General features: G+C 66.1%; 59 protein-coding genes (2 of these 59 running past the window's edge). 33 read left to right on the forward strand and 26 right to left on the reverse strand.

The window, feature by feature from the left end; genetic code table 11:
• The 3 genes from dapC to map all read right to left on the reverse strand — a co-directional run.
• Positions 1–153, reverse strand: partial view of a succinyldiaminopimelate transaminase gene (gene dapC / locus QSJ95_RS14375; RefSeq protein ID WP_009616626.1) — the beginning only. Its footprint begins 1,068 nt before the window's first position; 153 of the gene's 1,221 nt are visible here — the first part of the coding sequence; its start codon is at positions 151–153; the stop codon falls past the left edge of the window.
• Positions 154–165: 12 nt separating this feature from the next.
• Positions 166–2,868 (reverse strand): [protein-PII] uridylyltransferase, encoded by a 2,703-nt coding sequence (locus QSJ95_RS14380; protein WP_009616628.1) that lies wholly within the window; start codon positions 2,866–2,868, stop codon positions 166–168.
• 141 nt (positions 2,869–3,009) lie between these two features.
• The gene (gene map, locus QSJ95_RS14385) at positions 3,010–3,792 is read right to left on the reverse strand and encodes a type I methionyl aminopeptidase (RefSeq protein ID WP_009616630.1); all 783 of its coding nucleotides are present in this window, start codon (positions 3,790–3,792) and stop codon (positions 3,010–3,012) included.
• Positions 3,793–4,106: 314 nt separating this feature from the next.
• On the opposite strand from map, the gene rpsB reads away from it, so the two are divergent.
• The 24 genes from rpsB to QSJ95_RS14505 all read left to right on the forward strand — a co-directional run bounded on the left by rpsB (position 4,107) and on the right by QSJ95_RS14505 (position 30,313).
• Positions 4,107–4,847, forward strand: a complete 741-nt coding sequence (gene rpsB, locus QSJ95_RS14390) for a 30S ribosomal protein S2 (RefSeq protein WP_009616632.1) — start codon at positions 4,107–4,109, stop codon at positions 4,845–4,847.
• Positions 4,848–4,972: 125 nt separating this feature from the next.
• The gene (gene tsf, locus QSJ95_RS14395; protein WP_009616633.1) at positions 4,973–5,842 is read left to right on the forward strand and encodes a translation elongation factor Ts; all 870 of its coding nucleotides are present in this window, start codon (positions 4,973–4,975) and stop codon (positions 5,840–5,842) included.
• 204 nt (positions 5,843–6,046) lie between these two features.
• The gene (gene pyrH / locus QSJ95_RS14400) at positions 6,047–6,784 is read left to right on the forward strand and encodes a UMP kinase (protein WP_009616635.1); all 738 of its coding nucleotides are present in this window, start codon (positions 6,047–6,049) and stop codon (positions 6,782–6,784) included.
• 1 nt (position 6,785) lies between these two features.
• A complete protein-coding gene (gene frr / locus QSJ95_RS14405) occupies positions 6,786–7,343 on the forward strand; it encodes a ribosome recycling factor (protein WP_009616637.1) in 558 nt (185 codons plus the stop codon).
• Between the two features lie 16 nt (positions 7,344–7,359).
• Positions 7,360–8,115, forward strand: a complete 756-nt coding sequence (gene uppS / locus QSJ95_RS14410; protein ID WP_009616639.1) for an undecaprenyl pyrophosphate synthase — start codon at positions 7,360–7,362, stop codon at positions 8,113–8,115.
• On the forward strand, positions 8,109–8,924 hold the full coding sequence (locus QSJ95_RS14415; protein ID WP_009616641.1) for a phosphatidate cytidylyltransferase: 816 nt from the start codon (positions 8,109–8,111) through the stop codon (positions 8,922–8,924). The genes uppS and QSJ95_RS14415 overlap by 7 nt, the downstream gene beginning before the upstream one ends.
• Complete coding sequence (gene ispC / locus QSJ95_RS14420; protein ID WP_069863658.1) at positions 8,921–10,111, forward strand: 1-deoxy-D-xylulose-5-phosphate reductoisomerase; 1,191 nt, start codon at positions 8,921–8,923, stop codon at positions 10,109–10,111. Before QSJ95_RS14415 ends, ispC begins: the two co-directional genes overlap by 4 nt.
• A 22-nt stretch (positions 10,112–10,133) precedes the next feature.
• Complete coding sequence (gene rseP, locus QSJ95_RS14425) at positions 10,134–11,486, forward strand: RIP metalloprotease RseP (protein ID WP_043271186.1); 1,353 nt, start codon at positions 10,134–10,136, stop codon at positions 11,484–11,486.
• Between the two features lie 73 nt (positions 11,487–11,559).
• Complete coding sequence (bamA, locus tag QSJ95_RS14430) at positions 11,560–13,947, forward strand: outer membrane protein assembly factor BamA (RefSeq protein WP_069863662.1); 2,388 nt, start codon at positions 11,560–11,562, stop codon at positions 13,945–13,947.
• Positions 13,948–13,995: 48 nt separating this feature from the next.
• The gene (locus QSJ95_RS14435) at positions 13,996–14,499 is read left to right on the forward strand and encodes an OmpH/Skp family outer membrane protein (RefSeq protein ID WP_009616651.1); all 504 of its coding nucleotides are present in this window, start codon (positions 13,996–13,998) and stop codon (positions 14,497–14,499) included.
• Positions 14,499–15,560 (forward strand): UDP-3-O-(3-hydroxymyristoyl)glucosamine N-acyltransferase, encoded by a 1,062-nt coding sequence (lpxD, locus tag QSJ95_RS14440; RefSeq protein ID WP_043271182.1) that lies wholly within the window; start codon positions 14,499–14,501, stop codon positions 15,558–15,560. Before QSJ95_RS14435 ends, lpxD begins: the two co-directional genes overlap by 1 nt.
• 48 nt (positions 15,561–15,608) lie before the next feature.
• Positions 15,609–16,049, forward strand: a complete 441-nt coding sequence (gene fabZ, locus QSJ95_RS14445) for a 3-hydroxyacyl-ACP dehydratase FabZ (RefSeq protein WP_009616653.1) — start codon at positions 15,609–15,611, stop codon at positions 16,047–16,049.
• Positions 16,046–16,822: an acyl-ACP--UDP-N-acetylglucosamine O-acyltransferase gene (gene lpxA, locus QSJ95_RS14450; RefSeq protein WP_009616654.1), complete on the forward strand. Its 777-nt coding sequence runs from the start codon at positions 16,046–16,048 to the stop codon at positions 16,820–16,822. The genes fabZ and lpxA overlap by 4 nt, the downstream gene beginning before the upstream one ends.
• 2 nt (positions 16,823–16,824) lie before the next feature.
• Positions 16,825–17,967 (forward strand): lipid-A-disaccharide synthase, encoded by a 1,143-nt coding sequence (gene lpxB / locus QSJ95_RS14455; RefSeq protein ID WP_285643153.1) that lies wholly within the window; start codon positions 16,825–16,827, stop codon positions 17,965–17,967.
• Positions 17,967–18,578, forward strand: a complete 612-nt coding sequence (gene rnhB, locus QSJ95_RS14460) for a ribonuclease HII (protein WP_043271176.1) — start codon at positions 17,967–17,969, stop codon at positions 18,576–18,578. Before lpxB ends, rnhB begins: the two co-directional genes overlap by 1 nt.
• Positions 18,579–18,675: 97 nt before the next feature.
• The gene (gene dnaE / locus QSJ95_RS14465; protein WP_043271174.1) at positions 18,676–22,203 is read left to right on the forward strand and encodes a DNA polymerase III subunit alpha; all 3,528 of its coding nucleotides are present in this window, start codon (positions 18,676–18,678) and stop codon (positions 22,201–22,203) included.
• 116 nt (positions 22,204–22,319) lie between these two features.
• Positions 22,320–23,270 (forward strand): acetyl-CoA carboxylase carboxyl transferase subunit alpha, encoded by a 951-nt coding sequence (gene accA, locus QSJ95_RS14470; protein ID WP_009616669.1) that lies wholly within the window; start codon positions 22,320–22,322, stop codon positions 23,268–23,270.
• Between the two features lie 105 nt (positions 23,271–23,375).
• Positions 23,376–24,689, forward strand: a complete 1,314-nt coding sequence (gene tilS, locus QSJ95_RS14475) for a tRNA lysidine(34) synthetase TilS (protein WP_285643154.1) — start codon at positions 23,376–23,378, stop codon at positions 24,687–24,689.
• Positions 24,690–24,859: 170 nt separating this feature from the next.
• Positions 24,860–26,488 carry a CTP synthase gene (gene pyrG, locus QSJ95_RS14480; protein WP_009616672.1) on the forward strand — a complete coding sequence of 543 codons (1,629 nt, stop codon included), beginning with the start codon at positions 24,860–24,862 and terminating at the stop codon, positions 26,486–26,488.
• A gap of 2 nt (positions 26,489–26,490) precedes the next feature.
• Positions 26,491–27,336 (forward strand): 3-deoxy-8-phosphooctulonate synthase, encoded by an 846-nt coding sequence (gene kdsA / locus QSJ95_RS14485; protein WP_009616675.1) that lies wholly within the window; start codon positions 26,491–26,493, stop codon positions 27,334–27,336.
• Positions 27,337–27,382: 46 nt separating this feature from the next.
• Positions 27,383–28,672, forward strand: a complete 1,290-nt coding sequence (gene eno / locus QSJ95_RS14490) for a phosphopyruvate hydratase (RefSeq protein WP_043317821.1) — start codon at positions 27,383–27,385, stop codon at positions 28,670–28,672.
• 75 nt (positions 28,673–28,747) lie between these two features.
• Positions 28,748–29,026, forward strand: a complete 279-nt coding sequence (gene ftsB / locus QSJ95_RS14495; protein ID WP_024128518.1) for a cell division protein FtsB — start codon at positions 28,748–28,750, stop codon at positions 29,024–29,026.
• Positions 29,023–29,736 (forward strand): 2-C-methyl-D-erythritol 4-phosphate cytidylyltransferase, encoded by a 714-nt coding sequence (ispD, locus tag QSJ95_RS14500; RefSeq protein ID WP_285643159.1) that lies wholly within the window; start codon positions 29,023–29,025, stop codon positions 29,734–29,736. The genes ftsB and ispD overlap by 4 nt, the downstream gene beginning before the upstream one ends.
• 46 nt (positions 29,737–29,782) lie before the next feature.
• Positions 29,783–30,313: a glycosyltransferase family protein gene (locus tag QSJ95_RS14505; protein ID WP_052267865.1), complete on the forward strand. Its 531-nt coding sequence runs from the start codon at positions 29,783–29,785 to the stop codon at positions 30,311–30,313.
• A gap of 185 nt (positions 30,314–30,498) precedes the next feature.
• Here QSJ95_RS14505 and yedF read toward each other — a convergent pair whose 3' ends face one another.
• From yedF to QSJ95_RS14520, 3 genes are all read right to left on the reverse strand, one after another.
• The gene (gene yedF / locus QSJ95_RS14510; RefSeq protein ID WP_009616683.1) at positions 30,499–30,747 is read right to left on the reverse strand and encodes a sulfurtransferase-like selenium metabolism protein YedF; all 249 of its coding nucleotides are present in this window, start codon (positions 30,745–30,747) and stop codon (positions 30,499–30,501) included.
• The gene (gene yedE / locus QSJ95_RS14515) at positions 30,713–31,939 is read right to left on the reverse strand and encodes a selenium metabolism membrane protein YedE/FdhT (protein ID WP_285643164.1); all 1,227 of its coding nucleotides are present in this window, start codon (positions 31,937–31,939) and stop codon (positions 30,713–30,715) included. The genes yedF and yedE overlap by 35 nt, the downstream gene beginning before the upstream one ends.
• Before the next feature lie 69 nt (positions 31,940–32,008).
• Positions 32,009–32,899: a LysR substrate-binding domain-containing protein gene (locus tag QSJ95_RS14520; protein WP_009616686.1), complete on the reverse strand. Its 891-nt coding sequence runs from the start codon at positions 32,897–32,899 to the stop codon at positions 32,009–32,011.
• 189 nt (positions 32,900–33,088) lie between these two features.
• Here QSJ95_RS14520 and QSJ95_RS14525 point away from each other — a divergent pair, with 189 nt between their 5' ends.
• The 8 genes from QSJ95_RS14525 to rpoS all read left to right on the forward strand — a co-directional run bounded on the left by QSJ95_RS14525 (position 33,089) and on the right by rpoS (position 40,161).
• Positions 33,089–34,201, forward strand: a complete 1,113-nt coding sequence (locus QSJ95_RS14525; RefSeq protein ID WP_285643165.1) for an S-(hydroxymethyl)glutathione dehydrogenase/class III alcohol dehydrogenase — start codon at positions 33,089–33,091, stop codon at positions 34,199–34,201.
• Between the two features lie 92 nt (positions 34,202–34,293).
• Positions 34,294–35,130, forward strand: a complete 837-nt coding sequence (gene fghA, locus QSJ95_RS14530) for an S-formylglutathione hydrolase (protein WP_285643167.1) — start codon at positions 34,294–34,296, stop codon at positions 35,128–35,130.
• Between the two features lie 56 nt (positions 35,131–35,186).
• The gene (ispF, locus tag QSJ95_RS14535; RefSeq protein ID WP_285643169.1) at positions 35,187–35,660 is read left to right on the forward strand and encodes a 2-C-methyl-D-erythritol 2,4-cyclodiphosphate synthase; all 474 of its coding nucleotides are present in this window, start codon (positions 35,187–35,189) and stop codon (positions 35,658–35,660) included.
• The gene (gene truD / locus QSJ95_RS14540; protein WP_285643171.1) at positions 35,657–36,715 is read left to right on the forward strand and encodes a tRNA pseudouridine(13) synthase TruD; all 1,059 of its coding nucleotides are present in this window, start codon (positions 35,657–35,659) and stop codon (positions 36,713–36,715) included. The genes ispF and truD overlap by 4 nt, the downstream gene beginning before the upstream one ends.
• Positions 36,703–37,461 carry a 5'/3'-nucleotidase SurE gene (gene surE / locus QSJ95_RS14545; protein ID WP_043317806.1) on the forward strand — a complete coding sequence of 253 codons (759 nt, stop codon included), beginning with the start codon at positions 36,703–36,705 and terminating at the stop codon, positions 37,459–37,461. The genes truD and surE overlap by 13 nt, the downstream gene beginning before the upstream one ends.
• Positions 37,462–37,483: 22 nt before the next feature.
• Positions 37,484–38,119, forward strand: coding sequence for a protein-L-isoaspartate(D-aspartate) O-methyltransferase (locus tag QSJ95_RS14550; protein ID WP_099049128.1), 636 nt, complete (start codon positions 37,484–37,486; stop codon positions 38,117–38,119).
• Between the two features lie 66 nt (positions 38,120–38,185).
• Positions 38,186–39,064 carry a peptidoglycan DD-metalloendopeptidase family protein gene (locus QSJ95_RS14555; protein WP_052059035.1) on the forward strand — a complete coding sequence of 293 codons (879 nt, stop codon included), beginning with the start codon at positions 38,186–38,188 and terminating at the stop codon, positions 39,062–39,064.
• Between the two features lie 95 nt (positions 39,065–39,159).
• A complete protein-coding gene (gene rpoS, locus QSJ95_RS14560; protein WP_009616703.1) occupies positions 39,160–40,161 on the forward strand; it encodes an RNA polymerase sigma factor RpoS in 1,002 nt (333 codons plus the stop codon).
• Positions 40,162–41,193: 1,032 nt separating this feature from the next.
• Here rpoS and fdxA read toward each other — a convergent pair.
• The 18 genes from fdxA to QSJ95_RS14650 all read right to left on the reverse strand — a co-directional run bounded on the left by fdxA (position 41,194) and on the right by QSJ95_RS14650 (position 52,458).
• Positions 41,194–41,517, reverse strand: a complete 324-nt coding sequence (gene fdxA, locus QSJ95_RS14565) for a ferredoxin FdxA (RefSeq protein WP_009616706.1) — start codon at positions 41,515–41,517, stop codon at positions 41,194–41,196.
• Positions 41,518–41,583: 66 nt separating this feature from the next.
• Positions 41,584–44,184, reverse strand: a complete 2,601-nt coding sequence (mutS, locus tag QSJ95_RS14570; protein WP_285643181.1) for a DNA mismatch repair protein MutS — start codon at positions 44,182–44,184, stop codon at positions 41,584–41,586.
• A gap of 19 nt (positions 44,185–44,203) precedes the next feature.
• Positions 44,204–45,184, reverse strand: a complete 981-nt coding sequence (locus tag QSJ95_RS14575) for a tyrosine-type recombinase/integrase (RefSeq protein ID WP_285643183.1) — start codon at positions 45,182–45,184, stop codon at positions 44,204–44,206.
• 10 nt (positions 45,185–45,194) lie between these two features.
• Positions 45,195–45,398 carry a DUF4224 domain-containing protein gene (locus tag QSJ95_RS14580; RefSeq protein WP_109933395.1) on the reverse strand — a complete coding sequence of 68 codons (204 nt, stop codon included), beginning with the start codon at positions 45,396–45,398 and terminating at the stop codon, positions 45,195–45,197.
• Positions 45,399–45,448: 50 nt separating this feature from the next.
• Positions 45,449–45,571, reverse strand: a complete 123-nt coding sequence (locus QSJ95_RS14585) for a hypothetical protein (RefSeq protein ID WP_285643187.1) — start codon at positions 45,569–45,571, stop codon at positions 45,449–45,451.
• Positions 45,564–46,796, reverse strand: a complete 1,233-nt coding sequence (locus QSJ95_RS14590; RefSeq protein ID WP_285643189.1) for a hypothetical protein — start codon at positions 46,794–46,796, stop codon at positions 45,564–45,566. The genes QSJ95_RS14585 and QSJ95_RS14590 overlap by 8 nt, the downstream gene beginning before the upstream one ends.
• 2 nt (positions 46,797–46,798) lie before the next feature.
• Complete coding sequence (locus QSJ95_RS14595; RefSeq protein WP_285643191.1) at positions 46,799–47,020, reverse strand: hypothetical protein; 222 nt, start codon at positions 47,018–47,020, stop codon at positions 46,799–46,801.
• A gap of 47 nt (positions 47,021–47,067) precedes the next feature.
• Positions 47,068–47,643 carry a hypothetical protein gene (locus QSJ95_RS14600; RefSeq protein ID WP_285643194.1) on the reverse strand — a complete coding sequence of 192 codons (576 nt, stop codon included), beginning with the start codon at positions 47,641–47,643 and terminating at the stop codon, positions 47,068–47,070.
• Positions 47,640–48,737, reverse strand: coding sequence for a DNA-methyltransferase (locus tag QSJ95_RS14605; protein ID WP_285643196.1), 1,098 nt, complete (start codon positions 48,735–48,737; stop codon positions 47,640–47,642). Before QSJ95_RS14605 ends, QSJ95_RS14600 begins: the two co-directional genes overlap by 4 nt.
• 107 nt (positions 48,738–48,844) lie before the next feature.
• A complete protein-coding gene (locus QSJ95_RS14610; RefSeq protein ID WP_285643198.1) occupies positions 48,845–49,336 on the reverse strand; it encodes a hypothetical protein in 492 nt (163 codons plus the stop codon).
• The gene (locus QSJ95_RS14615; protein ID WP_285643200.1) at positions 49,329–49,658 is read right to left on the reverse strand and encodes a hypothetical protein; all 330 of its coding nucleotides are present in this window, start codon (positions 49,656–49,658) and stop codon (positions 49,329–49,331) included. The genes QSJ95_RS14610 and QSJ95_RS14615 overlap by 8 nt, the downstream gene beginning before the upstream one ends.
• On the reverse strand, positions 49,655–49,879 hold the full coding sequence (locus QSJ95_RS14620) for a hypothetical protein (protein ID WP_285643202.1): 225 nt from the start codon (positions 49,877–49,879) through the stop codon (positions 49,655–49,657). The genes QSJ95_RS14615 and QSJ95_RS14620 overlap by 4 nt, the downstream gene beginning before the upstream one ends.
• Complete coding sequence (locus QSJ95_RS14625) at positions 49,876–50,121, reverse strand: hypothetical protein (protein WP_285643204.1); 246 nt, start codon at positions 50,119–50,121, stop codon at positions 49,876–49,878. The genes QSJ95_RS14620 and QSJ95_RS14625 overlap by 4 nt, the downstream gene beginning before the upstream one ends.
• Before the next feature lie 357 nt (positions 50,122–50,478).
• A complete protein-coding gene (locus tag QSJ95_RS14630) occupies positions 50,479–50,958 on the reverse strand; it encodes a hypothetical protein (RefSeq protein ID WP_285643206.1) in 480 nt (159 codons plus the stop codon).
• Between the two features lie 118 nt (positions 50,959–51,076).
• Positions 51,077–51,292, reverse strand: a complete 216-nt coding sequence (locus tag QSJ95_RS14635) for a hypothetical protein (RefSeq protein WP_285643208.1) — start codon at positions 51,290–51,292, stop codon at positions 51,077–51,079.
• Positions 51,292–51,732, reverse strand: a complete 441-nt coding sequence (locus QSJ95_RS14640; RefSeq protein WP_285643210.1) for a tellurite resistance TerB family protein — start codon at positions 51,730–51,732, stop codon at positions 51,292–51,294. Before QSJ95_RS14640 ends, QSJ95_RS14635 begins: the two co-directional genes overlap by 1 nt.
• A 75-nt stretch (positions 51,733–51,807) precedes the next feature.
• A complete protein-coding gene (locus QSJ95_RS14645; protein ID WP_285643212.1) occupies positions 51,808–51,987 on the reverse strand; it encodes a hypothetical protein in 180 nt (59 codons plus the stop codon).
• 135 nt (positions 51,988–52,122) lie between these two features.
• Positions 52,123–52,458 carry a hypothetical protein gene (locus tag QSJ95_RS14650; protein WP_285643214.1) on the reverse strand — a complete coding sequence of 112 codons (336 nt, stop codon included), beginning with the start codon at positions 52,456–52,458 and terminating at the stop codon, positions 52,123–52,125.
• Positions 52,459–53,008: 550 nt separating this feature from the next.
• On the opposite strand from QSJ95_RS14650, the gene QSJ95_RS14655 reads away from it, so the two are divergent.
• The gene (locus QSJ95_RS14655) at positions 53,009–53,350 is read left to right on the forward strand and encodes a DUF1654 domain-containing protein (RefSeq protein WP_285643216.1); all 342 of its coding nucleotides are present in this window, start codon (positions 53,009–53,011) and stop codon (positions 53,348–53,350) included.
• A 240-nt stretch (positions 53,351–53,590) separates the two neighbouring features.
• On the opposite strand, the gene QSJ95_RS14660 is transcribed toward QSJ95_RS14655, so the two are convergent.
• The gene (locus tag QSJ95_RS14660) at positions 53,591–54,118 is read right to left on the reverse strand and encodes a hypothetical protein (protein WP_285643218.1); all 528 of its coding nucleotides are present in this window, start codon (positions 54,116–54,118) and stop codon (positions 53,591–53,593) included.
• Positions 54,105–54,178, reverse strand: partial view of a hypothetical protein gene (locus QSJ95_RS14665; RefSeq protein WP_285643220.1) — the 3' end only. Its footprint extends 181 nt past the window's final position; 74 of the gene's 255 nt are visible here — the last part of the coding sequence; its start codon lies beyond the right edge, outside the window — the gene reads right to left on this strand; the stop codon is at positions 54,105–54,107. The genes QSJ95_RS14660 and QSJ95_RS14665 overlap by 14 nt, the downstream gene beginning before the upstream one ends.

Consider the following 54,178-nt stretch of genomic DNA (forward strand, 5'->3'; position numbering starts at 1 on the left):
CAGGGCCTTGGCGACGAATTCCGGCGAGCGGTGCTTGGGTTCGCCGATGGACAGCGCGATGTGCGCAAGCCCGGCCGGCGGCTGGGCGCCGGCGAGCAGGGCGCGGAGCTTCTCGAAGGGGTAGGGCTGGAGCAGGTCGAGGTCTGGGTTCATGTGAATCGCTCGTCAGATGCTGATGCGGACCGGAACGGTTTCCTGGCCGTTGGCCTGTGAAAGCTGCTCGACCAGGGCCGCCTGCAGTCGCTTGCACAGGTCCGGGTCGGAGAGTGGCTGGTTGTGCGCGTCGGTGACGTAGAACACGTCTTCCACGCGCTCGCCGAGGGTGGCGATCTTGGCGTTGCGCACCGACAGGTCGAAGTCCAGGAACAGCCCGCCGATGCGCGCCAGCAGGCCCGGGCGGTCGGGGGCGATGACCTCGAGCACGCTGACTTGGCGCGAGGCGTCGGTGGAAATGGTCACCAGCGGCGCGAAGGCGAAGTGCTTGAGCTGCCGGGGCACGCGGCGCTGGATGATGTTCGGGTAGTCGTCGGGGTTCTTCAGCGCGTCCACCAGGCCCTGGCGGATTTCGGCGATGCGCTGGGGATTGTCGCCGATCGAGCCGCCATCGGCGTCGAGCACTATGTAGGTGTCGAGGGTGAACAGGCTGGTGGAGGTGATGATCCGCGCGTCCTGGATGTTCAGGTTGAGCTGGTCCATCGCCGCCACGGTCACGGCGAAGAAGTCGTGCTGGTCGGCGGCGTAGATGAAGATCTGCGTGCCGCCCTCGAACTCGCGCTGGGTGGTTTCCTTGATCAGCACCAGCGGCGTGCCGTCGTCCGGGTGCTGGAGGATGGCCTCGGTATGCCAGGCCACGTCGGCGGCGCTGTGGCGCAGGAAGTAGTCGTCGCCCAGTTGGCTCCAGAGCTGCTCGGCGTCGTCCTGGTCGATGCCGTCGCGCACCAGGATGTCGATGGCCGCGCTCTGCGTCTGGCGAATCTGCTCCTCGCGGTCCAGCGGGTTCTCCAGGCCGCGGCGCAGGGCGCGCTTGGTCTCGGTGTAGAGCTGGCGCAGCAGGCTGGCGCGCCAGGAGTTCCACAGGCTCGGGTTGGTGGCGTTGATGTCGGCCACGGTGAGCACGTAGAGGTAGTCCAGGCGCGTCTGGTCGCCGACCAGTTGGGCGAAGTCGAAGATCACCTGCGGGTCGGAGAGGTCCTTGCGCTGCGCGGTGGTGGACATCACCAGGTGGTTCTGCACCAGCCAGCTGACCAGTTGGGTGTCCCACTGCGGCAGTTGGTGGCGCTGGCAGAACAGCTCGGCGTCCACCGCGCCCAGCTCGGAATGGTCGCCGCCACGGCCCTTGGCGATGTCGTGGTAGAGCCCGGCGAGGTAGATCAGCTCGGGCTTGGGCAGGCGCTCCATGATCTTGCTGGCCAGCGGGTACTTCTCGGCCATGTCCGGGCGCTGCAGCTTGCGCAGGTGCTTGATCAGGTTGAGGGTGTGGGCGTCCACCGTATAGATGTGGAACAGGTCGTGCTGCATCTGCCCGATGATCAGGCCGAACTCCGGCAGGTAGCGGCCGAGGATGCCGTAGCGGTTCATCCGCCGCAGGTTGCGATGGATGCCTTCGCGGCACTTGAACAGCTCGATGAACAGGCTGGTGTTGCGGATGTCGTGGCGGAAGTCGTCGTCGATCAGGTGCCGGCTGTCGCGCAGCAGGCGGATGGTGTCGGCGCGCACGCCCTTGATCGCCGGGTGCTGGGCCATCAGCACGAAGATTTCCAGGAGGGCGAAGGGGGTGCGCTTGAAGACGTTGGAGTTGGTCACCTCCAGGTAGCCGTCGCGGACCTGGAAGCGGCTGTTCAGCGGCGTCACCTGCCCGCCTTCGCCGGCGCGCAGGATGACTTCCTCGAAGTGCTGCATGATCAGGTCGTTCAGCTCGGAGACCGCCATCACCACCCGGTAGTACTTCTGCATGAAGCGCTCGACGGCCAGCTTGGCGTCGTTGTCCTGGTAGCCGAGCATCCCGGCGATGCGCCGCTGGTGGTCGAACAGCAGGCGGTCCTCGGCGCGCCCGGCGAGCATGTGCAGGGCGTAGCGGACCTTCCAGAGGAATTCCTGGCAGGAGGCCAGCACGCTGGACTCGCTTTCCACCAGGAAGCCTTCCTTGACCAGCGCGTGCAGGTTGAGGCTGCCGAAGTGCCGGCGCGCCACCCAGAGGATGGTCTGGATGTCGCGCAGTCCGCCGGGCGAGCCCTTCACGTTGGGCTCCAGGTTGTATTCGGTGTCGTTGTATTTGGTGTGGCGGTGGATCTGTTCCTTGCGCTTGGCCAGGAAGAACTGGCCGCTGGGCCACATCTGGCTGCTGGCCGTGGCTTCGAGCATGCGCTGGCGCAGGTGGTCGGGGCCGGAGATGGTCCGGCACTCCATCAGGTTGGTCACCACCGTCAGGTCGGCACGCGCTTCCTCGGCGCATTCGGCCACCGAGCGCACGCTCTGGCCGACTTCCAGGCCGATGTCCCAGAGCAGGGTGAGGAAGCCCTCGATGGGCTCGCGGAAGACCTCCTGGTCCTCGCTGTCGAGCAGCACCAGGATGTCGATGTCCGAGTGCGGGTGCAGCTCGCCACGGCCGTAGCCGCCCACCGCCACCAGGGCGATGTCGGCGTCCTCGCACCAGGCGAAGCGCTGCCAGGCCTGCTGCAGGATCTGGTCGACGAACCAGGCGCGGTCCTCGATCAGCCGGCGGATGTCACGGCCGCCGTTGAAGCGCGCGTCCAGCACCTCGTTGGCCTGGCGGATGGCCTTCTTGAAGGCGGGGATGGGGCTGGATTTGAGGGCCAGTTCCGCCTGGAACTGCCCAGGGTCGAACAACTCGGGATCCACCTGCGGCATGGCGGCCTTCCTGATTCTGGGATGGGGGAGGGCAGGGGCAAGTCATCGTCCGGGCCTGGGGCGCGTGGCGCCAGGCCCGGCGAGGGTGCCGGGCCGGGATTTCCATGTTCTACCCAGCCGTCGGCGAGATTGCAACGCCGCTCACGCGCTGGTGCGCGGGAAGCTCTCGTCGTTGCGCAGGGTGAGGATCTCGTAGCCGTCGGCGGTCACCAGCACGGTGTGCTCCCACTGGGCGGAGAGCTTGCGGTCCTTGGTGATGGCGGTCCAGCCGTCGCCCAGCAGGCGGGTTTCCGGGCGGCCCTGGTTGATCATCGGCTCGATGGTGAAGATCATCCCTTCCTTGAGTTCCAGGCCGGTGCCGGCGCGGCCGTAGTGCAGCACCTGGGGCTCCTCGTGGAACACCTTGCCGATGCCGTGGCCGCAGTACTCGCGGACCACCGAGAAGCCGTTCTTCTCGGCGTACTTCTGGATCACCTCGCCGATGTCGCCCAGGCGCGCGCCGGGCTTGACCACGGAAATGCCCTTGTACATGCATTCCTGGGTGATCTGGCACAGACGGTCGGCCCACTCCGGGGTCTTGCCCACCAGGAACATCTTGCTGGTGTCGCCGTGGTAGCCGTCCTTGATGACGGTGATGTCGATGTTGACGATGTCGCCTTCCTTGAGCGGCTTCTCGTTGGGGATGCCGTGGCAGACGACGTGGTTGATCGAGGTGCAGATGGACTTGGGGAAGCCCTTGTAGTTCAGGGGCGCGGGGATGGCCTGCTGGACGTTGACTATATAGTCGTGGCAGATGCGGTCCAGTTCGTCGGTGGTGACCCCGGGCTTGACGTGCTCGCCGATCATTTCCAGCACCTCGGCGGCCAGGCGGCCGGCGATGCGCATTTTCTCGATGTCTTCGGGCGTCTTGATGGTGACGGTCATAGAATTCTCGGACGCGGGCGGAAAAAGGCAATGGTAACAGTTTCGCAGGCGGCAGGCTGCCATGGAGGCTGGAGGCTGGAGGCTGGAGGCTGGAGGCTGGAGGCTGAACGAAAGAACGTCCTCTGCGTTCCCGCCTCCAGCTTCTAGCCTCCAGCGGCTTTGTGTGATATAAAGCGCCCCGCTTTTGCAGGCTATGGCCTGTTCAAGCCTAACCCACACATGCATCGACACGATGACCTGGGTGCCCTGCGATGCGTTCGGGGGTTGGTCATTGGGATGCATGGAGGCCCAACCCGACTTATCGAGGAACTATCATGTCCCAAGTCAACATGCGCGATATGCTGAAGGCCGGTGTGCACTTCGGCCACCAGACCCGTTACTGGAACCCGAAAATGGGCAAGTTCATTTTCGGCGCGCGCAACAAGATCCACATCATCAACCTGGAAAAGACCCTGCCGCTGTTCAACGAGGCCCTGACCTTCGTTGAGCGCCTGGCCCAGGGCAAGAACAAGATCCTGTTCGTCGGCACCAAGCGTTCCGCCGGCAAGATCGTTCGCGAAGAAGCCGCCCGTTGCGGCATGCCTTACGTCGACCACCGTTGGCTGGGCGGCATGCTCACCAACTACAAGACCATCCGTCAGTCGATCAAGCGCCTGCGCGAGCTGGAAACCCAGCAGCAGGACGGCACCTTCGACAAGCTGACCAAGAAAGAAGCCCTGATGCGCACCCGTGATCTGGAAAAACTGGATCGCAGCCTGGGCGGCATCAAGGACATGGGCGGCCTGCCGGACGCGCTGTTCGTGATCGACGTCGACCACGAGCGCATCGCCATCACCGAAGCCAACAAGCTGGGCATCCCGGTCATCGGCATCGTCGATACCAACAGCAGCCCGGACGGCGTCGACTACGTCATCCCCGGTAACGACGACGCCATCCGCGCCGTTCAGCTGTACCTGGGTTCGATGGCCGAAGCCGTACTGCGCGGCCGTCAGAACGCCCAGGGCGGTGCTGACGAGTTCGTCGAAGAAGCGCCGGCCGAATCCGCCGAAGGCTGATTCCGGGACGTCCAGACGTCCAGCGGTGCGCAAAAAGGGGGCCTGGCCCCCTTTTTGCCACTCCCGAATTCCGCCCGGCCCGCCGGGCGATCTGGTTTTGAGAACCAACTCAAGAGGATTTGCAAATGGCAGAGATCACTGCAGCACTGGTTAAAGAACTGCGCGAGCGCACCGGCCAGGGCATGATGGAGTGCAAGAAGGCCCTGGTTGCCGCCGAAGGCGACATCGAGAAGGCCATCGACGACATGCGCGCTTCGGGCGCCATCAAGGCTGCCAAGAAGGCCGGCAACATCGCCGCCGAAGGTTCCATCGCGGTGAAAGTGGCCGACGACGCCAAGGCCGCCACCATCATCGAAGTCAACTCGCAGACCGACTTCCTGGCCCTGCAGGACGACTTCAAGAACTTCGTCGCCGCCAGCCTGGACAAGGCTTTCGCCCAGAAGCTGAGCGACGCCGCTCCGCTGATCGCCGAGCAGGAGTCCGCCCGTGAGGCCCTGGTCGCCAAGTGCGGCGAGAACGTCAACATCCGTCGCCTGGCACGCGCCGAAGGCGACGTGGTCGGCGCCTACCTGCACGGTCACCGCATCGGCGTACTGGTCACCCTGAAAGGCGGCAACGCCGAACTGGCCCGTGACATCGCCATGCACGTCGCCGCCAGCAACCCGCAGTTCCTGGACCCGTCGCAGGTTTCCGAAGACGCCGTGGCCAAGGAAAAGGAAATCTTCCTGGCGCTGAACGCCGACAAGATCGCCGGCAAGCCGGAAAACATCGTCGAGAACATGGTCAAGGGCCGCATCAACAAGTTCCTCGCCGAAGCCAGCCTGGTCGAGCAGCCGTTCGTCAAGGATCCGGAAGTCAAGGTCGGTGAACTGGCCAAGAAAGCCGGCGCCGAGATCGTCTCCTTCGTTCGCTTCGAAGTGGGCGAGGGCATCGAGAAGGCCGAGGCCGACTTCGCTGCCGAGGTTGCTGCTCAAGTAGCTGCATCCAAGCAATAAGACGGTTTCCACCGTCGCCCCGGAAGAGGCTGCCCGCTCGCGCGTGCGGCCTCTTCGTCAAAGTGGGGAGACCATTCGGGGCGGTCTCCGCGGCTTCGCACCGTTCGTCGGTTCGCGGCGCTGCTAGCCTGGTAGGGCCAGGCTTCCCCGACAGGCGCCCGGTCAGGCGCCACGCATTCCACATCGCCGCAGGAGAAAAAGGTCATGGCTCAGCAGCTGAGCGCACGTCAACCTCGCTATAAACGCATTCTTCTAAAACTGAGCGGCGAAGCCCTGATGGGCAGCGAAGAGTTCGGTATCGACCCCAAGGTCCTGGACCGCATGGCCCTGGAGATCGGCCAACTGGTCGGCATCGGCGTGCAGGTCGGCCTGGTCATCGGCGGCGGCAACCTGTTCCGTGGCGCGGCCCTGTCGGCGGCCGGCATGGACCGCGTCACCGGCGACCACATGGGTATGCTGGCCACCGTGATGAACGGCCTGGCCATGCGCGACGCCCTGGAGCGCTCGAACATCACCGCCATCGTCATGTCGGCCATCAGCATGGTCGGCGTCACCGACCACTACGACCGCCGCAAGGCCATGCGCCACCTCGCCAGCGGCGAAGTGGTGATCTTCTCCGCCGGTACCGGCAACCCCTTCTTCACCACCGACTCGGCCGCCTGCCTGCGCGCCATCGAAATCGATGCCGACGTGGTGCTGAAGGCGACCAAGGTCGATGGTGTGTACACTGCCGATCCGTTCAAGGACCCGAACGCCGAGAAGTTCGAGCGCCTGACCTACGATGAAGTGCTCGACCGCAAGCTGGGCGTGATGGACCTGACCGCCATCTGCCTGTGCCGCGACCAGAAAATGCCGCTGCGGGTGTTCAACATGAACAAGCCGGGCGCGCTGCTGAATATTGTTGTTGGTGGTGCCGAAGGCACCCTGATCGAGGAGGATTGACATGATCAACGAGATCAAGAAAGAAGCGCAGGAGCGCATGGGCAAGGCCCTGGAGGCCCTGGGCCACGCCTTCGCCAAGATCCGCACCGGCCGTGCGCACCCGAGCATCCTGGACAGCGTCATGGTGTCCTACTACGGCTCCGACACCCCGCTGCGCCAGGTCGCCAACGTCACTGTCGAGGATTCCCGCACCCTGGCCCTGAACGTGTTCGACAAGAGCATGATCCAGGCGGTCGAGAAGGCCATCATGACCTCCGACCTGGGCCTGAACCCGGCCACCGCCGGCACCACCATCCGCGTCCCCATGCCGGCCCTGACCGAGGAAACCCGCAAGGGCTTCACCAAGCAGGCCCGCGCCGAGGCCGAGCAGGCCCGCGTCTCCGTGCGCAACATCCGCCGCGACGCCCTGGCCCAGCTCAAGGACCTGCAGAAGGAAAAGGAAATCAGCGAGGACGAAGAGCGTCGCGCCGGGGACGAGGTGCAGAAGCTCACCGACAGGTTCGTCGCCGAGATCGACAAGGCCCTCGAGGCCAAGGAAGCGGATCTGATGGCCGTCTGACGGCCAGGTTGCAGTCATGGACAAGACCAAGCAGGTGGCCGCGGTGCCACGTCACGTGGCCATCATCATGGACGGCAACAACCGCTGGGCGAAGAAGCGCCTGCTGCCCGGCGTTGCCGGGCACAAGGCCGGCGTCAGCGCGGTGCGTGCGGTGGTCAAGACCTGCGCCGAGGCCGGTGTCGAGGTCCTGACGCTGTTCGCCTTCTCCAGCGAGAACTGGCAGCGCCCGGTCGACGAGGTCGGTGCGCTCATGGAGCTGTTCCTCATGGCCCTGCGCCGCGAGGTGCGCAAGCTCGACGAGAACGGCATCCGCCTGCGCATCATCGGTGATCGCAGCCGCTTCCACGCGGAGCTGCAGGCCGCAATGCGCGAGGCGGAGAACCTCACCGCCGGCAACAAGGGGCTGCTGCTGCAGGTGGCGGCCAACTACGGCGGCCAGTGGGACATCACCCAGGCCGCCCAGCGCCTGGCCCGCGAAGTGCAGGCCGGGCACCTGGCGCCGGACGACATCACCCCCGAGCTGATCCAGGGTTGCCTGACCACCGGCGACCAGCCCTTGCCGGACCTGTGCATCCGCACCGGCGGCGAGCACCGCATCAGCAACTTCCTGTTGTGGCAGCTGGCCTACGCCGAGCTGTACTTCTCCGATCTCTACTGGCCGGACTTCAAGAGCGCGGCGATGCGCGAAGCGCTGGCCGACTATGCCACCCGCCAGCGTCGCTTCGGCAAGACCAGCGAGCAGGTGCAGGCCGAGGCCCCCCCGTCATGCTGAAACAACGGATCATCACGGCGCTGGTGCTGCTGCCCATAGCGCTGGGTGGTTTCTTCCTCCTCGATGGCCTCGCCTTCGCGCTGTTCATCGGCCTGGTGGTGACCCTCGGCGCCTGGGAATGGGCGCGCCTGGCCGGCTACAACGAGCAGCCGGCCCGCGTCGGCTATGCCGGCGGGGTCGCGCTGCTGATGCTGCTGCTGTACTGGCTGCCGCAGCTGGCCGGGGCCGTGCTGCTGCTGGCGGTGCTCTGGTGGCTGCTGGCTACCGTGATGGTGCTCACCTACCCGGACAGCGCCTCCAGCTGGGGCGGCCGCTGGCGCCGCCTGCTGATCGGCCTGCTGATCCTGCTGCCGGCCTGGCAGGGGTTGGTGGTGCTCAAACAGTGGCCGCTGGCCAACTGGCTGATCGTCGCGGTCATGGTGCTGGTCTGGGCCGCCGACATCGGCGCCTATTTCTCCGGCAAGGCCTTCGGCAAGCGCAAGCTGGCGCCGCGGGTCAGCCCCGGCAAGAGCTGGGAAGGCTTCTACGGCGGCCTGGCGCTGAGCCTGGCGATCACCTTCGCGGTGGCCATCTACCGTGACTGGTCGGTGCGCGAACTGCTGATGGCGCTGCCCTGCGCGGCCGTGGTGGTGGCGCTGTCGGTGGTCGGCGACCTGACCGAGAGCATGTTCAAGCGCGAGTCGGGCCTGAAGGACAGCAGCAACCTGCTGCCGGGCCACGGCGGCGTCCTCGACCGCATCGACAGCCTGACCGCGGCCATCCCGGTCTTCACCGTGCTGCTCTGGGCCACCGGCTGGGGCACGCCATGAGCGCGCCGCAGCAGGTCTGCGTGCTGGGGGCCACCGGCTCCATCGGCCTGAGCACCCTGGACGTCCTCGCGCGGCATCCGCAGCGCTACAGCGTCTTCGCCATCACCGGGCATTCCCGTCTCGCCGAGCTGGAGGCCCTGTGTTTGGCCCACCGGCCGCGTTTCGCGGTGGTCGCCAGCGACGAGCAGGCCCGCCATCTGCAGGGCGCCCTGCAGGCCGAAGGCCTGGCCACTCGCGTACTGGTGGGCGAGCCGGGGCTGTGCGAAGTCGCCGGCCATCCGGACGTGGACGTGGTCATGGCGGCCATCGTCGGCGCCGCCGGCCTCAAGCCGACCCTGGCGGCGGTGCAGGCCGGCAAGCGCGTGCTGCTGGCCAACAAGGAGGCGCTGGTGATGTCCGGCGCCCTGTTCATGCACGAAGTGCAGGCCCATGGCGCGGTGCTGCTGCCGATCGACAGCGAGCACAATGCCATCTTCCAGTGCATGCCTGGCGACTATGCCCGGGGCCTGGGCCAGGTCGGCGTGCGACGCATCCTGCTGACCGCCTCCGGTGGCCCGTTCCGCGAGACGCCGCTGGATCAACTGTCAGAAGTTTCCCCGGAGCAGGCCTGTGCCCACCCCAACTGGTCCATGGGGCGGAAGATTTCCGTCGACTCGGCCAGCATGATGAACAAGGGCCTGGAGCTGATCGAGGCCTGCTGGCTGTTCGATGCCCCGCCGTCGAAGGTGGAGGTGGTGATCCACCCGCAGAGCGTGATCCATTCCCTGGTCGACTACGTGGATGGCTCGGTGCTCGCCCAGTTGGGCAACCCCGACATGCGCACGCCCATCGCCCACGCCCTGGCCTGGCCCGAGCGCATCGACTCCGGGGTATCGCCGCTGGACCTGTTCGGCATCGCCCGCCTGGACTTCCAGGCCCCTGACGAGCAGCGCTTCCCCTGCCTGCGCCTGGCGCGCCAGGCGGCCGAGGCGGGCGGCAGCGCGCCGGCGATGCTCAATGCCGCCAACGAGGTGGCGGTGGCCGCATTCCTCGAACGGCGCATCCGTTTCACCGAGATCGCGGTTATCATCGACGAGGTGCTGAACCGCGAGGCTGCCACGCCGGTCGAAAGCCTCGACGTGGTGCTGGAGGCCGACCGCCGTGCGCGCGAGGCCGCGCAGGCCTGGTTGCATGGGCGTGGTCGCTAGGCCCTGAGCCCTGGAGGTAGAGATGAGCGCACTTTACATGGTCGTCGGGCTGATCATCGCCCTTGGCGTCCTGGTGACATTCCACGAGTTCGGTCACTTCTGGGTGGCGCGCCGCTGTGGGGTCAGGGTGCTGCGCTTCTCGGTGGGCTTCGGCACGCCCCTGGTGCGCTGGCACGACCGCCACGGCACCGAATTCGTGGTGGCCGCCATTCCCCTGGGCGGCTACGTGAAGATGCTCGACGAGCGCGAGGGCGAGGTGCCTCTCGACCAGCTCGACCAGGCCTTCAACCGCAAGACGGTATTCCAGCGCATCGCCATAGTCGCGGCGGGCCCCGTGGCCAACTTCCTGTTGGCCATCCTGTTCTTCTGGATCCTCGCCATGCTGGGCACCCAGCAGGTGCGCCCGGTCATCGGCTCCATCGTGCCCGACAGCCCGGCGGCGCTGGGCGGCCTGGCCGCCGGCCAGGAAGTGCTGGCGGTGGATGGCGAGCCGGTGGACGGCTGGGCGGCGGTCAACCTGCGCCTGGTGCGGCGCCTGGGCGAGACCGGCGAGCTGAGCGTCAGCGTGCGCGAGCCGGGCTCCTCGGCGCAGAGCCTGCACCAGTTGCCGATCAAGGCCTGGCTGAAGAGCGCGGACAACCCCGATCCCATCGGCGGCCTGGGCATCCAGCCGTGGCGCCCGGCCATGCCGCCGGTGATCGCCGAGCTGGACCCGCAGGGCCCCGGCAAGGCCGCGGGCCTGGCCATCGGCGACCGGCTGCTGCGGGTGGACGGCCAGGCGGTGGACGACTGGCAGCAGGTGGTCGACAAGGTACGCGCCCGTCCGGAGCAGTCGGTGAGCATCGCCCTGCTGCGCGACGGCCAGGAGCGCGAGCTGACCCTGAAACTGGCGGCGAAAGGCGAGGGCAAGGCCCGTGCCGGTTACCTGGGGGCCGGTGTGGCCGGTGGCCAGTGGCCGGCGGAAATGCTCCGCGAGGTCAGCTTCGGTCCGGTCGCCGCGGTGGGCGAAGCGCTCTCCCGAACCTGGTCGATGAGTCTGCTAACCCTGGATTCTCTAAAGAAAATGGTGCTGGGCCAGCTCTCGGTAAAAAACTTGAGCGGGCCGATAACCATTGCTAAAGTGGCGGGCGCTTCGGCCCAGTCCGGCGTAGGGGATTTTCTGCATTTCCTCGCCTATCTGAGCATAAGTTTGGGGGTTCTCAACCTGTTGCCGATACCCGTCCTCGATGGCGGGCATCTGTTGTTCTACCTGGTCGAGTGGGTGCGTGGCCGCCCATTGTCAGAGCGGGTCCAGGCTTGGGGGATGCAGATCGGCATCAGCCTGGTCGTTGGGGTCATGTTGCTGGCCCTGGTCAACGATCTGAGTCGACTGTAGCTGCCATTGGGTTTCGGATCTGCCGCCTCACGCGGCAGATTCTTTATTTGTCAGTTGGAAAAAAAAGGACTCCATGAAACGCTTTCTGTTACCCGCGGCTCTTTCCGCGTTGATGATCGCCCAGGTTCACGCAGAGTCCTTCACAGTTTCCGACATCCGCGTCAACGGCCTGCAGCGCGTATCCGCGGGTAGCGTGTTCGCCGCCCTGCCGCTGAACGTCGGTGACCAGATCGATGACCGCCGTCTGGTCGAGGCGACCCGCTCGCTGTTCAAGACCGGCTTCTTCCAGGATATCCACCTCGGCCGCGATGGCAACGTACTGGTCATCGACGTGGTCGAGCGCCCCTCCATCTCCAGCATCGAGATCGAAGGCAACAAGGCCATCAGCACCGAAGACCTGATGAAGGGCCTCAAGCAGTCCGGCCTGGCCGAAGGCGAAATCTTCCAGCGCGCCACCCTCGAAGGCGTGCGCAACGAGCTGCAGCGCCAGTACGTGGCCCAGGGCCGCTACTCGGCCAACATCGAGACCCAGGTCACTCCGCAGCCGCGCAACCGCGTGGCGCTGAAGATCACCGTCAACGAAGGCACGGTCGCAGCCATCGCCCACGTCAACGTGGTCGGCAACACCGTGTTCTCCGACGAGGACCTGACCGGCCTGTTCGAGTTGAAGGAAACCAACTGGCTGTCCTTCTTCAAGAACGACGACAAGTATTCCCGCGAGAAGCTCTCCGGCGACCTGGAACGCCTGCGCTCCTACTACCTGGACCGCGGCTACATCCACATGGACATCGCCTCCACCCAGGTTTCCATCACCCCGGACAAGAAACACGTCTACATCACCGTCAACATCAACGAGGGTGAGAAGTACAAGGTCCGCGACGTGAAGCTGACCGGCGACCTCAAGGTGCCGGAAGAGGAAATCAAGAAGCTGATGCTGGTCGAGCCGGGCCAGGTGTTCTCGCGCAAGGTGATGACCTCCACCTCCGACCTGATCACCCGCCGCCTGGGCAACGAGGGCTACACCTTCGCCAACGTCAACGGCGTGCCGGAAGCCCATGACGACGACAAGACCGTGTCCATCACCTACGTGGTCGACCCGGGCAAGCGCGCCTACGTCAACCGCATCAACTTCCGCGGCAACACCAAGACCGAAGACCAGGTGCTGCGCCGCGAGATGCGCCAGATGGAGGGCGGCTGGGCCAGCACCTACCTGATCGACCAGTCCAAGCAGCGCCTGGAGCGCCTGGGCTACTTCAAGACGGTCAACGTCGAGACCCCGGCCGTTCCGGGCACCGACGACCAGGTGGACGTCAACTACAGCGTGGAAGAGCAGCCCTCCGGCTCCATCACCGCCAGCATCGGCTTCGCCCAGGATGCCGGCCTGATCCTCGGCGGCTCGATCAGCCAGAACAACTTCCTGGGTACCGGCAACAAGGTCAGCATCGGCCTGACCAAGTCCGACTACCAGACCCGCTACAACTTCGGCTTCGTCGACCCCTACTGGACCGTCGACGGCGTGAGCCTGGGCTACAACGCCTTCTACCGCAAGACCGACTACGACAAGCTCGACGTCGACGTCTCCGACTACTCGGTGAACAGCCTCGGCGCCGGCGTCAGCATCGGCTACCCGATCAGCGAGACCTCGCGCCTGACCTACGGCCTGACCGTGCAGCGCGACACCATCGACACCGGCGCCTACACCGTCGACGAGATCTTCGACTTCCTCGAGAAGGAAGGCGACAACTTCACCAACTTCAAGGCCTCCATCGGCTGGTCCGAGTCCACCCTGAACAAGGGCGTGCTGGCCACCCGCGGCCACTCGCAAAGCCTGGTGCTGGAATCGACCATCCCCGGCAGCGACCTGTCGTTCTACAAGCTGGACTACCGCGGCCAGATCTTCGCGCCGCTGTCCGACACCTACACCATGCGCTTCCACACCGAGCTGGGCTACGGCGACGGCTACGGCTCCACCGAGCGCCTGCCGTTCTACGAGAACTACTACGCCGGCGGCTTCAACTCGGTGCGCGGCTTCAAGGACAGCTCCCTCGGCCCGCGCAGTACGCCGAGCGTCGCCGACCCCGCGACCAGCATCGCCTCCGGCGGGCCGGACGCCCGCGGTCGCTACACCGACCCGGACCAGGACCCGCAGGCCTTCGGTGGTAACGTGATGATCACCGGCGGCGCCGAACTGCTGTTCCCGCTGCCCTTCGTCAAGGACCAGAGCCAGCTGCGTACCGTACTGTTCTGGGACGTGGGCAACGTGTTCGATTCCGACTGCCCGCTGTCCACCACCCAGGGCTGCGACGGTATCAAGCTGAACGACATGGCCATGTCCGTGGGTGTCGGTCTGACCTGGATCACCGCGCTCGGCCCGCTGAGCTTCAGCCTCGGTACCCCGATCAAGAAGCCGGACAACGCGGAAACCCAGATCTTCCAGTTCTCCCTGGGGCAGACCTTCTGATTCGCCATCTTGTTGTATAGACAACCTAGCTTTGTGCAGGAGTGCAATGTGCGTAAGTTGACCCAGTTCGTCCTGATCACCGCCGCCCTGATGGCGAGCCCCGCGTTCGCCGACATGAAGATCGCGGTGCTCAACTACCAGATGGCGCTCCTCGAGTCCGATGCGGCCAAGCAGTACGCCGTCGATGCCGAGAAGAAATTCGGCCCGCAGCTGAGCAAGCTGCGCGCCCTGGAAAGCGACGCCAAGGCCCTGCAGGACAAGCTGGTCAATGGCGGCAGCAAGCTGTCCAAGTCCGAGCGCGACAAGGCCGAGGACGACTTCAAGCAGAAGGCCCGCGACTTCCAGTTCCAGTCCAAGGAGCTGAACGAAGCCAAGGCCTCCGCCGACCGCGAAATGCTCAAGAAGCTCAAGCCGAAGCTGGACCAGGCCGTCGAGGAAACCATCAAGAAGGGCGGCTACGACCTGGTGGTCGAGCGCGGCGCGGTGGTCGACGTCAAACCCCAGTACGACATCACCCGCCAGGTCATCGAGCGGATGAACCAGCTGCGCTGATGATGAGCCCGCGGTCCCATACCCTCGCCGAACTGGCCGCTCAGCTCCAGGCGGAGCTGCGTGGCGACCCGGCCGTGGTCATCCACGGCCTGGCCACCCTGCAGGATGCCGGCCCGGAGCAACTGAGCTTCCTGGCCAACCCGCAGTACCGCAAGTTCCTGGCCGACAGCCGGGCCGGCGCGGTGCTGCTCACCGCCGCCGACGCCGAAGGCTTCACCGGCAACGCGCTGGTAGTGCCCGACCCCTACCTGGCCTACGCCGGGCTGTCGCACCAGTTCGATCCCAAGCCCAGGGCGCCCGCCGGCATCCATCCCACCGCGGTGGTCGATGCCAGCGCCAGCGTCGATCCCACGGCCAGCATCGGCCCCTACGTGGTGATCGAGGCCGGCGCGCAGATCGGCGCCGGCGTCACCCTCGGCGCCCACTGCTTCGTCGGCGCGCGCAGCGTGATCGGCGAGGGCGGTTGGCTGGCCCCGCGCGTGACCCTCTACCACGACGTGCGCATCGGCAAGCGCGTGGTGATCCAGTCCGGCGCGGTGCTCGGCGGCGAAGGCTTCGGCTTCGCCAAGCAGCAGGGCGCCTGGCAGAAGATCGCGCAGATCGGCGGCGTCACCATCGGCGACGACGTCGAGATCGGCGCCAACACCACCATCGACCGTGGTGCGCTGTCCGATACCCTGGTTGGCAACGGCGTCAAGCTGGACAACCAGATCATGATCGCGCACAACGTGCAGATCGGCGATCACACCGCCATGGCCGGCTGCTGCGGGATTTCCGGCAGCGCCAAGATCGGCAGGCATTGCATGCTCGCCGGCGGCGTCGGCCTGGTCGGGCACATCGAGATCTGCGACAACGTCTTCGTCACCGGCATGACCATGGTCACCCGCTCGATCACCGAGCCGGGCGCCTACTCATCCGGCACGGCCATGCAGCCCGCCGCTGAATGGAAGAAGAGCGCTGCCCGTATTCGCCAGTTGGACGACATGGCCCGTCGTCTGCAACAGCTGGAAAAGCGCCTGGCCGCCGTGACCCCGAGCGGAGACACTCCATCTGATGCGTGAGTCACGCATTTTTTGGCGTTTCCCTTTTCTGAACAGGCTCCCCTGAACATGATGGACATCAACGAGATTCGCGAATACCTGCCTCATCGCTACCCCTTCCTGCTGGTGGACCGGGTGGTAGAGCTGGACATCGAAGGCAAGCGCATTCGCGCCTACAAGAATGTCAGCATCAACGAGCCGTTCTTCAATGGCCACTTCCCGCAGCACCCGATCATGCCCGGCGTGCTGATCATCGAGGCCATGGCCCAGGCGGCCGGCATCCTCGGCTTCAAGATGCTCGACGTGAAGCCGGCCGACGGCACCCTGTACTACTTCGTCGGCTCCGACAAGCTGCGCTTCCGCCAGCCGGTGCTGCCGGGCGACCAACTGAACCTGCATGCCCAGTTCATCAGCGTGAAGCGCGGCATCTGGAAGTTCGACTGCCACGCCACCGTCGATGACAAGCCGGTGTGCTCGGCCGAAATCATCTGTGCGGAACGCAAACTATGAGTTTGATCGATCCTCGCGCCATCATCGATCCGCGGGCAAAGCTGGCCGACGACGTAGAGGTGGGCCCCTGGTCCATCGTCGGGCCGGATGTGGAAATCGGCGAAGGTACGGTGATCGGTCCGCACGTGGTGCTCAAGGGCCCCACGAAGATCGGCAGACACAACCGGATTTTCCAGTTCTCCAGCGTCGGTGAGGACACTCCCGACCTGAAGTACAAGGGCGAGCCGACTCGCCTGGTGATCGGCGACCACAACGTGATCCGCGAGGGTGTGACCATCCACCGCGGCACCATCCAGGACCGCTCGGAAACCACCATCGGCGACCACAACCTGTTCATGGCCTACGTCCACGTCGGCCATGACAGCGTGATCGGCAACCACTGCATCCTGGTCAACAACACCGCGCTGGCTGGCCACGTGCACGTGGACGACTGGGCGATCCTCTCCGGCTACACCCTGGTGCACCAGTTCTGCCGCATCGGCGCCCACAGCTTCTCCGGCATGGGCACCGCCATCGGCAAGGACGTGCCGGCCTACGTGACCGTCTTCGGCAACCCAGCCGAGGCGCGCAGCATGAACTTCGAGGGCATGCGCCGCCGCGGCTTCAGCGCCGAGGCCATCCACGCCCTGCGCCGGGCCTACAAGGTGGTGTACCGCCAGGGCCTGACAGTGGAAGAGGCGCTCGCCGAGCTGGCCGAATCCGCCGCGCAGTTCCCGGAAGTCGCGGTGTTCTGCGACTCCATCCAGAGCGCCACCCGCGGCATCACCCGCTGACCATGGCTGCGGGCACCGGCAAGCTGCGCGTCGCCCTGGTGGTGGGCGAGGCCTCGGGGGACATCCTTGGCGCCGGCCTGATGCAGGCGCTGCGCGAACGCCACCCCGAGGTCGAGTTCATCGGCGTGGGCGGTGCGCGCATGCAGGCCCAGGGCCTGGTTTCCGAATTCCCCATGGAGCGCCTGGCGGTCATGGGCCTGGTCGAGGTCCTCGGCCGCCTGCGCGAGCTGCTGCGCCGGCGCAAGGACCTGGTCCGCAACCTGATACTCGCGCGCCCCGACGTCTTCATCGGCATCGACGCGCCGGACTTCAACCTCGGGCTGGAGCTGCAGCTGCGCCGCGCCGGCATCCGCACCGTGCACTACGTCAGCCCCTCGGTCTGGGCCTGGCGGCAGAAGCGCGTGCTGAAGATCAAGCAGGCCTGCGACCTGATGCTGGCTCTGTTCCCCTTCGAGGCGAAGTTCTACGAAGAGCACGGCGTGCCGGTGCGCTTCGTCGGCCATCCGCTGGCCAACACCATCCCCCTGGAAGCCGACCGCGCCGCCGCGCGCGAGCAGCTCGGCCTGCCGGCCGACGCCCAGGTGGTGGCGCTGCTGCCGGGCAGCCGCGGCGGCGAGGTGGGCAAGCTCGGCGCGCTGTTCCTGGATACCGCCGAACGCCTGCTGCAGCAGCGCCCGGGCCTGCGCTTCGTGCTGCCCTGCGCCAGCCCCGAGCGGCGCGCGCAGCTGGAGCAGATGCTGCAGGGCCGCCAACTGCCGCTGCAACTGCTCGACGGCCAGTCCCACGAGGCCCTGGCCGCCTGTGACGCGGTACTGATCGCCTCCGGCACCGCGACCCTCGAAGCGCTGCTGTACAAGCGGCCAATGGTCGTGGCCTACAAGGTCGCGCCGCTGACCTATGCCATCCTCAAGCGCCTGGTGAAGAGCCCCTACATCTCGCTGCCGAACCTGCTCGCCGGACGCCTGCTGGCCCCCGAGCTGATCCAGGACGCGGCGACCCCCGAGGCCCTGGCGCAACACCTGTTGCCGCTGCTGGACGACGGCAGCGCGCAGACCGAATCCTTCGACGCCATCCACCGCGCCCTGCGCCAGGATGCGTCCGCGCAGGCCGCCGAGGCGGTGCTCGCCCTGGTGGAGAAACGCTGATGCAGATGGGCCTGGATTTCGACTTGGTCGAGGAACTGGTGGCCGGGGTCGACGAAGTGGGCCGCGGCCCGCTCTGCGGCCCGGTGGTCACCGCCGCGGTGATCCTCGACCCGGCGCGGCCGATCATCGGCCTGAACGACTCGAAGAAGCTCAGCGAGGCGCGCCGCGAGGCGCTGTTCGACGAGATCCGCGAGAAGGCCCTGGCCTGGTTCATCGCCCGCGCCGAGGTCGAGGAGATCGACCGGCTGAACATCCTCCACGCCACCATGCTGGCCATGCAGCGCGCGGTGGAGGGCCTGAGCGTCACCCCGAAACTGGCGCTGATCGACGGCAACCGCTGCCCGAAACTCAGGGTGCCGGCGGCCCCAGTGGTGCAGGGCGATGCCAAGGTGCCGGCCATCGCCGCCGCCTCCATCCTGGCCAAGGTCTCCCGCGACCGCGAGATGCAGGAAATGGAAGCCCTCTACCCGGGCTACGGCATCGGCGGGCACAAGGGCTACCCGACCCCGGTGCACCTGGAAGCCCTCAAGCGCCTGGGTCCGACGCCTATCCACCGGCGCTCCTTCGCCCCGGTGCGCGCGCTGCTGGAAAGCCCGTCCGGCATCCTCTGAGCGCCGCAGGGCGGCAGTGGCGATCTGAAGCCTGTAGCTTTGCGGAGCGGGCCGGTACAATCGGCCGCTTATCGTTTCCGCGTTGCATAGGACCACCATGACCGCCTCCTTCGTCCACCTGCGTCTGCACTCCGAGTACTCCCTGGTCGACGGCCTGGTCAGGGTCAAGCCGTTGTGCAAGGCAGTGGCCGGCGCCGGCATGCCGGCGGTGGCGATCACCGACCAGAGCAACATGTGCTCGCTGGTGAAGTTCTACAAGACCGCCATGGGCGCCGGCATCAAGCCGATCTGCGGCGCCGACATCTGGCTGGCCAGCCGCGACGAGGACGGCCCGCTCAGCCGCCTGAGCCTGCTGGTGATGAACGCCAAGGGCTACCGCAACCTCACCGAGCTGATCTCCCGCGGCTGGCAGGAAGGCCAACGCAACGGCGAGATCATCATCGAGCGCGACTGGGTGAAAGAGGCCGCCGAAGGCCTGATCGCGCTGTCCGCGGCCAAGGAAGGGGAGATCGGCCACGCCCTGCTCGACGGCGAGGACGCGCTGGCCGACTCGCTGCTGGCCGAGTGGATGGAAGTCTTCCCCGACCGCTTCTATCTGGAAGTGCAGCGCACCGCGCGGGTCAACGACGAGGAACACCTGCACGCCGCCGTGGCGCTGGCCGAGCGCAGCGGCGCGCCGCTGGTGGCCACCAATGACGTGCGCTTCATCAAGCAGGAAGACTTCGAGGCCCACGAGACCCGCGTGTGCATCGGCGAAGGCCGCGCCCTGGACGACCCGCGCCGCTCGCGCAACTACTCCGACCAGCAGTACCTGAAATCGCCGGCGGAAATGGCCGAGCTGTTCAGCGACCTGCCCGAGGCCCTGGAAAACACCGTCGAGATCGCCAAGCGCTGCAACATCGAAGTGCAGCTGGGCAAGTACTTCCTGCCCAACTTCCCGATTCCCATCGAAGGCATGGACATCAACGACTACCTGCGCCATGTCTCCTACGAGGGGCTGGAGGAGCGCCTGGCGGTGCTGCTGCCCAAGGACACGCCGAACTACGAGGAAAAGCGCCAGGTCTACGTCGACCGCCTGGAGTTCGAGCTGGGCACCATCATCCAGATGGGCTTCCCCGGCTACTTCCTGATCGTGATGGACTTCATCAAGTGGGCCAAGAACAACGGCGTGCCGGTGGGGCCGGGCCGGGGTTCGGGTGCCGGCTCGCTGGTTGCCTATGTGCTGAAGATCACCGACCTCGACCCGCTGGCCTACGACCTGCTGTTCGAGCGCTTCCTCAACCCCGAACGTATCTCCATGCCCGACTTCGACGTGGACTTCTGCATGGAAGGCCGCGACCGGGTGATCGACTACGTGGCCGACGCCTACGGGCGCAACGCGGTGAGCCAGATCATCACCTTCGGCTCCATGGCCGCCAAGGCGGTGGTGCGCGACGTGGCGCGGGTGCAGGGCAAGTCCTACGGCCTGGCCGACAAGCTGTCGAAGATGATCCCCTTCGAAGTCGGCATGACCCTGGACAAGGCCTTCGAACAGGAGGAAATGCTCCGCGATTTCCTCAAGTCCGACGAGGAAGCCCAGGAAATCTGGGACATGGCCCTGAAGCTGGAAGGCGTCACCCGCGGCACCGGCAAGCACGCGGGCGGCGTGGTGATCGCGCCGACCAAGCTCACCGACTTCTCGCCCATCGCCTGCGACGAAGAGGGCGGCGGCCTGGTGACCCAGTTCGACAAGGACGACGTGGAAGCCGCCGGCCTGGTGAAGTTCGACTTCCTCGGCCTGCGCACCCTGACCATCATCAAGTGGGCGATGGAAATCATCCATCGCATCCAGCGCAAGGCCGGCGACGAGAACCTGGTCGACATCGACCGCATCCCGCTGGACGACAAGAAGACCTACGACCTGCTGCAGAAGGCCGAGACCACCGCGGTGTTCCAGCTGGAATCGCGCGGCATGAAGGAGCTGATCAAGAAGCTCAAGCCGGACTGCCTGGAAGACCTGATCGCACTGGTGGCGCTGTTCCGTCCCGGCCCGCTGCAGTCGGGCATGGTGGACGACTTCATCAACCGTAAGCACGGCCGCGAGGAAATCTCCTACCCGCACCCGGACTACCAGTATGCGGGCCTGGAGCCGGTGCTCAAGCCCACCTACGGCATCATCCTGTACCAGGAACAGGTGATGCAGATCGCCCAGGTGATGGCCGGCTACACCCTCGGCGGCGCGGACATGCTGCGCCGCGCCATGGGCAAGAAGAAGCCCGAGGAGATGGCCAAGCAGCGCGGCGGCTTCATCGAGGGCTGCGCCAACAACGGCATCGACAAGGACCTGGCGGGCAACATCTTCGACCTGGTGGAAAAGTTCGCCGGCTACGGCTTCAACAAGTCGCACTCGGCCGCCTACGGCCTGGTCTCCTACCAGACCGCCTGGCTGAAGACGCACTGGGCCGCGCCCTTCATGGCCGCGGTACTCACCGCGGATATGCAGAACACCGACAAGGTGGTGACGCTGATCGAAGAATGCCGGCACATGAAGCTGCGCATCGTCGCCCCGGACGTGAACAACTCCGAGTTCCGCTTCACCGTCGACGACGACAACCAGATCGTCTATGGCCTGGGCGCGATCAAGGGCGTCGGCGAAGGCCCGGTGGAAGCCATCACCGAATGCCGCGCCGAGGGCGGGCCGTTCAAGGACCTGTTCGATTTCTGCGACCGCATCGACCTCAAGCGCATCAACAAGCGCACCCTCGATGCGCTGATCCGCGCCGGCGCGCTGGACCGCCTGGGCCCGTATTTCCACGAAGAGCCCAAGGCCTACCTGGCCGATATCGACCGCAACCGCGCAGTGCTGCTGGCGTCCATGGAGGAAGCCATCAAGGCCGCCGAGCAGACCTCGCGCAGCCATGACAGCGGCCACATGGACCTGTTCGGCGGGCTGTTCGCCGAGCCGGAGGCCGACGTTTACGCCAACCACCGCAAGGCCAAGGAACTGACCCTCAAGGAACGCCTGAAAGGCGAGAAGGACACTCTCGGCCTGTACCTCACCGGCCACCCGATCGACGAGTACGAAGGCGAGGTGCGCCGCTTCGCCCGCCAGCGCATCGTCGAACTGAAGCCGGCGCGCGACACCCAGACCGTGGCCGGGCTGATCGTCAACCTGCGGGTGATGAAGAACAAGCGCGGCGACAAGATGGGCTTCGTCACCCTCGACGATCGCTCTGGGCGCATCGAGGCCTCGCTGTTCGCCGAGGCCTTCGCCGCCAACCAGGGCCTGCTGCAGACCGACGCCATGGTGGTGATCGAGGGCGAGGTCAGCCAGGACGACTTCTCCGGCGGCCTGCGCCTGCGCGCCAAGCGCGTCATGGGCCTGGAGGAGGCGCGCACCGCGCTGGCCGAGAGCCTGCGGCTGAAGGTCGCCGCGGATGCGCTCAAGGGCGACCGCCTGCGCTGGCTGGCTGAGCTGTGCGGCCGCCACCGCGGCAACTGCCCGGTCACCGTCGACTACAGTTCCAGCGACGCCCGCGCCCTGCTGCAGTTCGGCGAAGACTGGCGCATCGACCCGGCCGATGCGCTGATTCAGGCATTGCGTGACCAGTTCGGACGCGACAACGTCTTCCTCAACTACCGCTAGCGTGGCCGGTGGCCGAACGCCGCCCGCCCGCCAGTCTCGACCCTGGGCGCCCGATACCGTAAGGTAGGGCGCCATACGGACCAGGCCCTGCCGCCATTCAGCACGACGGATAGCCCATGAACCCGAACTTCCTCGATTTCGAACAGCCGATCGCCGACATGCAAGCCAAGATCGAAGAGCTGCGTCTGGTCGGCAACGACAACTCCATCAACATCAGCGATGAAATCGCCCGCCTGGAAGACAAGAGCCGCGCGCTGACCGAGAACATCTTCGGCAACCTGAGCAGCTGGCAGATCGCCCAGCTCGCGCGCCACCCGCGCCGGCCCTACACCCTGGACTACATCGAGCACATCTTCACCGAGTTCGAAGAACTGCACGGCGACCGCCACTTCGCCGACGACGCCGCCATCGTTGGCGGCGTCGCCCGCCTGGACGAGCAGCCGGTGATGGTCATCGGCCACCAGAAGGGCCGCGAAGTGCGCGAGAAGGTGCGCCGCAACTTCGGCATGCCGCGTCCGGAAGGCTACCGCAAGGCCTGCCGCCTGATGGAAATGGCCGAACGCTTCAAGATGCCGATCCTGACCTTCATCGACACCCCCGGCGCCTACCCGGGCATCGACGCCGAAGAGCGCGGCCAGAGCGAGGCCATTGCCTGGAACCTGCGCGTGATGGCGCGCCTGAAGACGCCGATCATCGCCACCGTCATCGGCGAGGGCGGCTCCGGCGGCGCCCTGGCCATCGGCGTCTGCGACAACCTGAACATGCTGCAGTACTCCACCTACGCGGTGATCTCCCCGGAAGGCTGCGCCTCGATCCTATGGCGCACCGCCGAAAAGGCCCCGGAAGCCGCCGAAGCCATGGGCATCACCGCGGCGCGCCTGAAAGACCTGGGCATCGTCGACACCGTGATCCCCGAACCGCTGGGCAGCGCCCACCGCGACCCGGCCGCTGCAGCGGAAAGCATCCGCAACGCGCTCAAGTCGCAACTGGCCATGCTCAAGGGCCTGAGCACCCAGGAACTGCTGGCGCGTCGCTACGAGCGGCTGATGAGCTACGGGATCGCTTGAGGGCGGCGGGAGGCTGGAAGCTGGAAGCTGAAGGCAAGAGCGAAAAGCCCGCCTCCCTCACGCTCTTCGCTTCCAACTTCCAGCTTCCAGCTTCCAGCCCCCTCTATGCCCCTACCATCCCGCCTGCTCTCCGCCCTGGCCCCCTGGCGTCAGGCCCCGGCGTGGCGGGTAGGCTTCTCCGGTGGGTTGGATTCCTCCGTTCTGTTGCACCTGCTGGCACAACTGGCCAGGACCGAATCCCTGCCGCCTCTGTCCGCCATCCATGTCCACCATGGCCTGCAGGCCGCGGCCGACGCCTGGCCGGCGCACTGCGAGGCGTTCTGCCGCGAGCTGGGCGTCCCTCTGCTGGTCGAGCGGGTAACGGTATCGAAGGGCGCGAGCCTGGAGCAGGCCGCGCGTCGCGCACGCTACGAGGCTTTTGCGAAACACCTGAAAACGGGCGACTGCCTGCTGGCCGCCCAGCACCGCGACGACCAGGCCGAGACCCTGCTGTTCCGCCTGCTGCGCGGCGCCGGCGTGCGTGGCCTGGCTGGCATTCCCGCCGCCCGGCCGCTGGGGGCCGGCATGCTGCTGCGGCCGCTGCTGGACGTGCCCCGCGCCGAACTCGAAAGCTACGCCCGCGAGCATGGCCTGCGCTGGATCGAAGACCCGTCCAACACCGACACCGCCTTCGCCCGCAACTACCTGCGCCAGCGCGTGCTGCCGCTGCTCGCCGAGCGCTGGCCGCGGGCTGTGGACAACATCGCCCGCAGTGCCGCGCACCTGGCCGAGGCCGAGGCGCTGCTGGCCGAGCTGGCGCAGCAGGACCTGGCGGCGGCGCTGCCCGGCAATGACTTCGACTGGCTGCACGTACCCTCGCTGGCCTTGGCTCCGCTGCTGGCGCTTGGCGAAAGCCGCCAACGCAACGCTCTGCGCCACTGGCTGGCGCCCTTCACGCCGATGCCGGACAGCGCCCATTGGGCCGGCTGGCAGGCCCTGCGCGATGCCGCCGGGGATGCCGCGCCGGTCTGGCGCCTGGGCGGCGGCGAGCTGCAGCGCAGCGGCGGGCGGCTCTGGTGGCTGTCGGACGCCTGGCTGCAGGCGCCGGCGTGCGAGCTGCCCTGGGACGACCCGACGCAGCCCCTGGCGCTGCCCGGCAATGGCCTTCTGCACCTGGAAGGTGCACCGCCCGTCGGGCCGCTGCGGGTGACCTGCCGGCGCGGCGGCGAGCAGCTGGAACTGGCCCAACGCGGCCACCGCGACCTCAAGCGGCTGCTCAACGAAAGCGCCGTGCCGGCCTTCGTCCGGCCGCGGCTGCCGCTGCTCTGGCGCGGCGGGCAACTGCTCGGCGTGGCCAACCTGCCGACGCTGCGCCAGGCCGGCGAGACGGGCTGGCGCCTGCGCTGGACAGCCCCGACGAATGACCCGGGTTTGAGCTGAAAGGGCCTTTCCGGTAGACTACGCTCCCGTCTTATACCGCTCCCGTCGATTCCCACGGAATCGGCGGGAGTTCGCTATTGAGCGCGGCATGCGCCGCGGTTTGGGCCGCGGCCCATTCATTCGCTTCCCCGGCGGCCCAGCCGCCTAAACGCTGACATTCAGGGCTTTTCATGACGCGCTACATCTTCGTCACGGGTGGTGTTGTTTCTTCATTGGGGAAAGGCATCGCCTCGGCTTCCTTGGCTGCCATTCTGGAAGCGCGTGGCTTGAAGATCACGATGCTCAAGCTGGACCCCTACATCAACGTCGATCCGGGCACCATGAGCCCGTTCCAGCACGGTGAGGTGTTCGTCACCCACGATGGCGCCGAGACCGACCTCGACCTGGGCCATTACGAGCGCTTCGTGCGCACCACCATGACCCAGAACAACAACTTCACTACCGGCCGCGTCTACATGGACGTGCTGCGCAAGGAGCGCCGCGGCGACTACCTGGGCGCCACCGTGCAGGTGATCCCGCACATCACCGACGAGATCAAGCGGCGCATCATCAAGGGCGCCGGCGATGCCGACGTGGCCCTGGTGGAAGTCGGCGGCACCGTCGGCGACATCGAGTCGCAGCCGTTCCTCGAGGCGATCCGCCAGCTGCGCGTGGAAATCGGCTCGCGCCGCGCCATGCTGATGCACCTGACCCTGGTCCCGTACATCGCCACCGCCGGCGAGACCAAGACCAAGCCGACCCAGCACTCGGTCAAGGAGCTGCGCTCCATCGGCCTGCAGCCGGACGTGCTGGTCTGCCGCTCCGATCATCCGGTGGACGTCTCCTCGCGCCGCAAGATCGCCCTGTTCACCAACGTCGAAGAGCGCGCGGTCATCTCCCTGGAAGACGTCGACACCATCTACCGCATCCCGTCGGTGCTGCACGCCCAGGGCCTGGACGACATCGTCGTCGAGCGCTTCGGCCTGGAGTGCGGCCCGGCCGATCTGTCCGAGTGGGACCGCGTGGTCGACGCCAAGCTCAACCCCGAGCGTGAAGTCACCATCGCCATGGTCGGCAAGTACATGGAACTGCTCGATGCCTACAAGTCGCTGATCGAGGCCATGACCCACGCCGGCATCCAGAGCCGCACCAAGGTCAACCTGCGCTACATCGACTCCGAGGACATCGAGCAGCAGGGCACCGGTCTGCTCGACGGCGCCGACGCCATCCTGGTCCCGGGCGGCTTCGGCCTGCGCGGCGTGGAAGGCAAGATCACCGCCGTGCAGTACGCCCGCGAGAACAAGGTTCCCTACCTGGGCATCTGCCTGGGCATGCAGGTGGCGGTCATCGAATACGCCCGCAACGTGCTGGGCTGGAAAGACGCCAACTCCACCGAATTCGACAAGTCCAGCGGCCACCCGGTGGTCGGCCTGATCACCGAATGGCAGGACTCCACCGGCGCCACCGAAGTGCGCACCGAGGCCTCCGACCTGGGCGGCACCATGCGTCTGGGCGCCCAGGAATGCCAGCTCGAAGCCGGCACCCTGGTGCACGACTGCTACGGCAAGGACGTGATCGTCGAGCGTCACCGCCACCGCTACGAAGTGAACAACAACCTGCTGCCGCAACTGCAGGAAGCCGGCCTGAAGATTTCCGGCCGCTCCGGCGACGGCGCGCTGGTGGAAGTGGTCGAGTCCCCGGACCATCCGTGGTTCGTCGCCTGCCAGTTCCACCCGGAGTTCACCTCCACCCCGCGTGATGGCCACCCGCTGTTCAGCGGCTTCGTCAACGCCGCCCTGAAGCAAGCCGGGAAGGCCTGAGCATGAGCCAGAAGATCATCCGCGTCGGCGACATCCAGATCGGCAACGACCTGCCTTTCGTGCTGTTCGGCGGCATGAACGTGCTGGAGTCGCGCGACCTGGCCATGCAGGTCTGCGAGGAATACGTGCGGGTCACCGAGAAGCTCGGCATCCCCTACGTGTTCAAGGCCAGCTTCGACAAGGCCAACCGCTCGTCCATGCACTCGTACCGCGGTCCGGGCATGGAAGAGGGGCTGAAGATCTTCGAAGAGATCAAGAAGACCTTCAAGGTGCCGGTCATCACCGATGTCCACGAGCCCTTCCAGGCCGCCCCGGTGGCCGAGGTCTGCGACATCATCCAGCTGCCAGCGTTCCTCTCCCGGCAGACCGATCTGGTCGTGGCCATGGCCAGGACCGGCGCGGTGATCAACATCAAGAAGGCCCAGTTCCTCGCGCCCCAGGAGATGAAACACATCCTGACCAAGTGCGAGGAAGCCGGTAACGACCAACTGATCCTCTGCGAGCGTGGCTCCTCCTTCGGTTACAACAACCTGGTGGTGGACATGCTCGGCTTCGGCATCATGAAGCAGTTCCAGTACCCGGTGTTCTTCGACGTGACCCACGCCCTGCAGATGCCGGGCGGCCGCGCCGACTCCGCCGGCGGCCGCCGCGCCCAGGTCACCGACCTGGCCAAGGCCGGCATGAGCCAGGGCCTGGCCGGCCTGTTCCTGGAGGCCCACCCGGACCCCGAGCACGCCAAGTGCGACGGCCCGTGCGCCCTGCGCTTGAACAAGCTCGAGCCTTTCCTGTCCCAGCTCAAGCAGCTGGACGACCTGGTGAAGAGTTTCCCCACCATCGAGACCGCCTAAGTCTCACCAGCCGCCCCGTTTATCTATCTTCGGAGTGTTATCAAGAATGGCAAAGATCGTCGACATCAAGGGCCGTGAGGTCCTGGACTCCCGCGGCAACCCGACCGTTGAAGCGGACGTGATCCTGGACAACGGCATCGTCGGCAGCGCCTGCGCCCCGTCCGGTGCTTCCACCGGTTCCCGCGAGGCACTCGAACTGCGCGATGGCGACAAGAGCCGTTACCTGGGCAAGGGCGTGCTGAAGGCCGTGGCCAACATCAACGGCCCGATCCGCGACCTGCTGCTGGGCAAGGACCCGGTCGAGCAGAGGGCGCTGGACCAGGCGATGATCGAACTCGACGGCACCGACAACAAGGCCAAGCTGGGCGCCAACGCCATCCTGGCCGTGTCCCTGGCCGCCGCCAAGGCCGCCGCACAGGCCAAGGGCGTGCCGCTGTACGCGCACATCGCCGACCTGAACGGCACCCCGGGCGTGTACTCCATGCCGGTGCCGATGATGAACATCATCAACGGCGGCGAGCATGCCGACAACAACGTCGACATCCAGGAATTCATGGTCCAGCCGGTAGGCGCCAAGACCTTCGCCGACGCGCTGCGCATGGGCGCCGAGATCTTCCACCACCTCAAGGCCGTGCTGAAGGCCCGTGGCCTGAGCACCTCGGTGGGCGACGAAGGCGGTTTCGCACCGAACCTGGCTTCCAACGAAGACGCCCTGGCCGCCATCGCCGAAGCCGTGGCCAACGCCGGCTACAAGCTGGGTGACGACGTGACCCTGGCCCTGGACTGCGCCTCCAGCGAATTCTTCAAGGACGGCAAGTACGACCTCGAAGGCGAAGGCAAGGTGTTCGACGCCGCCGGCTTCGCCGACTACCTGGCCGGCCTGGCCGAGCGCTTCCCGATCATTTCCATCGAAGACGGCATGGACGAGTCCGACTGGGCCGGCTGGAAAGTCCTCACCGACAAGATCGGCGGCAAGGTGCAACTGGTCGGCGACGACCTGTTCGTGACCAACACCAGGATCCTCAAGGAAGGCATCGAGAAGGGCATCGGCAACTCCATCCTGATCAAGTTCAACCAGATCGGCTCGCTGACCGAGACCCTCGAAGCCATCCAGATGGCCAAGGCCGCCGGCTACACCGCGGTGATCTCGCACCGCAGCGGTGAAACCGAGGACAGCACCATCGCCGACCTGGCCGTGGGCACCGCCGCCGGCCAGATCAAGACCGGTTCGCTGTGCCGCTCCGACCGCGTGTCCAAGTACAACCAGCTGCTGCGCATCGAAGAGCAGCTGGGCGCCAAGGCGCCGTACCGTGGCCGCGCGGAATTCCGCGGCTGAGGCTAGTCTGGTACGGTGAAGGGGTGGCGCGAGCCACCCCTTCGCACATGGAGTCCACAATTGCGTCTGAGTAAGCTGCGCAGCCCCTACTGGCTGTTCCTCGTCCTGCTCCTGGGCCTCGCCGGCCTGCAGTATCGCCTGTGGGTAGGGGACGGCAGCCTGGCGCAAGTGCGCGAGCTGGAGAAGCAGATCGCCGACCAGCAGGGCGAGAACCAGCGTCTGCTCGAGCGCAACCGCATCCTCGAGGCCGAGGTGGCGGAACTGAAGAAAGGCACCGAGACGGTCGAGGAGCGTGCCCGCCACGAACTCGGCATGGTCAAGGACAAGGAAACCCTCTACCAGCTGGCGCAATGAAATTCCGCGACATCTCCCTGCCGGCCTTCTGGGCCGTGATCCCCGCCGCGGGCATCGGTTCGCGGATGCGCGCCGACCGCCCCAAGCAATACCTCGACCTCGCCGGCCGCAGCATTCTCGAACACACCCTCGACTGCTTCCTCGGCCACCCCATGCTCAAGGGCCTGGTGGTCTGCCTGGCGCCTGACGATCCCTGGTGGCCGAACCTGCCCTGTGCCGCCGACCCGCGCATCCTGCGTGCCGAAGGCGGCCGCGAGCGCGCGGATTCCGTACTCAACGGCCTGCTGCTGCTCAACGAACAGGGCGCCGCCAGCGACGACTGGGTGCTGGTGCACGACGCGGCGCGGCCGAACCTGAGCCGCGGCGACCTCGACCGGCTGCTCGGCGAACTGGACAACGACCCGGTGGGTGGCCTGCTCGGCGTGCCGGCGCGGGACACGCTCAAGCGCGTCGGCGCCGATGGCCGGGTGCTGGAAACCGTCGACCGCAGCGTGGTCTGGCAGGCCTATACGCCGCAGATGTTCCACCTGGGCGCCCTGCACCGAGCCCTGGCCGATGCCCTGGTGGCGGGCGCGGCGATCACCGACGAGGCCTCGGCGATGGAATGGGCCGGCAACGCGCCGAAGATGGTCGAAGGCCGCGCCGACAACATCAAGGTCACCACCCCGGAAGACCTGCAGCGGTTGCAACGGACTTTCGGAAAACGCTGAAACCATGAAGCGCCTTGCGAGGTTCCTGCCCAGGCTCGAAGGCGATTTGCACCGAATCCTGCGCTGGGCCGGCGACGGCTGGCGCATGCCCTGGCTGTGCCTGGGCCTGGCGCTGCTGGGTACCTGCACCGCCGCCTACCCGATCACCTCCGTGGTGGTGCCGGCGGTCCTGGTGGCGCCACGGCGCTGGGGCGGCATAGCACTGAGCGCCGCCCTGGGCAGCGCGCTGGGGGCGCTGCTGCTGGTGATCGTCCTGCACCACATGGGCTGGGCCAGCCTGTACGCCCATTTCCCGCAATTGCTGCAGGACCCAAGCTGGGCGCAGGTGATGGACTGGACCCGCCGCTACGGCCTGCTGGCGCTGTTCCTGGTGTCCATCTCGCCGCTGCCGCAGACGCCGGCGTTGGTGGTGCTGTCCAACGTGCCGCTGCACTATCCCGGCGTGCTGCTGGCGATCTTCACCGGCAAACTGCTCAAGTACCTGGCGTTCGCCTGGGTCGGTTCGCGCTTCCCCGGGCACATCCACGATTTCCTGCACCGCCACGGCCGCAATACCGGCCGTGGCGATTCGGCCTAGGCGGGCCTTGCCCGCGATTTCGCGCGCAGGGCGCGCTCCTACAAGGTGGGGTTGTGCGTAGGAGCAATTGTTTATTGGGTTCCCGCGAACGCGGGAACCCAATAAACAACGTAGGAGCGGTGTGGGCGCTTTTCGTAGGAGCTCGCTCCTACGAGAAACCCCGCCCGCATGGGTATCGCCAGGGCTCACCCCAGCAACGGCACCTCGATGAGGAAACGGAACAGCGCCCCATGCTGTTCCACCGCCAGGCAGTTGTAGCCGTGGCGCTTGGTGTCCTCGGGGATGCCGTGCACCGACTGCGAGCAGTCGGTGACCACTTCCAGCAGGTCGCCCGGCTTCAGCGTCTCCAGGGTTTCCAGGGTGGCGATGGCGTTGTACGGGCAGTGCTCGCCGCGCAGGTCAAGCGACAGCGTCGGCGTCTTGTTCGCGCTCATTGGCGGGTTTCCTCGAACGGGTGAAACGGTTGGCGTTCAGCTGTACCAGCAGCATGCACAGCGCCAGGCCGGCGAAGGTCAGCAGCAGGCCGCCGCCGGGGCCGAACATCTGCAGCAGGTTGAGCTTGGGATAGGGCAGGGCCAGGGCGCTGCCCAGCGCATCCCAGTACACCGCCACCAGGGTGCCACCGATGACGTTGCCGACGCCGACCACCCAGAAATGCACCTGCCCTTCCATCGAGCGGTACATCCAGCCGGTCTCGCAGCCGCCGGCGAGGACGATGCCGATGCCGAACAGCACGCCGCCGATCACCGCGTTGGGGCCCATCCAGAAGGTCTTCGGCGCCACGCCCAGGTGGATCGCCGCGAAGGTGCCGACGCAGGCCGCGGCCATGCCCAGCAGAATGCCGAAGGCGGCCTTGGTCCGGCCGGTGGTCCAGAGGTCGCGGGCGGCGCTGGTGAAGCAGATCTGCGCGCGTTCGATCAGGCCGCCGAACAGCAGGCCGAACAGGGTGGCCAGGCCCAGCACCAGCGACACCTCGAAGCGCCAGGCGGCGAACAGCGCGGCCACGGCCAGCACTGCCAGCCCCAGGCGCCACTGCACCTTGGCGCGGCGGGCGAGGCTGGCCGCGTCGGGCAGGCTGGCGGCCTTGCCGGTGACCTTCAGCGGCGTGCGCAGGAACGGCAGCAGGCTCAGCTTCACGCCGAACCAGGCGCCGATCACGGTGGAAAGCATGAAGGCCCAGGCATGCACCGAGAACATCGGGATGCCGGTGAAGAACGCCGCCAGGTTGCAGCCCATGGCCAGGCGCGCGCCGAAGCCGGCGATGATGCCGCCCACCAGGCCCTGCAGCAGGCGGCGCCGGCTGGTCGGCCAGCGCAGGCTGACGTTGCCGGCCCAGAGCGCGCAGCACAGCGCGCCGAGGAACATGCCGATGATCATCACCCCGTCGATGCGGTCCAGCGGCGTGCCCTGCAGGCCGATGATCTTGAAGTAGCTCCAGTCCTGCACCGGCACGCCGAACCAGGACAGCACGTGGCCGCCCCAGCGGGTGAATTCCCCGGTGACGGCCCAGAAGGTCCCGGTCAGGGCGAAGTAGTAGGCAGAGGCGACGCCGAGCGCGACCAGGGTCGGCAGCGGTGACCAGAAGCGCAGCAGGTAGCGCTCGCGGAAGGCAGAAAGAGCGGACATGGCGGCATCCTTGGCAGGGTAGCGTGGTAAACCGGTAATTCTAACCGAATTGCCGGAAACCACCCTGTTTCAGGACAACCCCGGATGCGTCCGCTGCAGGCCGTCCTTGAGGAAGTCCACCAGTTGCCGCACCTTCGGCGACAGGTGCCGCTGCTGCGGGTACAGCGCCCAGACCGCGGTGTTCGGCGGCTGGTGCTCCTCCAGCAGGGAAACCAGCCGCCCGCTGCGCAGGTGCTCCAGCACGTAGTAGTCCGGCAACTGGCACAGGCCGAAACCGCGCAGCGCGGCGTCGAGCACCGCCTGGCCGCTGTTGCAGCGCCAGTTGCCCTGCACGCGGTGCTGCGTCTCGCGGCTGTCCTCCAGGAAGGTCCAGATGTCGCTGCTGCCCACCAGGCAGTTGTGCTGCGCCAGTTCCGCCGGCGAGCGCGGCGCGCCGTGGCGCTCCAGATAGCCGGGCGTGGCGCACAGGTACATCAGCCGCGGCGCCAGGCGCGTGGCCACCAGGCGCGAGTCGCTCAGGCGGCCGAGGCGGATGGCCAGGTCGAAGCCCTCGTGGAGCAGGTCGAGCTGGCGGTTGGACAGCTCGATGTCCACCCGCAGCTGCGGGTAGTCGGCCATGAAGGCGTTCACCAGCGGCACCACGAAGCGCTCGCCGTAGGCCACCGCGCAGGTCATGCGCAGCAGGCCCTTGGGCTCGGCGGAGAGGTCGCTGACCGCGCGCAGCGCCTCGTCGCGGGCGTCCTGCAGGCGCTGGCAGTGCTGCAGGAAGGTCTGCCCGGCTTCGCTCAGCGACACGCGGCGGGTGCTGCGGTAGAGCAGACGGGTCTGCAGGCGTTCCTCCAGGCGGGCGATCTGCCGGCTGACGTGGGAGGAGGACACGCCCAGGCGTTCGGCGGCGGCGGTGAACTGCCCGGTTTCCGCCACCGCGACGAATTCGTCGAGGCCTTCCCAGCGATTCATCTGGATTGTCCCTGTATGGCAATAAAGTTTTGATTATTGCCTGATTATTTCTTTCCAGGCACTTTTCTACACTTCCAAGGCTGTGCCCTGCGTTTTTCGCCGGGCCACCCGGTTTCCGCCGGCATCCATCGCCGGCCGCTTCCGCCCCGAAGGCGGAGGCCCATGCATCAACCCGCCAGGAGTTCCGAGATGATCAAGTCCCGTGCCGCCGTCGCCTTCGCCCCCAACCAGCCGCTGCAGGTGGTCGAGGTGGACGTGGCGCCGCCGAAGAAGGGCGAGGTGCTGGTACGCATCGTCGCCACCGGGGTCTGCCACACCGACGCCTACACCCTGTCCGGCGAGGATTCCGAAGGCGTCTTCCCGTGCATCCTCGGCCACGAGGGTGGCGGCATCGTCGAAGCGGTGGGCGAGGGCGTGACCTCGCTGCAGGTCGGCGACCACGTGATCCCGCTGTACACCGCCGAATGCCGCGAGTGCAAATTCTGCAAATCCGGCAAGACCAATCTCTGCCAGGCCGTGCGCGCCACCCAGGGCAAGGGCCTGATGCCCGACGGCACCAGCCGCTTCTCCTACAACGGCCAGCCGATCTACCACTACATGGGCTGCTCGACCTTCTCCGAATACACCGTGCTGCCGGAAATCTCCCTGGCCAAGATTCCCAAGGACGCCCCGCTGGAGAAGGTCTGCCTGCTCGGCTGCGGCGTCACCACCGGCATCGGCGCCGTGCTCAACACCGCCAAGGTGGAAGAGGGCGCCACCGTGGCCATCTTCGGCCTGGGCGGCATCGGCCTTGCGGCGATCATCGGCGCCAAGATGGCCAAGGCCTCGCGGATCATCGCCGTCGACATCAACCCGGCCAAGTTCGACATCGCCAAGGAACTGGGCGCCACCGACTTCGTCAATCCGAAGGACCACCAGAAGCCGATCCAGGAGGTCATCGTCGAGATGACCGACGGCGGCGTGGACTACTCCTTCGAGTGCGTCGGCAACGTGCAGCTGATGCGCGCAGCGCTGGAGTGCTGCCACAAGGGCTGGGGCGAGTCGACCATCATCGGCGTCGCCGGCGCCGGCCAGGAAATCAGCACCCGGCCGTTCCAACTGGTCACCGGGCGCGTCTGGCGCGGTTCGGCGTTCGGCGGCGTGCGCGGCCGCACCGAGCTGCCCAGCTACGTGGAGAAGGCGCAGAAGGGCGAGATCCCGCTGGACACCTTCATCACCCACACCATGGGCCTGGACAAGATCAACGAGGCCTTCGACCTGATGCACGAAGGCAAGAGCATCCGCTCGGTCATCCATTACTGAAAAGCCGACGAGAGCGCTGGAGGCTGAAGGCTATACGTAGCGCTTTTTCGTCCAGCCTCCAGCGCTTTCCTCGTCCTTACACGGAGCTTTTTATGGAAATCGTCTCCAGCACCAAGAGCTTCGGCGGCTGGCACCAGCGCTACCGCCACCGTTCCCAGGCGCTCGGCTGCGACATGGTGTTCGCCATCTACCTCCCGCCCCAGGCCGAGCCCGAGGCCGGACTGCCGGTGCTCTACTGGCTGTCGGGGCTGACCTGCACCGACGAGAACTTCATGCAGAAGGCCGGCGCCCAGCGCCTGGCCGCCGAACTGGGCCTGGTGATAGTGGCGCCGGACACCAGCCCGCGCGGCGCGGACGTGCCGGGCGACCCGGAGGGCGCCTGGGACTTCGGCCTGGGCGCCGGCTTCTACCTCAACGCCACCCAGGAACCCTGGGCGCGCAACTACCGCATGCACGACTACGTGGTGCACGAGCTGCCGGCGCTGATCGAGGACAACTTCCCGGTATCCAGCCGCCGTGGCATCGCCGGGCACTCCATGGGTGGCCACGGCGCGCTGGTCTGCGCGCTGCGCAATCCGGGGCGCTACCAGTCGCTGTCGGCCTTCGCGCCCATCGCTCATCCCAGCGACTGCCCCTGGGGGCAGAAGGCCTTCGGCCGCTACCTGGGCGAGGACCGCAGCGCCTGGGCCGAGTGGGATGCCTGCGAGCTGCTGGCCGGCGCGAGCGAGCGCCTGCCGATCCTGGTCGACCAGGGCGAGCGCGACGACTTCCTCGCCACCCAGCTCAAGCCCGAGGCCCTGCGCCAGGCGGCGGAAGCGGCGGGGCACCCGCTGGAGCTGCGCCTGCAACCGGGCTACGACCACAGCTACTACTTCATCGCCAGCTTCATCGACGACCACCTGCGCCACCACGCGCGGGCGCTGTCCTGAAGGCGTCGCGGCTTTCCGGTAGAATCGACGCCCTGACTGACTCAGGGCGTTTTTCTATGCGTATCGGCCATGGCTACGACGTACACCGCTTCGGCGAGGGCGACTTCATCACCCTCGGCGGCGTGCGCATCCCCCACAAGTTCGGGCTCGTCGCCCACTCCGACGGCGACGTGCTGCTGCACGCGCTGAGCGACGCGCTGCTTGGCGCCTGCGCCCTGGGGGACATCGGCAAGCACTTCCCCGATACCGATCCGCGTTTCAAGGGCGCCGACAGCCGCGCGCTGCTGCGCCACGTGGTGGCCCTGGTGCACGGGAAGGGCTACGTGATCGGCAACGTCGACGCCACCATCATCGCCCAGGCGCCGAAGATGGCGCCGCACATCGAAGCCATGCGCGGCAGCATCGCCGAGGACCTGCAGGTCGACCTCGAACAGGTCAACGTCAAGGCCACCACCACCGAGAAGCTCGGCTTCACCGGGCGCGAGGAAGGCATCGCGGTGCACGCCGTCGCCCTGCTGGTCCTTCCATGACCGAACTGGAACTGCTGGGCCCGCGCGCCCATGGCGAACCCTGCGGGCGGGCGGTGCTCAAGGCGGTGGCCGAGGACTTCCAGGTCGACGAGGTGCTGGACATCCCGCTGTCCGGCGAAGGCGAACACCTCTGGCTGTGGGTGGAGAAGCGCGGGCTGAACACCGAGGAGGCCGCGCGCCGCCTGGCCCGTGCGGCTGGAGTGTCGCAACGGCTGATCAGCTATGCCGGGCTCAAGGATCGCCAGGCCCTGACGCGCCAGTGGTTCAGCCTGCACCTGCCGGGCAAGGCCGACCCCGACCTGGCCGCGGCCGAGGACGACGCCCTACGCATCCTCAAGCGCACCCGCCACCAGCGCAAGCTGCAGCGTGGCGCCCACGCGGCCAACGGCTTCACCCTGCGCCTGACGCAACTGCAAGGCGAGCACCAGACGCTCGACGAGCGGCTGCGACGTATCGCCGCCGAGGGCGTGCCCAACTATTTCGGCAGCCAGCGCTTCGGCTTCGACGGCGGCAACGTCGTGGACGCCCGCAGCTGTGCCGAGCGCGGCATCCTGCCGGAGCAGCGCAACCTGCGTTCGCGGCTGCTCTCCGCCGGGCGCAGCTACCTGTTCAACCAAGTGCTGGCGCGGCGGGTGACGGACGGTAGCTGGAACCGCGCCCAGGTCGGCGACCTGCTGGCCTTCACCGACAGCCGCAGTTTCTTCCCGGCGGGCGAGGCGGAATGCGCCGACCCGCGCCTGGCCGAACTCGACCTGCACCCCACCGGGCCGCTCTGGGGCAAGGGTGCCTCGCCGGCCGGCGGTGCCAGCGGCGAGCTGGAAAATGCCGTGGGCGCCGCCGAAGTGGCGCTTTGCCAGTGGCTGGGCAATGCTGACCTGGCGCACGAACGGCGCATCCTGCGCCTCCCCATCCAGGCCCTGGCATGGCATTATCCGGCCCCTGACATTCTGCAACTGGAATTCGTCCTGCCGGCAGGCTGCTTCGCCACCGTCGTCGTGCGCGAGCTGGTCGAGCTGGTACCGGCAGGGCAGACGGAAAACCCATGCGCATACTGATTGCCAACGACGACGGGGTGAACGCACCCGGTATCGCCGCGCTTTACGACGCGCTGAGCGAACATGCCGAATGCGTGGTGATCGCTCCCGAACAGGACCGCAGCGGCGCCAGCAGCTCGCTGACCCTGGACCGGCCGCTGCACGCGCAGCGCCTGAGCAATGGATTCATCGGCGTCGACGGTACGCCGACCGACTGCGTGCACCTGGGCCTCAACGGCCTGCTGGACACCTTGCCGGACATGGTCGTCTCGGGTATCAACCTGGGCGCCAACCTGGGCGACGACGTGCTCTATTCCGGCACCGTGGCCGCCGCCATCGAGGGCCGCTTCCTGGAGCGGCCGGCGTTCGCCTTCTCGCTGCTCTCGCGCCAGCCGGACAACCTCTACAGCGCCATGCACTTCGCCCGCCTGCTGGTGCAGAACCACGAGCGGCTCGAACTGCCGCCGCGCACCGTACTCAACGTCAACATCCCGAACCTGCCGCTGGAACGCATCCGCGGCGTCCAGCTGACCCGCCTGGGCCACCGCAAGCGCGCCGCGGCGCCGGTCAAGGTGGTCAACCCGCGCGGGCGCGAAGGCTACTGGATCGCGGCAGCCGGTGATGTCGAGGACGGCGGCGAGGGCACTGACTTCCATGCGGTGATGCAGGGCTATGTCTCGGTCACGCCGCTGCAACTGGACCGAACCTTCCGCGAGGCGTTCAATGGACTGCAGGACTGGATCGGAGGGCTGGACCATGGCCGATGAACTGAGTCGCCGCGGCATCGGCATGACCTCCCAGCGCACCCGCGAACGGCTGATCCAGCGCCTGTACGAGGAAGGCCTGTCCAACGCCCGGGTGCTCGAGGTGATCCGCCGCACGCCGCGCCACCTGTTCGTCGACGAGGCGCTGTCGCACCGCGCCTACGAGGACACCGCGCTGCCCATCGGCCACAATCAGACCATCTCGCAACCCTTCATGGTGGCGCGGATGACCGAGCTGCTGCTGGCCGCCGGCCCCCTGGACAAGGTGCTGGAGATCGGCACCGGCTCCGGCTACCAGACCGCGGTGCTGGCGCAACTGGTCGAGCGGGTGTTCTCCGTCGAGCGGATTCAGGCCCTGCAGGACCGCGCCAAGGAGCGCCTTGCGGAGCTAAACCTGAGAAATGTTGTCTTTCGCTGGGGGGATGGCTGGGAAGGCTGGTCGGCGCTGGCACCGTACAACGGTATCATCGTCACCGCGGCAGCCGCCGAGGTCCCGCAGGCGCTGCTCGACCAGCTGGCGCCGGGCGGGCGCCTGGTGATCCCGGTGGGTAGCGGCGAAGTGCAGCAACTGATGCTGATCGAGCGCACCGGCGACGGATTCGACCGGCGCGTGCTGGATTCGGTGCGCTTCGTTCCCCTGCTCAACGGCCCCCTGGGCTGAGCGGCGGCGGGAGCGCCGTCGCGCAGCCAGGGGGAGCATAACGGCGAGATGCCGGGCACATATTCGATGGATAAGGGGGAAGGGGTGAGCCCTATCGCGGCCCAGAAACAATGGATCTGGATTCGGAGCGGCGTGCGCATGCTGCTGGCGGCAGCATTCTGTTCCCTGCTCGCGGCCTGCGCATCCTCCTCCGGGGGCAAGGTCAAGGTGGTCGACCGCAACCAGGCCGATCGCACGCCGGCGACCACCAGCGGGCAGTACGTGGTGCGCCGCGGCGACACCCTGTACTCGATCGCCTTCCGCTACGGCTGGGACTGGAAGGCCCTGGCCGCGCACAACAACATCCCGCCGCCCTACACCATCCGCCCGGGGCAGGCCATCCGCTTCGGCGGTGCCGGCTCCAGCACCTCGGCACAGCCCGTCGTCGCCAAAACCACACCGTCCGTCGCGCCGGTGGTGGTCGGCAAGCCCGCCGCCGGTTCTCCGGCACCGGCCAAGCCCGCTCCCGCGGCTACCGTCAGCAATTCGACACCCCCCGCCAGCACTGCCCCTTCGCAGGCTTCCGGCAAGGGCGTGGAGGGCTGGATGTGGCCGACCAGTGGCACTTTGATAGGCCGCTTTGCATCAAACGGGAGTTTGAATAAAGGGATTGATATAGCCGGGCAATTGGGCCAGCCTGTCCTGGCTGCGTCGAATGGCACGGTTGTGTACGCCGGTAGTGGTTTGCGGGGCTACGGCGAACTCGTGATCATCAAGCACAGCGATACCTACGTGAGTGCCTACGGCCACAACCGCAGGCTGCTCGTTCGGGAAGGGCAACAGGTCAAGGTCGGGCAGAGCATTGCCGAGATGGGCTCCACGGGCACGGACCGGGTGAAGCTGCACTTCGAGATTCGCCGTCAGGGCAAACCCGTGGACCCCTTGCAATACCTGCCACCTCGTTGATCGACCGCCGCATCCCGCGTGGGTGAGCGGGCTTGGACGTCCCAAGGATATGGATTCGTCCGGGCTTGTTGTCGAACTCAGCAAGGGATAACGACATGGCACTCAAAAAAGAAGGGCCGGAGTTTGACGTGGATGACGAGCTGCTGTTGCTGGAGCCCGCCATCACATTCGACGAGTCACTTGCCGAAGAGCAGGTCTCACTTCAGGTCACCGGCAAGGCCAGTTCGCTGTCATCGAAGCAGCACAAGCACATCGATTACAGCCGGGCGCTGGATGCCACGCAGCTCTACCTCAACGAAATCGGTTTTTCCCCACTGCTGACTCCCGAGGAGGAGGTCCACTTCGCGCGGCTCGCGCAAAGGGGCGATCCCGCCGGGCGTCGGCGCATGATCGAAAGCAACCTGCGCCTGGTGGTGAAGATCGCCCGGCGCTACGTCAACCGCGGCCTGTCCCTGCTCGACCTGATCGAGGAGGGCAACCTGGGGTTGATCCGGGCGGTGGAGAAGTTCGATCCGGAACGGGGTTTCCGCTTCTCCACCTACGCGACATGGTGGATTCGCCAGACCATCGAACGGGCCATCATGAACCAGACCCGCACCATCCGCCTGCCGATCCACGTGGTCAAGGAACTCAACGTCTACCTGCGCGCGGCCCGCGAGCTGACGCACAAGCTGGACCACGAGCCGTCCCCCGAGGAAATCGCCAACCTGCTGGAGAAGCCGGTCGACGAGGTCAAGCGCATGCTCGGCCTCAACGAGCGGGTGACTTCGGTGGACGTGTCCCTCGGCCCGGATTCGGACAAGACGCTGCTCGACACCCTGACCGACGATCGTCCCACCGACCCCTGCGAACTGCTGCAGGATGACGATCTGAGCCAGAGCATCGACCAGTGGCTGTCCGAGTTGACCGACAAGCAGCGCGAGGTGGTGATCCGCCGCTTCGGCCTGCGCGGCCACGAAAGCAGCACCCTGGAAGAGGTCGGCCAGGAAATCGGCCTGACCCGCGAGCGGGTGCGGCAGATCCAGGTCGAGGCGCTCAAGCGTCTGCGGGAGATCCTGGAGAAGAACGGCCTGTCGAGCGACGCGCTGTTCCAGTAAGGCGTCGCCCGCAACGAAAGAGCCCGGAGCGTTGGTTGCCGGGCTTTTTTTCGCCTGTGCCAATTGTGGGAGCGGGTCTTGCCGCGAATGGGGTTTGCCGATGGTTGTTGTGCCGGGTTCCAAGAGCGCCCTCTCCCCAACCCTCTCCCGCAAGCGGGAGAGGGGGCCGTTCGTGCCACCGGTGCGTCCGGCGTATCCAATCGCGGACATACAGGCAGCCGGGAAGCACGGCATTCCTCCCCCGTAGGAGCGGACCTTGTCCGCGATGGCCGGACGTATCGGCGCGATTCGCGGATGAGATCCGCTCCTACGCTGCCCCACCCATGCTATGCCCCCTGTAGGAGTGCGCCCTGCGCGCGAATCGCGGGCAGGGCCCGCTCCTACAGTTCCAGGAAAGCCCCGTAGGATGGGTTGAGCGAAGCGATACCCATCACCATGGCCCGATGGGTTTCGCAAGCTCAGCCCATCCTACGCACCTCGACGCAGACAGTTGCTCCTACGCCCGAGCTTCGAGCTTGCGAAACCCATGCGGTTGCGCTGATGGGTATCGCTTCGCTCAACACTACCCTACGAAAAGCCATGCTCGCTCATGCGGTAGGAGCGGACTCCCCGGCCGCTCGAACCAGGCGAGACAGCAGTTTTTGAGTTTGGTTTTGTAAGTCATCGCTTACACGTGCTGTGAGCCTTTGACGATTCGGCTTGCCGGCAAGGGGCTCTTTTCTTCAGTCTTTATAAATAACCAATTGAATTTAAAGGGCTTTATTTTCGACTGCGCTAATCCTGGCCCTACCGGGGTGCGACCCGCAGCCGCTTGCCGCTTTTGTACGGAAAGCTAATATCACTCTTGCGTACAGGGAATGACGCAGGCCGACAGGGATGCCGGTCAGGATGTCGCGGGATGCGATTCATCAGGATGATGGGGTAGGGAAAAAAGGGCGGGCCATCCCGCCCCTTTTTTTTGCCCGCGAAAAAGTGCCGTCACAGATGGCACAAGGCCCGCGCGAGGCGGGCCTTGGAGCTTGGAGGAAGCGATCAGCGCTCCAGGTGCTTGAGCTTGTCGGCGACGCCGTCCCACTCTTCCGCATCCGGCAACGGGTCCTTCTTCTCGGTGATGTTCGGCCAGACCTCGGCCAGATCCTTGTTCAGCTCGATGAACTCCTGCATGTTCTCCGGGACCTCGTCCTCGGAGAAGATCGCCTGTGCCGGGCATTCCGGTTCGCACAGGGCGCAGTCGATGCACTCATCCGGGTGAATCACCAGGAAGTTCGGGCCTTCGTAGAAGCAGTCCACCGGGCAGACTTCCACGCAGTCGGTGTATTTGCACTTGATGCAGTTGTCGGTGACGACGAAGGTCATTTTCTAATTCTCTCCTCAGGCGGGCGGCTAAGCGCGCGCGATTCTAGCAGCTTGTTCCGCTGTCCGTCAGATTCGCGTCTTCCATGCATATAACAAATCGAGCGCCTGGCGCGGTGTCAGGTCATCGGGTTTGATGCGTGCAAGCTCGTCGATCAGCGGGTGCGGCAGGCTGGCGAACAGGTCGCTCTGCATCGGCGCGGCGGGCTGGCCGGCCTCCTGGCGCGGCGCCTCGTGGGGCAGGCTGGTGGTTTCCAGGCGCGCCAGGTGCTCGCGGGCGCGCAGGATCACCGGGCCGGGCACGCCGGCCAGTTGCGCCACCGCCAGGCCGTAGCTCTGGCTCGCCGGGCCGGGCAGCACGTGGTGCAGGAAGACGATGCGCTCGTTGTGCTCGGTGGCGTTCAGGTGCACGTTGGCCACCACCGGTTCGCTTTCCGGCAGCACGGTCAGCTCGAAATAGTGGGTGGCGAACAGGGTGAAGGCGCGCAGGTGCGCCAGGTGCTCGGCGGCGGACCAGGCCAGCGACAGGCCGTCGAAGGTGCTGGTGCCGCGGCCCACTTCGTCCATCAGCACCAGGCTGCGGTCGGTGGCGTTGTGCAGGATGTTGGCGGTTTCGCTCATCTCCACCATGAAGGTGGAACGGCCGCCGGCGAGGTCGTCGGAGGAACCGATACGGGTGAAGATGCGGTCCACCAGCGACAACTCGCAGCGCGCCGCCGGGACGAAGCTACCGATGTGCGCCAGCAGCACGATCAGCGCCGTTTGCCGCATGTAGGTGGATTTACCGCCCATGTTCGGACCGGTGATCACCAGCATGCGGGTGTCTTCGTCGAGCTTCAGGTCGTTGGCCACGAAGGGCGTGTCCAGCACCTGCTCCACCACCGGGTGGCGGCCCTGCTCGATGAGGATGCCCGACTCCTCGACGAAGCGCGGGCGGTTCAGGTCGAGGTTCAGCGCGCGCTCGGCCAGGTTCGCCAGCACGTCCAGTTCGGCCAGGGCGGCGGCGGTGTCCTGCAGCGGCGCCAACTGGGCGATCAGCAGTTCCACCAGTTCCTCGTAGAGCTGCTTCTCGCGGGCCAGGGCGCGGCTCTGGGCGGACAGCGCCTTGTCCTCGAAGGCCTTCAGCTCCGGGGTGATGAAGCGTTCGGCGCCCTTCAGCGTCTGGCGCCGCTGGTAATCGGCCGGCGCCTGCTCGGCCTGCATGCGCGGCAGCTCGATGTAGTAGCCATGGATGCGGTTGTAGCCGACCTTCAGACCCGACAGCCCGGTGCGTTCCTTCTCGCGGATCTCCAGGTCCATCAGGTACTGGCCGGCGTTCTCGCTGAGTGTCTGCAGTTCGTCCAGCTCGGCGTCGTAGCCGCGCTTGATGACGCCGCCGTCGCGGATCACCGCCGGCGGGTTGTCGATGATCGCGCGCGCCAGCAGGTCGGCCAGTTCCGGGTAGGTGCGGATGCTGGCGGCCAGTTCGCCCAGGTGCGGAGCTTCCAGCTCGGTCATGCCGCGTTGCAGCTCCGGCAGGGCGGCCAGGGCGTCGCGCAGGCGCGCCAGGTCGCGCGGGCGGGCGTTGCGCAGACCGATACGGGCGAGGATGCGCTCGACGTCACCGATTTCCTTCAGCTGTGGCTGAAGGTTCTCGAAACGGTAGCGTTCCAGCAGGCAGGCAATGGATTCCTGGCGGGCCTCCAGTACGGCGCGGTCGCGTAGCGGGCGGTTCAGCCAGCGCGTCAGCAGGCGGCTGCCCATGGCGGTCTGGCAGCGGTCCACCACCGATTGCAGGGTGTTGTCGCGGCCGCCGGAGAGGTTGGTGTCCAGCTCCAGGTTGCGGCGGCTGGCGCCGTCGAGGATGACGGTGTCGTCCAGGCGCTCGTGGCGCAGGCTGCGCAGGTGCGGCAGGGCGGTGCGCTGGGTTTCCTTGGCGTAGGCCAGCAGGCAGCCGGCGGCGCCGATGGCCAGGGTCAGGTCCTGGCAACCGAAGCCCTTCAGGTCCTGGGTGGCGAATTGCTGGCAGAGGCTCTTGAATGCCGAGTCGCGGTCGAAGTCCCAGGGCGCGCGGCGCCGCACGCCACGGCGCTTCTCCGCCGGCAGGCCGGCGGGCCAGTCATCGGGGATCAGCAGTTCCGCGGGGTTCAGGCGCTCCAGCTCGGCCAGCAGGGTTTCCCAGCCGCGGATTTCCTGGACGCTGAAGCGGCCGCTGGTGATGTCCAGCACCGCCAGGCCGAACAGCCGCTCGTCGCCCAGCAGGGCGGCCAGCAGGTTGTCGCGGCGCTCGTCGAGCAGCGCCTCGTCGCTGACCGTGCCGGGGGTGATGATGCGCACCACCTGGCGCTCCACCGGGCCCTTGCTGGTGGCCGGGTCGCCGATCTGTTCGCAGATGGCCACCGACTCGCCCAGCTTGACCAGCTTGGCCAGGTAGCCCTCCACGGCGTGGAAGGGGATGCCGGCCATGGGAATCGGCGTGCCGGCGGACTGGCCGCGGGTGGTGAGGGTGATGTCGAGCAGCTTGGCGGCCTTCTTGGCGTCCTCGTAGAACAGCTCGTAGAAGTCGCCCATGCGGTAGAACAGCAGTTGTTCCGGATGCTGTCTCTTCAGCTTCCAGTATTGCTGCATCATTGGGGTGTGAGCCGCGAGCCCGTCACCACTAGGCTCGGGGAAGGTCTGTCTTTTTGACATAGGGGTGTTTGTCTAATACTCAGCGCACTTTGACAGGCATTGTCGGGGCCTGAGCGATCTTCGGCAACCGCCCGCGCAAGTATCGTGCCGTCATCTTTGGATCGGAATGGCCGCCAAGCGTCTGTGCGTTCTTCCCTTCCTTGTCGGCGTCCGTCAGCGACTTTGCCCGGATGTCGTGGATGGTGACGTCGGTGATGCCCGTCTTCTCCCTCAACACCCTGAAAGCCATCTTCACCGTGGCGTAGCTGACGGGCTTTCCGGCGCGCGAGCAGAACAGCGTCAGGGTGCGAACCTTTCGCGGGAGCGCCTTCGCCCTGGCAATCACCTCCTCAAGGTCCGGCGTCATGGCCACTATGAGTTTGGCGCCAGTCTTCTGCTGGATGAACGCCACGCCATCCTGGGAGATGTCACTCAGGTGGATAGCCAGAACATCGCTGATGCGCTGGCCGGTCAGGTAGGCCATTTCGAGGATGCACCTGATGTAAGGGCTGGCGGCATTGAGCAGAGCCGCGAACTCCCCGTCCGTGATGTAGCGATCGCGCCTTCCCTCCTCGTGGCGGCTAACCCCAATGCAGGGGTTCGAGTCCACTTCCTGCCACTCCAGCCCATAGCCGAAGATGATTCGGGCGACAGACAGAATCCGGTTGCACATGTTTGGAGTGTTCACCAGGTCCATCTTCACCGCCGCGATGTGCTTCGGCATTACCTGCTTCGGATCGAACTCGGCGAAGATTTCCTTCAGGCGCTCCGCCGCCGCCTCGTACTGCAGCACAGTGTTGGCCGCCAGTTTCTTCTTCTTGAAGTGGTACTTCATGGCCCGATCGATCAGGTCAGGCATGCCGCCCTGCGTTGCCTGCGACATTTTGCGGGCGTACTCCAAAAGCGACTCCTGGTAGTCCTCGCCCAAGCGCAACCACTTGCTTTTCCGCACCAGGTAGTAGGCCCCGTGCTTGTGGTACATGCACTGCGGCAGGTGCCGGTCCTTCTTCCTCGGGCGCATGCCTCCCTCCTCACGAGCCCGTCAGGCGCAGGCGCGGCTCTTTCTTCTGCTGCTGATTTGATCCTAGTCGTGAAAGCACAACTTCCCGCAGGACCTTGGGGCGACCGTCGGCGCCGACCACATAGCCGAAACGATGCTCATCGAGCCAGCGAATTTGCGCGCTGGCGCGGGTGCGACCGGTCAGGTCGGCCACCTCTTCAGGCGTCATGAACATGGCAATACCTCGCCGCGCCAGCAGCCGGCGCGGAATGAATGGGGATTGAGCTAGAAGCCGCAGTTCCACTGCATGGCGGCGAAGGCCGGGACAAGCGGGATGGCGATGATCGCGCCGGCGACCGCGAGGCCGAGCAGGGCGCCGCCGGCGGCGAGGATCAGGGCTCTACGCATCGCTCCCTCCTGCCGTCGGCGCGGCAGCACGGTCCAGGCGCTCGATCTCGGCCAGCGTCAGGGCGCAGGCCTTGACCAGGTCGCGGCGCGCGGTGGTCGGCTTCCACCATTGCTGGTCCCACGGCCAGGCCAGTGACACCAGCAGAGCTGTGGTTTTATCATCCGCCGCGCTGGAGCCGGCCAGGGCGTAGCAGGCGGCGGCGCGGGCCATCTGGCCGTGGTCGTGCTCGTTGTCGTGCTCCGGCGTCCAGCCCTCGGCCGCCACCTGGCGGCGCCGCTCGGCCTGCACGTCGAGCCAGGCCTGGGGCACCTGCCCAGCCTGGGCGACCGGGGCGGCGGCGAGCGGCCCGAACCATTCGAATTCGCTGCTCAACTGAGCGATGGTGTAGCCGTATCCGAAGTCGGTCTCGGTGTTGTTCATGTGCAGGTTGCACCACAACTCACCCTGATCAAGTTTCACAAGGATCACCGCTGGCTCATCGAGGCCATTGCCGCGAACCCAATAGGCTCCTTCGACAGTGGGCTTGGCGCTGCTCCACTCCGGCACCTGCCCAGCCTGGGCGACCGGTGCGGGAAGTCCGTGCGCATATTCGCGCAGCTTGGCAATGGTGCGCGGCGCATCTCGCTTCTTGTCTATCGCGTGGCAGGCAGCGCCGAGTAATCCGCGCGGCACGGCGACAAGCTCATCGCTGTCATATACAAACTCGATTCCCGATTGCCCTTCCCGCTCCGCCATCTTTTCCAGGGCATCGTCGCGCTGTGCCATCGCCTGATCGGCACCAAGCGCGAGTAGCGATACCTGACGCTGGAGCGCCCCGACGATGCGGTCGTGCTGGGCGACGGTCATCAGTTCGTCGCCGTCATTGATCTTCGCTTTCTGTTCCATGACGGACAGTTTCGCATCGATCACGCGGACTACCACCTCCGGCCGCTCCAGCTCCAGCTCCGGCGCTGGGGAGGGTTGCGCCAGGGCGGCGCGGGCTTGTGCGCAGCTGCACTTCCGATCACGGAACCCATTTAGCTCCGGATCACAGGCCGGGTTGCATGGCTCCCAGTACGACAGCGGCTCCCCCTGCGCGCCCTCTGCCTGTTCGGTGTGCTGCGAGGCGAGGATCTGCTGTGCCATCCAGATTTCGTTCCCGGTGATGTAGACCTGGGTGGGATCGCCCTGAAAGGCCTTTCCGCTGTAGAGTCCGGCGATGTGGCGTATCAGTTCCATTGCCATGGTCATACTTTCGTCCTCGCGGTGTGCTTGGCGATGAACTCAGCAGCCTCTGTGCTCAGCTGCTGGCCGCCGATTCCGTTGGTGAGGTGGGATTTCATGCGCCTGATCAGGTCCAGGGCCTGCTGGTGGAACAGAGCTTCAGCCAGCTGCGCCTGGTAATGCGCGTGCGGGTTCGCGATCAGCTCGGTGATACCGCGCTGAACGGCTGATTCGTCGAGGGGCATGGAAGTTACCTCGCGCCAGGTGGCGCAATGGCAGGGAGTGGGGTAGGTCAGGCGCTGAGCCTGTGCTTTACGGTTCGCCTGGCCAGTTCAACCAGCCATTCAGCCAGAGCCGGCGGCGTATGTTCGCGCTCGGCCTTGGTGATCGACGGTAGGCGGGGATAGCTTCTGGTTGGCCTGACACAATGAGTTGGCTTCCCGCTGCGTCGCGGAATCGCAGGGATGTCAGACGGCGAGCAGCCGACGATGTAGAGCCACGTAGCCTTTTCGGCGCGATGGCCCCAGTGGAACTGCTCAATCTCTAGGGTCCACCCGCCGAACTCGTCAGGGAATTCGCCAGGGTGTGGCATCCGGCAGTGGTTGAACAATGTGCTCTCCGCTGGGTGCTCGAGCACGCCACCCCATGTTCTGACCTGGTCGACTGCCCAGATGCCCAGCGCCTTCTCGTCAGGACGCCCCTTCGCAAACTGACGAAGGCGCCCCCACATCCGGCACGGAGGGTGCGCCACCACCGGCACGCCACCGGCAAAGGTACGAGCGTCTCGGTCGATGTCAAACACGTCGGTTCCGGCCATGGCCTTGTAGTTGCTGTCCTGGCGCGCGAACAGAACCGCCACATCGTTCATGCTGCGGGCTCCTTGGTGTCGTTGAAAATGTCGAGTTGTGCGGCGCCTTCAATCCATGCCGTGGCCAGGCGGGTGCGGGCGATCGCGGCATACTCGGGGTTGAGTTCGAGGAGCACCGAGCGGCGCCCCTCCTGCATGGCGACGAGGCCGGTGGTGCCGGCTCCGCCGAAGGGATCGAGGATCAGGCCGTCACGCGGCGCGCCGGCGAGCACGCAGGGCCGGATCAGGTCCGGCGGGAACGTGGCGAAGTGCGCCCCCTTGAATCCGGCCGTGGACACCGACCAGACGCTGCGCTTGTTCCGCGTTTCGCTGTAGTCGATGTCGGGGCGATCCGGCCGATGCTGGGCCTTCTGGCCATGGGTGCCGGCGGTGTTCTTGGTCTCCCGGGCGAAGCTGTAGCGCTTGCTCCGGCTGCCGCCCACGGCCTTCATGGCGCCGTTGGTTTTCCCCGGCACCCTGGCCGAGCCTTGCTGGTCTTCCCAGCCGGGCTGGGCCAGACGTGCAACAGATGCCGGCGCCAAGGGTTCTGCAATCGCTTCGCGGTCGAAGTAGTAACGCGGCGATTTGCTGAGCAGGAACAGGTATTCGTGAGCCTTGGTGCAGCGGTCGCGCACGCTCTCGGGCATGGGGTTCGGCTTGTGCCAGATGATGTCCTGGCGTAGATACCAGCCGTCGTCTTGCAAGGCGAAAGCGAGGCGCCAAGGTATGCCCATCAGGTCTTTCTGCTTCAGGCCTTCCGCCGGGTTTCGGCGGTGGCCGCGCCGCACCGCGCCGCGCGTGTTTCGCGAAACGATGTCGTGCTTGCCTGCCGAACCTTCCGGCGCGTACCCGCCGGCGATGGAGGCATAGCTATCGCCCATGTTCACCCAGGCCGTGCCGTCCTTGCGGAGTACTCGGCGCACCTCGCGGAACACTTCGACCAGTTTGGCTAGGAATTCCGCCGGAGTTTCTTCCAGGCCTATCTGTCCGTCGACGCCGTAGTCGCGCAGGCCGAAGTAGGGCGGGCTGGTGATGCAGCAGTGCACCGATTCGTCGGGCATCACCCGGAGCAGTTCCAGGCAGTTGCCGACCAGTATCTGGTGGGCTGGCGTCATGGTTTCTCCAGGTAGATATCCATCGATAAGCCGTGCCGTGGCATCGCTTATCCGGCGTAAGGAGTGTCTCGAGGAGGCTTATCGATGCACCTGTCCGGCGGCACCGATCACTCGTCGCTCCGGTCGAGGGCAGCAGCCTCGCGGCGCCCCTCCACCTCAAGGCGGCGCGCCACGCTTTCGCTGATCGTGATTTCGTGGCGCGGGATTGCCAGGCAGGCGGCGGAGGCCTCCCGGCCCAAGGCGTGGGCGTTGCGGATCAGCAGTTCCATGGCGCGCTGCCCGACGTCGTGCCAGGCCTTCAACTCGTCCAGCTTGGCGCGCGTGCCGGGCCGGGCGCGGTGCCGCAGCTCGTCGTCGGCGGGGAGCTGCTCGTCACCTGCCGGCGCGAACCAGGCGGCGGATGCGGCCTGGCCCAGCGCGTGGGCGTTCAGGATCAGCAGTTGCAGGGCCTCGGCCTTCTCGCTGACGCCGTGCCAGCGCATCAGCTCGGCCAACTGCGCGCGGGTGCCGGCCTGCACGGGGTGGCGCAGTTCCTCTTCGCCGAGGCGCTTGCGCTTCGCAGTGGCGGCCAGGCTGCGCTCGGCCTGGGACTTAGCCATCACCAGCCTCCACCAGCACCGTGATGGCTTGCTGGATCAGGTCGAGCAACTGGCCTGCGGACATGTGAGCGTCGGCTCGGTTCAGCGTCTCCAAGGCTTCTTTGATGACCTCGTTGAGGTCGTCCGCCTCGCTGGCGCGATCATTCGCATCCTCCAGTTCATCCTTCAGTTCCTCGACCTGGCCGCGCAGTTTGACCACCTCATGGAGGTAGGAGCCGTGCCCGGCAGCAGAACGGCGCGCGCATTCTTCGGCCGCTGCCGGATCGAAGGCGGCGTAGTGGGCGGCCTCGTCGTCCGATAGGGCCAGCAGGGGGAGTGTCATGCTGCTTTCCTCGCGTTGCGCCGCTCCGCCTGGTCTCGGGCCCGGCAGGCGCGGCAGCGGTTGTGGTAGTGGCCTCGGGTGCTGATGAACGAGAAGAACTCGTCGTCCTGCGGCCACCAGGTGTCGCAGCCCGGGCAGAGCTTTTCCCGGCCCAGCTCGGTCTGGCGGGTGACCAGTGCACGCCATGGCTGGCGGAGCAGGGCACGGTCGCGGCGGATCACTGGCCCGCCTGCTGCTCCAGCTCGGCGGCGCGCTGGCAGGCATCGTTGTGGCTGCGACGGAAGCTGCGCACCTTGCCGGTGGCGGTCTCGACGATGTGGAAGAAGCCGCGCCCGGCCGGCTTCACCTGGAACTTCGGTGCTTCCACGACCAGGCGCCGGCGGACGGCGAATGCCTGGCGCGCGGCGGCGGTCTGGCGGAGCAGGTCGGCCAGCGGCTGCTGGCGGGGGATCAGCTGTTGCATGGCGTTTCCTCTGTTGGGTGGTTTCCTTTCGGCAGCACTCGGTCGCGCGGCTGTGCGCCGGTGGGCGCCGCGGTGAGTGCTGTCGGAAAGAAACTGGAGGGGGGGGAAGGGGAAAGGCCGGCGGTGCCGGCCTTTCGGTCTCACAAACGCCGCCGTATGTGAGTGTTTCGCGGCGCGCCCGGCGTTGTTGCCGAACTACCTGGGTTGATGGTCTACATGGCTGCCACTCCTCCTGCAGGGGTTACTGGTAGGTCTTGGTCAGCGAGCCGCTGACCGACTTTCCTCGGTTCAGGACCACCCTCGCCAGCGCCGCGCGGTCCCGCGAATCGCCTGCTGGAGAAGGAATGAATCAGTGGATCACTGAAGGATGGGCAGGCTGCGGACGGGGCGGACGAGCAGCTCGGCGTACTTGCCGCTGTCGTTCTGCCAGCCATCCTCGAAGGCCATGTAGTAGGCGATGAGGGCGGAGCGCTGCGCGCTCAGCCAATAGAGGCGGTCCTCGCGCAGATCGGTGATCAGGCCGGAGTGCTTGGCCGCCATCAGCAGTTGGCCTTCCAGAGGTGCGGCGATGTGTGCGCCCAACTCCAGGACCTTCTTGGCGAGTTCGCTGCCGGCCTCAGCCATGGCGCGGGTATTGGCTTCGCCGTCGACGTAGTGGGTGAGCACGTCCTGGCCGTATTCGCCCCAGATGCCTTCGCGCTCGAACTCGGGGCCGAGAAGGACAAGGGCGCGCTCCTGATTGTTCAGCCAATAGCGCTCGATGAAGGTGCCGCCGGCCAGGGGCTGGCCGCGGGCCGGAAGTGCTGCAGCGGAAATGCTGGTGATGATCTCGGTCATGGTGCTGTCCTTGTGCTCGACTGGGCGTAAAAAGGCCCGGCCGGGGCCGGGCAATACCAAGGGGGTGTTGATGCTCGTCGCATCCCACTGCCGCCTCGTGGAAGCGGCAGGAGGTTGCTCACTGCAGGACGCGCAGCTCGTTGCGTGGGATCCACTGCTGGTCCACCCGCACCATGCAGCCGATGAAGGCCGCATAGCGGGTGTCGCGGTTGGTCTGGTAGCCGTACCAGGAGCAGGAGCCCCAGGCGATGGCGCGCAGCACCAGCCAGACCAGCAGGACGACCACCGCGGCACCGAGGGCGCCGGCGATGGCCTTCCGCCGGCCGGCGCGCATTACAGGTAGTCCTTCAGGCGTAGGTTCAGTTTGCCGGCGGCGCGCTCGAGCACCTCCACCTCGGCCGGCTCGATTTCGCCGTCGGCCTCGGCGATGGTCAGCATGAAGTTGATCACCGTTTCGGCGTCGCCCGGGGTGTGCGCCAGGTCGGCCAGTTCGCGCTCGGCGTTCATGCGGATGATGCGCGGGCCGCCCTCGTTGAAGTCGGCTTTGGCCTTGTCGATCAGGTTGCCCAGCTCGGCGCCGAAGCCATGCAGCTTGGGCTCGTTGCGCAGCAGGCGGTCGATCTTGTCCAGTTCCTGCGGCTCGATCTCGCCGTCGGCGGCGGCCACGTAGAAGCAGCCGTAGACAATCGCCTGGAGCAGATCGCGGTTTTCCAGTTTCGCCAGTGCGGCGCGGGCCTCGCGGCCTTTGCCGAACAGCTTCTTGAATCCGAACATGGTGCGTCCTCGTTGTGGTGGTGGCGATGCTCTTCGCATCCCGAAGCACCCGGCGCGCCAGGTGCTTGAGGATGGTCAGGCAGCGCGGACCTTGGAGGGGCGGGCCTTCAGTTCCTTGCCGTCGACCGCGACGACCAGGTAGAGACCGCCGCCGCGACCGATGCCCAGGTTGGTGGTGCCAACGAAGCTGCCGCGTTTCTCTACGCCGCGCGGGTTGGTGAGGATCACGGACTGGCCTTTCTTGAAGTCGCTCATGGGGTTTCCTTGTGGTTGGGGAGGGATGCTCTACGCATCGGGGAGCGCCATCGTTTGGCCCTGCTGCGCGCTGGCCGGACGAGTCCGGTCGATGGCGCTCTCCGATGCGCCCTGGCGCGAGGCCAGGGGATCGGGTTAGGCGTTACTGGCGAGCACAATGTCGCTCATGCGCGCCATCGCTGAACCGCTGAGCTGAATCACTTCGCGCTCGCGCTTGTTGCGCGCTTCGACGGCCAAGTATTTGAAGGTCGGATGGAAGTAGCACTCCGGCTTGTGGCCTTCTTTCTTCAGGTGGCCAAGCTCGCCGGTCTTCACTGCTGCGTTCAGGGCCTTGCGGACACTTGCTGGCAGGCCGCTGATGACCAGCCGGAGCCGTTCGTTGCGAACCATCTGCACATTCGCTTGATCGGCTGTCATTTCGCCTCGCTGCATTAGGTCTTTCAGGTGCTCGATGTCGTTCTGCCTAGACATTGGCGTTCTCCTGGTTGGCTTCCCGGATGCCCCTCGCGAGAAGGGCATCGAGGAAATCGGTGTTGTCGCCCTACATCCGCCGGGCCGCGGTGCGCATCGCATGCGGGTCATTCGCTCGGTTCGGGCATTTCGCCCTCGATCAGCCGTCTCTAGTCGCCCTGAGTACCTAAGGGTCGCCTTCGCGTTGGCAGGCTTTCCTCGATCGCCTGTCTGATCGCCGGTCGCCGCAGAGGCGATGCGTTCTGTTGTTGATGATGCCCACCCGACTTTCTGTCGCCCCACGGGTGGTGGCCGGGGCTGCCTCGCCACCAAGTGGTGGCTAGCTGTTCATGGCGCGTGTTGTTAAAGAGCGCGGCTCGGTGGCCTGGCGCCGATGTGCTGGCGTAAATCAAATATCAACCGATAGTTGTTTTATGTCAACAACCAATGGTTGATATTTTGTCTGTTGGTTGATAAGTCGTTGATTCGATGAGTGAAAGCTTTTGCCTCTTGTCAGCGATGTCTGCTAGAAATGCTGTATGTTCATACAGTAAAAGCAGGGAGAGCCTACATGGCCAAGCAGAAGAGAGGGGCAGTCGATCAAGACCGCGCGGGGATGACCGGCGTAGACAGGCTGCGCCTAAGGGTGTCGGCGATGATCAACAATCCGAAGGCGCAGGCTGACCGCCGGACGACGATCTGGAAGCTGGACAGCGACACGGACCTGGCGTGGCGCCAGGTGCTGGAGGAACTGGCCGAGACGGACGGCCTGGAGATGGTGCGGAACGAGGACGGGACAGTGCTGCTGACGTGGCAGCCGTCAGACGAGGAGGGCGCCGAGACCGGTGGAGAGGAGGCCTACGCCGAAGAGATGGTGGTGCAGCACCTGCATGAGGAGGTGGCGCCGTTCTGAGGCATCCTGAAACGAAAAACCCGCCCTGGGAAGGCGGTTTTATAGAAATGAAAAGCCCCGCGATTCAGGCTGTGTGAAAACCCGAGCGGCTCTTCGAAGAGTGCGTTCCTACGTGAAATCTGAAAAGGCTTGGCTATTCAGCCAACCCAGAATCCGCGTAGAAACGCGAAATCCAGGTTGTTTTTTAACCAGCTGGACCGATCCGGAGGTTTTCACACAGCCTGGATTGCGGGGCTTTACTCATTGCTTTTGCTCTGCTCGCTGACTTTCGGCTTTGATACGCATCTCGCCTACGGACTTGGCAATCTCTTGGACGTTGCTCGAAATATCCTTCACGTCGTCGCGAATGTAACTGCTGAAGCGGGCGTTCTCCTCCTTCTGCGCGGACAAGCCCCACTGGAGAGTGCCGAGGAATATCGCTAGCACAGCAATAGCGGTACCAATTGCCCACCATTTCGCACTCGACAACTCTGCCCGGAATTGACTGGCTTCACTCTGGAAACCGGACACGGCGGATTCGATGCGCGCAATTCTGGCATCCATTCTGGCTTCTATCGCCTCGAGCTTGGCATCCAACTCGGGCCGGGAAATTGGGTCGGTCATGGTTGCAGTATGGGGCTGCTCTGGAACTGTGTCACTCGCCGGAGGAAAAGTGGCAGCTTCTTCGGCTAGGCCGCGCTTCCTGGCTGATATCGCTCCTTGTGTGAACGATTCATTGATCAGCCCCGCCCAATCAAAGCCACCATCCTGGTCTTTATCGGGGCTCATCGCTCGCCTCATCACCTGCCGGGTACATGTTTTCCAAAACGCTAAATGTGGATTCTGCCA

Origin of the sequence: Pseudomonas sp. NBRC 100443 (genome assembly GCF_030268185.1) — a bacterium.
Classification (GTDB): Bacteria; Pseudomonadota; Gammaproteobacteria; order Pseudomonadales; family Pseudomonadaceae; genus Pseudomonas; species Pseudomonas citronellolis.

What these genes read in the sequence shown, in the direction of transcription:
- QSJ95_RS14380 (WP_009616628.1), bottom strand. Translation starts at nt 2,868, where the DNA reads ATGCCGCAGGTGGATCCCGAGTTGTTCGACCCTGGGCAGTTCCAGGCG.
- map (WP_009616630.1), bottom strand. Translation starts at nt 3,792, where the DNA reads ATGACCGTCACCATCAAGACGCCCGAAGACATCGAGAAAATGCGCATC.
- rpsB (WP_009616632.1), top strand. Translation starts at nt 4,107, where the DNA reads ATGTCCCAAGTCAACATGCGCGATATGCTGAAGGCCGGTGTGCACTTC.
- tsf (WP_009616633.1), top strand. Translation starts at nt 4,973, where the DNA reads ATGGCAGAGATCACTGCAGCACTGGTTAAAGAACTGCGCGAGCGCACC.
- pyrH (WP_009616635.1), top strand. Translation starts at nt 6,047, where the DNA reads ATGGCTCAGCAGCTGAGCGCACGTCAACCTCGCTATAAACGCATTCTT.
- frr (WP_009616637.1), top strand. Translation starts at nt 6,786, where the DNA reads ATGATCAACGAGATCAAGAAAGAAGCGCAGGAGCGCATGGGCAAGGCC.
- uppS (WP_009616639.1), top strand. Translation starts at nt 7,360, where the DNA reads ATGGACAAGACCAAGCAGGTGGCCGCGGTGCCACGTCACGTGGCCATC.
- QSJ95_RS14415 (WP_009616641.1), top strand. Translation starts at nt 8,109, where the DNA reads ATGCTGAAACAACGGATCATCACGGCGCTGGTGCTGCTGCCCATAGCG.
- ispC (WP_069863658.1), top strand. Translation starts at nt 8,921, where the DNA reads ATGAGCGCGCCGCAGCAGGTCTGCGTGCTGGGGGCCACCGGCTCCATC.
- rseP (WP_043271186.1), top strand. Translation starts at nt 10,134, where the DNA reads ATGAGCGCACTTTACATGGTCGTCGGGCTGATCATCGCCCTTGGCGTC.
- bamA (WP_069863662.1), top strand. Translation starts at nt 11,560, where the DNA reads ATGAAACGCTTTCTGTTACCCGCGGCTCTTTCCGCGTTGATGATCGCC.
- lpxD (WP_043271182.1), top strand. Translation starts at nt 14,499, where the DNA reads ATGATGAGCCCGCGGTCCCATACCCTCGCCGAACTGGCCGCTCAGCTC.
- fabZ (WP_009616653.1), top strand. Translation starts at nt 15,609, where the DNA reads ATGATGGACATCAACGAGATTCGCGAATACCTGCCTCATCGCTACCCC.
- lpxA (WP_009616654.1), top strand. Translation starts at nt 16,046, where the DNA reads ATGAGTTTGATCGATCCTCGCGCCATCATCGATCCGCGGGCAAAGCTG.
- lpxB (WP_285643153.1), top strand. Translation starts at nt 16,825, where the DNA reads ATGGCTGCGGGCACCGGCAAGCTGCGCGTCGCCCTGGTGGTGGGCGAG.
- rnhB (WP_043271176.1), top strand. Translation starts at nt 17,967, where the DNA reads ATGCAGATGGGCCTGGATTTCGACTTGGTCGAGGAACTGGTGGCCGGG.
- dnaE (WP_043271174.1), top strand. Translation starts at nt 18,676, where the DNA reads ATGACCGCCTCCTTCGTCCACCTGCGTCTGCACTCCGAGTACTCCCTG.
- accA (WP_009616669.1), top strand. Translation starts at nt 22,320, where the DNA reads ATGAACCCGAACTTCCTCGATTTCGAACAGCCGATCGCCGACATGCAA.
- tilS (WP_285643154.1), top strand. Translation starts at nt 23,376, where the DNA reads ATGCCCCTACCATCCCGCCTGCTCTCCGCCCTGGCCCCCTGGCGTCAG.
- pyrG (WP_009616672.1), top strand. Translation starts at nt 24,860, where the DNA reads ATGACGCGCTACATCTTCGTCACGGGTGGTGTTGTTTCTTCATTGGGG.
- kdsA (WP_009616675.1), top strand. Translation starts at nt 26,491, where the DNA reads ATGAGCCAGAAGATCATCCGCGTCGGCGACATCCAGATCGGCAACGAC.
- eno (WP_043317821.1), top strand. Translation starts at nt 27,383, where the DNA reads ATGGCAAAGATCGTCGACATCAAGGGCCGTGAGGTCCTGGACTCCCGC.
- ispD (WP_285643159.1), top strand. Translation starts at nt 29,023, where the DNA reads ATGAAATTCCGCGACATCTCCCTGCCGGCCTTCTGGGCCGTGATCCCC.
- yedF (WP_009616683.1), bottom strand. Translation starts at nt 30,747, where the DNA reads ATGAGCGCGAACAAGACGCCGACGCTGTCGCTTGACCTGCGCGGCGAG.
- yedE (WP_285643164.1), bottom strand. Translation starts at nt 31,939, where the DNA reads ATGTCCGCTCTTTCTGCCTTCCGCGAGCGCTACCTGCTGCGCTTCTGG.
- QSJ95_RS14520 (WP_009616686.1), bottom strand. Translation starts at nt 32,899, where the DNA reads ATGAATCGCTGGGAAGGCCTCGACGAATTCGTCGCGGTGGCGGAAACC.
- QSJ95_RS14525 (WP_285643165.1), top strand. Translation starts at nt 33,089, where the DNA reads ATGATCAAGTCCCGTGCCGCCGTCGCCTTCGCCCCCAACCAGCCGCTG.
- fghA (WP_285643167.1), top strand. Translation starts at nt 34,294, where the DNA reads ATGGAAATCGTCTCCAGCACCAAGAGCTTCGGCGGCTGGCACCAGCGC.
- ispF (WP_285643169.1), top strand. Translation starts at nt 35,187, where the DNA reads ATGCGTATCGGCCATGGCTACGACGTACACCGCTTCGGCGAGGGCGAC.
- truD (WP_285643171.1), top strand. Translation starts at nt 35,657, where the DNA reads ATGACCGAACTGGAACTGCTGGGCCCGCGCGCCCATGGCGAACCCTGC.
- surE (WP_043317806.1), top strand. Translation starts at nt 36,703, where the DNA reads ATGCGCATACTGATTGCCAACGACGACGGGGTGAACGCACCCGGTATC.
- QSJ95_RS14550 (WP_099049128.1), top strand. Translation starts at nt 37,484, where the DNA reads ATGACCTCCCAGCGCACCCGCGAACGGCTGATCCAGCGCCTGTACGAG.
- QSJ95_RS14555 (WP_052059035.1), top strand. Translation starts at nt 38,186, where the DNA reads ATGGATAAGGGGGAAGGGGTGAGCCCTATCGCGGCCCAGAAACAATGG.
- rpoS (WP_009616703.1), top strand. Translation starts at nt 39,160, where the DNA reads ATGGCACTCAAAAAAGAAGGGCCGGAGTTTGACGTGGATGACGAGCTG.
- fdxA (WP_009616706.1), bottom strand. Translation starts at nt 41,517, where the DNA reads ATGACCTTCGTCGTCACCGACAACTGCATCAAGTGCAAATACACCGAC.
- mutS (WP_285643181.1), bottom strand. Translation starts at nt 44,184, where the DNA reads ATGTCAAAAAGACAGACCTTCCCCGAGCCTAGTGGTGACGGGCTCGCG.
- QSJ95_RS14575 (WP_285643183.1), bottom strand. Translation starts at nt 45,184, where the DNA reads ATGCGCCCGAGGAAGAAGGACCGGCACCTGCCGCAGTGCATGTACCAC.
- QSJ95_RS14580 (WP_109933395.1), bottom strand. Translation starts at nt 45,398, where the DNA reads ATGTTCATGACGCCTGAAGAGGTGGCCGACCTGACCGGTCGCACCCGC.
- QSJ95_RS14585 (WP_285643187.1), bottom strand. Translation starts at nt 45,571, where the DNA reads ATGCGTAGAGCCCTGATCCTCGCCGCCGGCGGCGCCCTGCTCGGCCTC.
- QSJ95_RS14590 (WP_285643189.1), bottom strand. Translation starts at nt 46,796, where the DNA reads ATGGCAATGGAACTGATACGCCACATCGCCGGACTCTACAGCGGAAAG.
- QSJ95_RS14595 (WP_285643191.1), bottom strand. Translation starts at nt 47,020, where the DNA reads ATGCCCCTCGACGAATCAGCCGTTCAGCGCGGTATCACCGAGCTGATC.
- QSJ95_RS14600 (WP_285643194.1), bottom strand. Translation starts at nt 47,643, where the DNA reads ATGAACGATGTGGCGGTTCTGTTCGCGCGCCAGGACAGCAACTACAAG.
- QSJ95_RS14605 (WP_285643196.1), bottom strand. Translation starts at nt 48,737, where the DNA reads ATGACGCCAGCCCACCAGATACTGGTCGGCAACTGCCTGGAACTGCTC.
- QSJ95_RS14610 (WP_285643198.1), bottom strand. Translation starts at nt 49,336, where the DNA reads ATGGCTAAGTCCCAGGCCGAGCGCAGCCTGGCCGCCACTGCGAAGCGC.
- QSJ95_RS14615 (WP_285643200.1), bottom strand. Translation starts at nt 49,658, where the DNA reads ATGACACTCCCCCTGCTGGCCCTATCGGACGACGAGGCCGCCCACTAC.
- QSJ95_RS14625 (WP_285643204.1), bottom strand. Translation starts at nt 50,121, where the DNA reads ATGCAACAGCTGATCCCCCGCCAGCAGCCGCTGGCCGACCTGCTCCGC.
- QSJ95_RS14630 (WP_285643206.1), bottom strand. Translation starts at nt 50,958, where the DNA reads ATGACCGAGATCATCACCAGCATTTCCGCTGCAGCACTTCCGGCCCGC.
- QSJ95_RS14635 (WP_285643208.1), bottom strand. Translation starts at nt 51,292, where the DNA reads ATGCGCGCCGGCCGGCGGAAGGCCATCGCCGGCGCCCTCGGTGCCGCG.
- QSJ95_RS14640 (WP_285643210.1), bottom strand. Translation starts at nt 51,732, where the DNA reads ATGTTCGGATTCAAGAAGCTGTTCGGCAAAGGCCGCGAGGCCCGCGCC.
- QSJ95_RS14645 (WP_285643212.1), bottom strand. Translation starts at nt 51,987, where the DNA reads ATGAGCGACTTCAAGAAAGGCCAGTCCGTGATCCTCACCAACCCGCGC.
- QSJ95_RS14650 (WP_285643214.1), bottom strand. Translation starts at nt 52,458, where the DNA reads ATGTCTAGGCAGAACGACATCGAGCACCTGAAAGACCTAATGCAGCGA.
- QSJ95_RS14655 (WP_285643216.1), top strand. Translation starts at nt 53,009, where the DNA reads ATGGCCAAGCAGAAGAGAGGGGCAGTCGATCAAGACCGCGCGGGGATG.
- QSJ95_RS14660 (WP_285643218.1), bottom strand. Translation starts at nt 54,118, where the DNA reads ATGAGCCCCGATAAAGACCAGGATGGTGGCTTTGATTGGGCGGGGCTG.